The 43,356-nt window shown below is 62.9% G+C and carries 38 protein-coding genes and 3 pseudogenes; 28 read left to right on the top strand and 13 right to left on the bottom strand.

Annotation, left to right across the window (positions count from 1 at the left end; genetic code table 11):
• Positions 1 to 215 (bottom strand): annotated as a pseudogene (locus tag FSO04_RS32370) (PRC-barrel domain containing protein); the annotation flags it as partial.
• Positions 216 to 733: 518 nt separating this feature from the next.
• Here FSO04_RS32370 and FSO04_RS32375 point away from each other — a divergent pair.
• The 4 genes from FSO04_RS32375 to FSO04_RS32390 all read left to right on the top strand — a co-directional run bounded on the left by FSO04_RS32375 (position 734) and on the right by FSO04_RS32390 (position 3,909).
• Entirely contained in the window at positions 734 to 2,116 is a 1,383-nt protein-coding gene (locus tag FSO04_RS32375) for an NCS2 family permease (RefSeq protein ID WP_154565665.1), read from the top strand.
• 244 nt (positions 2,117 to 2,360) lie between these two features.
• Positions 2,361 to 2,786 carry an ArsR/SmtB family transcription factor gene (locus FSO04_RS32380; RefSeq protein WP_154565666.1) on the top strand — a complete coding sequence of 142 codons (426 nt, stop codon included), beginning with the start codon at positions 2,361 to 2,363 and terminating at the stop codon, positions 2,784 to 2,786.
• Positions 2,783 to 3,121 carry an SRPBCC family protein gene (locus FSO04_RS32385; protein WP_233465048.1) on the top strand — a complete coding sequence of 113 codons (339 nt, stop codon included), beginning with the start codon at positions 2,783 to 2,785 and terminating at the stop codon, positions 3,119 to 3,121. The genes FSO04_RS32380 and FSO04_RS32385 overlap by 4 nt, the downstream gene beginning before the upstream one ends.
• A 53-nt stretch (positions 3,122 to 3,174) precedes the next feature.
• Positions 3,175 to 3,909, top strand: a complete 735-nt coding sequence (locus FSO04_RS32390) for a DUF899 domain-containing protein (protein ID WP_154565668.1) — start codon at positions 3,175 to 3,177, stop codon at positions 3,907 to 3,909.
• Between the two features lie 28 nt (positions 3,910 to 3,937).
• Here the strand turns inward: FSO04_RS32390 and FSO04_RS32395 are convergent, their stop codons facing one another.
• Positions 3,938 to 4,783 (bottom strand): helix-turn-helix transcriptional regulator, encoded by an 846-nt coding sequence (locus FSO04_RS32395; RefSeq protein WP_154565669.1) that lies wholly within the window; start codon positions 4,781 to 4,783, stop codon positions 3,938 to 3,940.
• Positions 4,784 to 4,960: 177 nt separating this feature from the next.
• Between FSO04_RS32395 and FSO04_RS32400 the strand changes: the two genes are divergently transcribed.
• On the top strand, positions 4,961 to 5,797 hold the full coding sequence (locus FSO04_RS32400) for a carbon-nitrogen hydrolase family protein (RefSeq protein WP_154565670.1): 837 nt from the start codon (positions 4,961 to 4,963) through the stop codon (positions 5,795 to 5,797).
• 198 nt (positions 5,798 to 5,995) lie between these two features.
• Entirely contained in the window at positions 5,996 to 7,363 is a 1,368-nt protein-coding gene (locus tag FSO04_RS32405) for an APC family permease (protein ID WP_154565671.1), read from the top strand.
• A gap of 93 nt (positions 7,364 to 7,456) precedes the next feature.
• On the opposite strand, the gene FSO04_RS32410 is transcribed toward FSO04_RS32405, so the two are convergent.
• Both FSO04_RS32410 and FSO04_RS32415 read right to left on the bottom strand, forming a co-directional pair.
• Positions 7,457 to 7,639, bottom strand: a complete 183-nt coding sequence (locus FSO04_RS32410; protein WP_154565672.1) for a hypothetical protein — start codon at positions 7,637 to 7,639, stop codon at positions 7,457 to 7,459.
• A gap of 180 nt (positions 7,640 to 7,819) precedes the next feature.
• On the bottom strand, positions 7,820 to 8,725 hold the full coding sequence (locus tag FSO04_RS32415; RefSeq protein WP_154565673.1) for an NAD-dependent epimerase/dehydratase family protein: 906 nt from the start codon (positions 8,723 to 8,725) through the stop codon (positions 7,820 to 7,822).
• Positions 8,726 to 8,840: 115 nt separating this feature from the next.
• Here FSO04_RS32415 and FSO04_RS32420 point away from each other — a divergent pair.
• The 8 genes and pseudogenes from FSO04_RS32420 to hutG form a co-directional block, all read left to right on the top strand.
• A pseudogene (locus tag FSO04_RS32420) lies at positions 8,841 to 8,960 on the top strand (LysR family transcriptional regulator); the annotation flags it as partial.
• A 414-nt stretch (positions 8,961 to 9,374) separates the two neighbouring features.
• Positions 9,375 to 10,898 carry a histidine ammonia-lyase gene (gene hutH, locus FSO04_RS32425; RefSeq protein ID WP_171929237.1) on the top strand — a complete coding sequence of 508 codons (1,524 nt, stop codon included), beginning with the start codon at positions 9,375 to 9,377 and terminating at the stop codon, positions 10,896 to 10,898.
• 37 nt (positions 10,899 to 10,935) lie between these two features.
• Positions 10,936 to 11,631 carry a histidine utilization repressor gene (gene hutC, locus FSO04_RS32430; RefSeq protein ID WP_054040559.1) on the top strand — a complete coding sequence of 232 codons (696 nt, stop codon included), beginning with the start codon at positions 10,936 to 10,938 and terminating at the stop codon, positions 11,629 to 11,631.
• A gap of 79 nt (positions 11,632 to 11,710) precedes the next feature.
• Complete coding sequence (hutU, locus tag FSO04_RS32435; protein ID WP_154565674.1) at positions 11,711 to 13,399, top strand: urocanate hydratase; 1,689 nt, start codon at positions 11,711 to 11,713, stop codon at positions 13,397 to 13,399.
• A gap of 20 nt (positions 13,400 to 13,419) precedes the next feature.
• Positions 13,420 to 14,022: a HutD/Ves family protein gene (locus tag FSO04_RS32440; RefSeq protein WP_233465049.1), complete on the top strand. Its 603-nt coding sequence runs from the start codon at positions 13,420 to 13,422 to the stop codon at positions 14,020 to 14,022.
• A gap of 120 nt (positions 14,023 to 14,142) precedes the next feature.
• Positions 14,143 to 15,366 carry an imidazolonepropionase gene (hutI, locus tag FSO04_RS32445; RefSeq protein ID WP_154565676.1) on the top strand — a complete coding sequence of 408 codons (1,224 nt, stop codon included), beginning with the start codon at positions 14,143 to 14,145 and terminating at the stop codon, positions 15,364 to 15,366.
• Positions 15,367 to 15,376: 10 nt separating this feature from the next.
• Positions 15,377 to 16,762 carry a formimidoylglutamate deiminase gene (locus FSO04_RS32450; RefSeq protein ID WP_154565677.1) on the top strand — a complete coding sequence of 462 codons (1,386 nt, stop codon included), beginning with the start codon at positions 15,377 to 15,379 and terminating at the stop codon, positions 16,760 to 16,762.
• Positions 16,763 to 16,870: 108 nt separating this feature from the next.
• The gene (hutG, locus tag FSO04_RS32455) at positions 16,871 to 17,689 is read left to right on the top strand and encodes an N-formylglutamate deformylase (RefSeq protein ID WP_154565678.1); all 819 of its coding nucleotides are present in this window, start codon (positions 16,871 to 16,873) and stop codon (positions 17,687 to 17,689) included.
• 330 nt (positions 17,690 to 18,019) lie between these two features.
• On the opposite strand, the gene FSO04_RS48375 is transcribed toward hutG, so the two are convergent.
• Positions 18,020 to 18,154 (bottom strand): hypothetical protein, encoded by a 135-nt coding sequence (locus FSO04_RS48375; protein ID WP_266242397.1) that lies wholly within the window; start codon positions 18,152 to 18,154, stop codon positions 18,020 to 18,022.
• Between the two features lie 318 nt (positions 18,155 to 18,472).
• Between FSO04_RS48375 and FSO04_RS32460 the strand changes: the two genes are divergently transcribed.
• Positions 18,473 to 19,138 carry a hypothetical protein gene (locus FSO04_RS32460; RefSeq protein WP_154565679.1) on the top strand — a complete coding sequence of 222 codons (666 nt, stop codon included), beginning with the start codon at positions 18,473 to 18,475 and terminating at the stop codon, positions 19,136 to 19,138.
• Between the two features lie 62 nt (positions 19,139 to 19,200).
• On the opposite strand, the gene FSO04_RS32465 is transcribed toward FSO04_RS32460, so the two are convergent.
• Entirely contained in the window at positions 19,201 to 19,740 is a 540-nt protein-coding gene (locus FSO04_RS32465) for a hypothetical protein (RefSeq protein ID WP_233465050.1), read from the bottom strand.
• Positions 19,741 to 19,855: 115 nt separating this feature from the next.
• Here FSO04_RS32465 and FSO04_RS32470 point away from each other — a divergent pair, with 115 nt between their 5' ends.
• Together FSO04_RS32470 and FSO04_RS32475 are read left to right on the top strand one after the other, a co-directional pair.
• Complete coding sequence (locus FSO04_RS32470; RefSeq protein WP_154565681.1) at positions 19,856 to 20,755, top strand: helix-turn-helix transcriptional regulator; 900 nt, start codon at positions 19,856 to 19,858, stop codon at positions 20,753 to 20,755.
• Positions 20,752 to 22,656, top strand: coding sequence for a DUF3857 domain-containing transglutaminase family protein (locus FSO04_RS32475; protein ID WP_154565682.1), 1,905 nt, complete (start codon positions 20,752 to 20,754; stop codon positions 22,654 to 22,656). The genes FSO04_RS32470 and FSO04_RS32475 overlap by 4 nt, the downstream gene beginning before the upstream one ends.
• 95 nt (positions 22,657 to 22,751) lie before the next feature.
• On the opposite strand, the gene FSO04_RS32480 is transcribed toward FSO04_RS32475, so the two are convergent.
• The 5 genes from FSO04_RS32480 to glgC all read right to left on the bottom strand — a co-directional run bounded on the left by FSO04_RS32480 (position 22,752) and on the right by glgC (position 29,037).
• Positions 22,752 to 23,903 carry a branched-chain amino acid ABC transporter substrate-binding protein gene (locus FSO04_RS32480; RefSeq protein ID WP_154565683.1) on the bottom strand — a complete coding sequence of 384 codons (1,152 nt, stop codon included), beginning with the start codon at positions 23,901 to 23,903 and terminating at the stop codon, positions 22,752 to 22,754.
• 547 nt (positions 23,904 to 24,450) lie between these two features.
• Complete coding sequence (locus FSO04_RS32485; protein ID WP_154565684.1) at positions 24,451 to 24,912, bottom strand: hypothetical protein; 462 nt, start codon at positions 24,910 to 24,912, stop codon at positions 24,451 to 24,453.
• A gap of 204 nt (positions 24,913 to 25,116) precedes the next feature.
• Entirely contained in the window at positions 25,117 to 25,986 is an 870-nt protein-coding gene (gene pdxY, locus FSO04_RS32490) for a pyridoxal kinase PdxY (protein WP_154565685.1), read from the bottom strand.
• Between the two features lie 218 nt (positions 25,987 to 26,204).
• The gene (glgA, locus tag FSO04_RS32495; protein WP_154565686.1) at positions 26,205 to 27,665 is read right to left on the bottom strand and encodes a glycogen synthase GlgA; all 1,461 of its coding nucleotides are present in this window, start codon (positions 27,663 to 27,665) and stop codon (positions 26,205 to 26,207) included.
• Positions 27,666 to 27,771: 106 nt separating this feature from the next.
• Positions 27,772 to 29,037 (bottom strand): glucose-1-phosphate adenylyltransferase, encoded by a 1,266-nt coding sequence (glgC, locus tag FSO04_RS32500; RefSeq protein WP_154565687.1) that lies wholly within the window; start codon positions 29,035 to 29,037, stop codon positions 27,772 to 27,774.
• Between the two features lie 462 nt (positions 29,038 to 29,499).
• Here glgC and FSO04_RS32505 point away from each other — a divergent pair.
• Positions 29,500 to 30,654, top strand: a pseudogene (locus FSO04_RS32505) (alpha/beta fold hydrolase).
• 115 nt (positions 30,655 to 30,769) lie between these two features.
• Here the strand turns inward: FSO04_RS32505 and FSO04_RS32510 are convergent.
• On the bottom strand, positions 30,770 to 31,765 hold the full coding sequence (locus FSO04_RS32510; protein ID WP_154565688.1) for an LLM class flavin-dependent oxidoreductase: 996 nt from the start codon (positions 31,763 to 31,765) through the stop codon (positions 30,770 to 30,772).
• 1,172 nt (positions 31,766 to 32,937) lie between these two features.
• Here FSO04_RS32510 and FSO04_RS32515 point away from each other — a divergent pair.
• The 5 genes from FSO04_RS32515 to FSO04_RS32535 are packed head-to-tail and all read left to right on the top strand — an operon-like array spanning position 32,938 to position 38,350.
• Positions 32,938 to 34,017 (top strand): LLM class flavin-dependent oxidoreductase, encoded by a 1,080-nt coding sequence (locus tag FSO04_RS32515; protein ID WP_168435926.1) that lies wholly within the window; start codon positions 32,938 to 32,940, stop codon positions 34,015 to 34,017.
• An 11-nt stretch (positions 34,018 to 34,028) separates the two neighbouring features.
• A complete protein-coding gene (locus FSO04_RS32520) occupies positions 34,029 to 35,036 on the top strand; it encodes a class II aldolase/adducin family protein (RefSeq protein ID WP_414693491.1) in 1,008 nt (335 codons plus the stop codon).
• A gap of 12 nt (positions 35,037 to 35,048) precedes the next feature.
• A complete protein-coding gene (locus tag FSO04_RS32525; protein ID WP_154565689.1) occupies positions 35,049 to 36,110 on the top strand; it encodes an ABC transporter substrate-binding protein in 1,062 nt (353 codons plus the stop codon).
• Between the two features lie 33 nt (positions 36,111 to 36,143).
• Entirely contained in the window at positions 36,144 to 36,752 is a 609-nt protein-coding gene (locus tag FSO04_RS32530; RefSeq protein WP_154565690.1) for a cysteine dioxygenase family protein, read from the top strand.
• Positions 36,749 to 38,350: a rhodanese-related sulfurtransferase gene (locus FSO04_RS32535; protein ID WP_154565691.1), complete on the top strand. Its 1,602-nt coding sequence runs from the start codon at positions 36,749 to 36,751 to the stop codon at positions 38,348 to 38,350. Before FSO04_RS32530 ends, FSO04_RS32535 begins: the two co-directional genes overlap by 4 nt.
• A 19-nt stretch (positions 38,351 to 38,369) precedes the next feature.
• Here the strand turns inward: FSO04_RS32535 and FSO04_RS32540 are convergent, their stop codons facing one another.
• Positions 38,370 to 39,281 carry a LysR family transcriptional regulator gene (locus FSO04_RS32540; protein WP_154565698.1) on the bottom strand — a complete coding sequence of 304 codons (912 nt, stop codon included), beginning with the start codon at positions 39,279 to 39,281 and terminating at the stop codon, positions 38,370 to 38,372.
• Between the two features lie 197 nt (positions 39,282 to 39,478).
• Here FSO04_RS32540 and FSO04_RS32545 point away from each other — a divergent pair, with 197 nt between their 5' ends.
• The 5 genes from FSO04_RS32545 to FSO04_RS32565 all read left to right on the top strand — a co-directional run.
• On the top strand, positions 39,479 to 40,465 hold the full coding sequence (locus FSO04_RS32545; RefSeq protein WP_154565692.1) for an ABC transporter substrate-binding protein: 987 nt from the start codon (positions 39,479 to 39,481) through the stop codon (positions 40,463 to 40,465).
• A 22-nt stretch (positions 40,466 to 40,487) separates the two neighbouring features.
• On the top strand, positions 40,488 to 41,678 hold the full coding sequence (locus tag FSO04_RS32550; protein WP_154565693.1) for an acyl-CoA dehydrogenase family protein: 1,191 nt from the start codon (positions 40,488 to 40,490) through the stop codon (positions 41,676 to 41,678).
• A 253-nt stretch (positions 41,679 to 41,931) separates the two neighbouring features.
• Positions 41,932 to 42,192, top strand: a complete 261-nt coding sequence (locus FSO04_RS32555) for a hypothetical protein (protein ID WP_154565694.1) — start codon at positions 41,932 to 41,934, stop codon at positions 42,190 to 42,192.
• Positions 42,193 to 42,317: 125 nt separating this feature from the next.
• Positions 42,318 to 42,869 (top strand): outer membrane protein assembly factor BamE domain-containing protein, encoded by a 552-nt coding sequence (locus tag FSO04_RS32560; RefSeq protein ID WP_168435927.1) that lies wholly within the window; start codon positions 42,318 to 42,320, stop codon positions 42,867 to 42,869.
• Positions 42,870 to 42,890: 21 nt separating this feature from the next.
• On the top strand, positions 42,891 to 43,356 hold a 466-nt coding region (locus tag FSO04_RS32565), incomplete at its 3' end, for a patatin-like phospholipase family protein (protein ID WP_174825326.1).

Raw genomic sequence — 43,356 nt, forward strand, 5'->3', positions numbered from 1 at the left:
TTCTTCGGCTGTTCGGGCTCGGCCGCTTCAGTCTCGGCCGGCTCCGGCGCGGAGGCGGCTACGGGCGCGCTCGCGGGTTCGACGGGCATCACCGTGGCATCGACAATCGGCGCCTGTTGCGGGCCCCACAGCAGGCTGCAACCGGACAGCGCGAACAGCGCGAACACAGCAACAAGCAGAAGACGCCAGGCAGGACGCGAAAAACCGCCGCTCATCAAGAAGGACTCCATGGACCAGTGCGGACGGGCGCTGTGGGCCGCCGCCGTTAAGACACTCAGTTGCGTCAGGTAAGGGCCAGAGTGTAACCCGCGGCGCCGGGGCGGCCCGGTTTTGCAGGCTTTCTGACAGGTGTCCCCGGCGCACGATTCATACCGCGTTGCGCGCTCCTTGCCCCGACGTAGGCCCGTTTTTGCGCGTCGAACCCCTCAAAACCCTTTCACAACTCGATGACAAATCGTAGGTGTAAACGCGCGGAGCGTCCCCATGGTTTGCCGTCCCTTAAACGATATAAGCATCGCGACATGTCGAGCATGCCATTCATGCGATGGGAGACATATTTGTGTTGGCCTACATTTCGGGACAGCAAAAGAAGAACGGAGCATGCGGGTTGTCTGACGCATCGCAAGCCGACGTTCAAACCTTGCCACACCACATTAGATCAACGCAACGAGACGAACCTGATGGCGGCCGGAATACGAGCCGTTTCAGCCCGCTGATAAAGGAGGCACTCATCATGATGGAACCCCACGCCCAACCGATTTCTGAAGTCGGCGCCGAATCATTCGACGGAAAGGGCTTTCTTGACCGCTACTTCGAAATCTCTTCACGCGGCAGTTCGCAGCGTACGGAAATTGTCGCGGGCATCACGACCTTCCTCGCGATGGTCTATTCCGTGTTCGTCGTGCCGGGCATGTTCGGCAAAGCGGGCTTCGATACCAGCGCGGTGTTCGTCGCCGTGTGCCTGACCACCGCGTTCGGCTCGCTGCTGATGGGCGTGTGGGCGCGCCTGCCGATCGCGATCGGCTGCGCGATTTCGCTGACTGCGTTCACGGCGTTTGGCCTCGTGCTCGGTAAAGGTCTGCAGCCGAACGTTGCGCTCGGCGCCGTGTTCCTGATGGGTGTCGTCTTCACCGGGATCTCGGTGACGGGCGTGCGTTCGTGGATCCTTCGCAACCTGCCGACCGGCATCGCGCACGGCACGGGGATCGGCATCGGCCTGTTCCTGCTGCTGATCGCCGCGAATGACGTGGGTCTGGTCGTCAAGAATCCGGGCGCCGGTCTGCCGGTGTCGCTGGGCAATATCACGGCGTTGCCCGCGATCATGTCGGTGGCGGGTTTGGCTGCGATCTTCGGTCTGGTGCGCCGTCGCGTGCCGGGTTCGATCCTGATCGTGATCGTCGCGATCTCGGCGATTGCGCTCCTGATCGATCCGGCGGTGGCGTTCCACGGCGTGTTCGCACTGCCGTCGCTGAGCGCGCCGGGCCATTCGTCGCTGATCGGTGCGATGGACATCAAGGGCGCGCTGTCGATGGCGGTCCTGCCTAGCGTGCTGGCACTCGTGATGACCGCTGTGTTCGACGCAACCGGCACGATTCGCGCCGTTGCCGGACAGGCCGGTCAACTTGACGAAAACGGCCGCATCATCAACGGCGGCCGTGCGTTGACGGCGGATTCGCTGAGCTCGATTTTCTCGGGCCTGCTCGGTGGTGCACCGGCGGCTGCCTACATCGAATCGACGGTCGGTGTTGCAGCCGGCGCGAAGACGGGCATGGCAGCAGCGGTGGTCGGTCTGCTGTTCCTGGTGGTGATGTTCTTCTCGCCGTTGGCCAGTCTGGTGCCCTCGTATGCAACGGCCCCGGCGCTGATGTATGTCGGTCTGCTGATGCTCTCGAACGTGAGCAAGCTGCACATGGACGATATGGTCGACGCGATGTCGGGCCTGATGTGCGCCGTGTTCATCGTGCTGACCGCCAACATCGTGACGGGCATCATGCTCGGCTTCGCGACGCTGGTGATCGGCCGCGTGGTGAGCGGCGAGTATCGCAAGCTGAACGTGGGCACGGTTGTTATCGCTGTCGTGCTGGTCGGCTTCTATCTCGGCGGTTGGGCGATCTGATTCTGCCGCATTGAGTTTTGTGCGGTTTGCTGTAACGCGAGAGTGGGGCGGGCTTTCCTTGCCGCTTCGCTCAAACGTGTAGTCGGTTGTTCTCCACCTTGACGCGGCGTGTTGCAGAGTTTGATCTGCGATGCGCCGCGTATCTTTTTTCAGCATCCCCTTCGCACCTTCCTCTTCCTGCGCGCTTTGAGAAAAGTGCGCACCTGTCCTTGACATTCTTACGCGTGTTTCTATACTTAACCTCATGGTTAAGTTTAATGAAGCGTTACTCGATCGCACCTTTGCCGCGCTGTCCGATCCGACGCGGCGTGCGTTGCTCGCGCGTTTGTCCCAACTGAACGATCTGTCGGTCAGCGAACTCGCCGAGCCGTTTGCGATGTCCTTGCCTGCGGTGATGAAACACCTCGACGTGCTGTCCGAGGCTGGTCTTATCACGCGCCGAAAAACCGGCCGCACGGTGGCGTGCCGCCTGTCCGCCGGACCGATGGAGGAAGCCATGGAATGGCTCACTCGCTATCAGCGCTTCTGGTCCGAATCACTCGATCGTCTTGCTGCTTTCGTCGAAGAGGAACCGCCATGCCCGCCAAACCCAGTCTTACCCTCCAGCGCCGAATCAACGCCGCGCCCGCCAAAGTCTTCCGCGCCTGGACGGAAGCGGCGCAACTCATGAAGTGGATGCATCCGGGTGATGCCGAGGTGATTCGGGCGGAACTGGATGCGCGCGTGGACGGACGCTATTTGATAAGGTATCTCAAGACGGACGGCCGGGAACTCGAGGTCAATGGTCAGTATCTGGAGGTGGTGCCCGACGCCAAACTGGTGTTCACATGGGCATGGCGTTCGAGTCCGGAGCAGGAGTCGCTCGTCACGGTGCTGCTGCGCCCGGACGGCAACGCTACCTTGCTGACGCTCACGCATGAACAGTTCGTCGACGAAGAAACGCGCGACCACCACCAATTCGGCTGGAACGGCGGCCTCGATTCGCTGGAACGTTACTTCGCCTGAATTCGTCTGATTTTGCTCTATCGAATCTGCACGACGCAGAGAAGGAGACGCACATGGACCCGCAACACCGTATCGGCACCAGGGAAGAATGGCTGGCCGCCAGCAAGGCGCTATTGGTCGAAGAGAAAGCGTACACACGTGCCGGCGATGAACTCGCCCGCAAACGGCGGGCGCTGCCCTGGGTGAAGGTCGAGAAGACCTATGTATTCGAAACGCCGCAAGGCCCCAGGACACTTGCCGATCTGTTCGGCGGCCGTAGCCAGTTGATCGTTTATCACTTCATGCTCGGCCCGGATTGGGAAGAGGGCTGTTTTGGCTGCTCGTTCGTGTCGGATCACATGGACGGCATCCTGACGCATCTTGAACATCACGACGTATCCTACGTGGCGGTCTCGCGTGGGCCGCTCGCGAAGATCGAGGCTTTCAAAAAACGCATGGGCTGGAAGTTTCCGTGGGTGTCATCGAATGAGAGCGACTTCAATTTCGACTATCACGTGTCGTTCACGCCGGAGGAGATCGCCAGTAAGAAGGGGTACTACAACTTCACCGAGCAGGATGTCGGCATCGACGAGCTACCCGGTCACAGCGTGTTCTACAAGGACGCAGCGGGCGACGTCTATCACACGTATTCCACCTACGGACGCGGCGGCGAGCAGTTCCTCAGCGCGTACGCGCATCTCGACGTAACGCCGAAAGGCCGCGAGGAGAAGAAGAATATGGGCGAGTGGCTCAAGCATCACGATCGTTATGAGGAGAAGGCGAGCGGTTGCGCCGCGTGCAGCGCCTGACGCGCGCCGGCAAAGAATAAGCGGGACGTCATGCCCCTTTGCGTCCCGCTTCATAAAACAGCGCGAACAACTCCGATTGCGAGTTGACGTTGAGTTTCGTATAGATGTGCTTCTTGTGCGCGCGGACCGTCTCGAACGAGATCGTCAGTTTCTCCGCAATGGCGCGCGTTGAAAATCCGCTCAAGGTCAGCATCGCCACCTCCACTTCTCGCGCGGTAAGTGACGAGCGGCCGCCCGCCGACGACACCTGCTCGAAACGCGCGGCATAGGTGGGCGTGTCCGCTGGAGCGCCCGTGTCGATCGCTGTTTGCGCCACCGCCTCGCTCGAGGCCGGTTCCGGCGCGTCGAATGCCTCATACGGCAAGCGCTGCCGCAGTAGCGCGATCACCCATGGCGCGCAGAGCGCGAGCACTGCCAGATCACGCTCGCCGTAGCGCTGCGTTGCGCCAAGCGAGAACGCCAGCGTATGCCTCGCGTCTATCATGTAGTTGAAGTGCACTTCATCGCCGACGATGTTTTTCCTGAAGTACCGCTGGTAATAGTCGGTCATCGAGAAGTTGTCGGGCGCGACGTCCGCCAGCGTGACGAAGCCTGATGCGGGCTTCTCGGTCGCGGCAATATAAAACGGGTCGAGTTGATAGAGCGCGGCGAGATAGTCCTGGAACATCACATCCACCGTGCCGTCCGGTGTCGGCGATTCTGCGCAGACGAGCGGCGCCATGCCAGGCGTGAAGCGCAGGGCGACCCAGTTGTCGAACACGACATAGCGTTCGAGTGCGCGCGTGAGGCGAGTCCAGAATTGTGCGCTGTCGAGTGCTTCGATAACCGCGCCGATCTCGCGATGAAAGGCTTGGTCGCGCCATTCGAGTTCCATGCGTGCTCCGTTGAGGGTAACCCTGCCGGGTGATTACGGACAAAAATATGTCTGGTAATAATAGGCCCAACCTGAAACGCGGGCGCCTGACAACAGCCGCTATTTAACGCGAAGCAGACTGGTAATGGGACCAGAGTAAGTGCTAAAGCGCCAACTCTGGCCGACACAGGAGACAAAATGCTTCAACTCGAATTGGCACAGATCCCCATCGTGGATGGCGCCGTGGGCGTAGGCGGGGTAAACGTGCAACGCGTGCTGCAAACCATCGGTCAACGCGCGGCCGGAACCGATCTGATCGTGTTTCCGGAGACCACGCTGTCGGGTTTTCCGACGCGAGACACCATCGGCGACGTGGCCGAACCGATCGACGGGCCGTCGCTGACCGCAGTCCGCCATGCGGCGCGCGAAGCACGCGTAGCCGTGGCGGTAGGTCTCGCCGAGCGTGACGGCAGCCGCTTTTTTAACACCACGGTGCTGGTCGACGAACGCGGCGAGATCGCGCTGCGCTATCGCAAGACGCATCTGTGGGCGTCGGATGTCGGTGTGTTCGAACCCGGCGACCGTTACGAAGTATGCAGCTTCAAGGGTCTGACCGTTGGCATCCTGGTCTGCTACGACATCGAATTTCCGGAAACGGCGCGCGCGGTCGCCTCGCTCGGCGCCGATCTGCTGATCGTGACGAACGGCAATATGGACCCGTTCGGGCCGGTGCATCGCCGCGCAATCGTGGCGCGTGCGATGGAGAATCAGATGTTCGCGGCGCTTGTGAATCGCATCGGTTCGGGCGACGACAATCTCACGTTCCCCGGTGAATCGGCGCTGATCGATCCGTTAGGCGACGTGGTGTGCGACGCCGGCCACGAAGAAACGGTCCTGCGCGCCACGCTCGATCCCGCGCGTCTCGAAGGCGCGCGCGAGCACTATCGTTATCTGCATGACGCGCGCATTGCGCTCGACCTCGCGACGCTGGACGGCGAGCAAGGGCAACGTGCGCGTGTGATCCGCGCGCGCTAAGGCGCGTGCGCGGGCCGCGCAGGTGCAGGCGCACATAAGCGCGCATATGCACCTACGCGCACCTACGCGCATCACGTTAGGCAAAGAAGCATCGGCGCGACATCCGCGCACCCAGCAAGACTGATCGACAAAACCCGGCCGGGGCGCGTTCAACGTTGCCCTCGACGACGCTCGCCCATTCGCAAGAGGAGACACCGTATGACCCCAACATCACCCACGGAGCGCGCCGGAGCACCTGCCGCGCCCCAAAGCGCGCATCTGAAACGCACCCTCGGCCTGCCTTCGGTTTTGCTGTTCGGCCTCGCCTATATGGCGCCGCTGATCGTCTACGGCACCTATGGTGTGCTGGCGACCGCCAGTAACGACACCGCCGCGCTCGCGTATCTGATTGCCCTGATCGCGATCGTGTTCACCGCGCTCAGTTACGGCAAGCTCGCACGGCTTTTCCCGGTAGCGGGTTCAGCGTACACATACACGCGCAAAAGCTTCAATCCGCATCTGGGCTTCATGATCGGCTGGGCCACCTTGCTCGATTACTTTTTCCTGCCGATGGTGATCTGGCTGATCGGCGCCGCGTATCTCAGCGCCGCGTTTCCGCACATTCCAAGCTGGATCTGGATCGTCGCGTTCATTGTGTTGACGAGCGGGCTGAATATTCTCGGCCTCGAACTCGCGAACCGTTTCAACATCGTGCTGATGGTCGTGCAACTCGCGATCGTCGCATTGTTCGTCGTGTTGTGCTGTCACTATGTGACCGCGGCGGTCGGTCCCGGCGGTCTGATTTCGGCCGAGCCGTTCTTCAAGCCGCATGTGCCGTTCTCGGCGACGATGGCAGGCGCCGCGATTGCCGCCTACTCGTATCTCGGCTTCGACGCAGTGTCGACGTTGACTGAAGAAACCATCGCCCCTGAAAAGACCATGCCGCGCGCGATTGTACTGATTGCGCTGATCGGCGGCGCGATCTTCGTGATCGCCGCGTACACGGTGCAGCTCGCGCATCCGGGTGCGGTATTCAAGGATCCGGATTCGGCAGCCTTCGAAGTCGCGCGCAAAGTAGGCGGCGATATCTTCGTGACGGTGTTTCTGGCCGGGCTGATTCTCGCGCAGTTCGCGTCGGGCATCTCGGCACAGGCAAGCGTGGGGCGTCTGCTGTATGCAATGGGACGCGACGAAGTCTTGCCCAATCGCATCTTCGGTTTCGTGCATCCGAAGTTCAAGACGCCGGCGCTGAACATCGCGATCGCGGGTGCAATCGGTCTTGTCGCACTGAAGCTCGACGTGGCGACCTCGACCTCGTTCATCAATTTCGGCGCATTTCTCGCGTTCACCGCGGTCAATCTGTGTGTGATCCGGCAGTTCTTCAACGCGAAGGGCAGCGCGAATGCGATGGGTGTGATCGGCGGCTTGCTGTTGCCGCTGGCCGGCGCGATTGCGGATATCTGGCTGCTGGTGAGTCTCGAGAAAACCGCACTGGTACTCGGCGCGGTGTGGTTCGTGCTGGGGTTGTGCTATCTCGGCTGGATCACGCGCTGTTTCCGCCGGGCGCCGCCGGAAGTCGCGGTCTGACGTAGCCGCTCGCGCCTCTACTCGTGGTTGTCCGTAGGCGGCGAGGTGAGACGCAAGTTAAAGCTGATGGCGCTGCATCGCGCAGCGCCGAACTCACAACGCCATGTCGAAGGCGGGTTTGAGAAACAGTTCGATCGCCATCACGACAAGACTCATCACGGCCGCGGACAGCGTCAACGTGCCGTACTCGTCGTAGCGTGCATCGTACAGGCATGCTACGACGAAAATAATCGCTAGCAGGTTGGTCAGCCAGTCGAAATTCAACGCCAAGGTCATCGATCAAATCCGGGCTTACGCGCGACTCGTATCGTCGAATCGCGCTATTACGTGAGCCGGATTCTAGCGAGGTGAGCTTACGGATTTGCTACGCCTGGGCTTACATGGATTACGCCCCGAAGGACGCCCCCTCGGCTTGCGCCCCGAAGGAAGCCCCCTTGGGTTAAGCCGCGAAGGAACTCACTTGGCGGCCATCATGTTGCGCTCGATCCAGTCGATCACCGAGGTGCGTTCAGGCTGCCAGCCGAGCAGTTTGCGTGCGCGCTCACCGCGCACGCGGCTGTTCGAACCGAGCCCGTACGAAGCCATTTCGTAACCCCACTCCTTCTGCGCTTCTGCGAGCGGCCAGTCTTGCGGCTCGCCCAGTTTCATCACGCGGGCGATTGCGGCGCTCATGTCACGAAACGACGCCTCGCCGCTTTCGACGAAGTAGAAGGTGCCCGCCGGCGTCTTCTCCAACGCAAGGCGATAGAGTTCGGCGACGTCGTCGATATGCACGTTCGACCAGATGTTGCCGCCGCTGCCCACATGCCGCACCACGCCGCTCTTTTGCGCCTGACGCACAAGCCGTGGCAACTGCACGCTTGCGCTGCCCGGCACCGCGCCGTGGCCATAGATCAGCGTGTTGCACAACACCGCCGAGCGGATGTTCTGCTGCGCCGCATCGAGTACGAGCTGATCGATGGCGACGCGTGCCGCTTTGTCCGCGGTCGGCTCGGGCAGGGCGTCTTCGTGATAGATGCGTGCTTCGCCCGCTTCACCTCCCGAGGCATCGCCGACGATGCTCGAGCCGCTCGTATGCAGAAACGGCTTGCCGGAGCCGGCGAGGCCGTCGATCAACGCTTTCACTGCGCCTTCATGGTCGCTGCTCGCGGCGTTGATGACCGCGTCGGCGGCTTTGGCTTCGGCGATCAGCAGTTCACGGTCGTCGAGCGTGCCGATGGCGGGTTCGATACCGAGGCGTTGCAACTCGGCGCTGTGTTCGGGCTTGCGAATCAAACCGCGTACATGGTGGCCGGCGCGCACGAGGTGCGCCGCAATCGAACCGCCGATAAAGCCGCTTGCGCCAGTAATGAAAATCTTCAAGACGTTCTCCTAAGGTGGAAACACCGGAAATACGATGACATGGACGCAGTATCCGCCGTCTTGATTCTCGCAAAAAGCGTGTTAGTCTCAAATCAATCTTGATTTTAAATCAACAATGAAGACGTTCGCCGGCGAATTACTGGTGTTCGCGACGGTGATCGACTGCGGTTCGATCACCGCGGCGGCAGAGAAATTGCAGCAGACCGTCTCCGGCGTGAGCCGTGCCCTCACGCGGTACGTCTAAAAAAGCCCGCGGCTCCTATGAGTGCGGGCTTTTTTGCGTCTTCGGTGCGCTCTCCTATAACTCTGGAAGACGCGCATCGAGGCCGAGGGGCAACGACGCAGAGCGGAATCGGTGGATTGGCCGTTCCGACTGACCCGGCCGCGCCAGCCCGGCGTCATGAGTTTTTTTGTCCGCTTGCCGCCCTGTATTTTGAACGTGTATATACAAGTTGGTTGTCGCGACGAACAAATGCGATGCGGCGCGCGCCGACACCCGAAACCCCCGGCTCAAGCGATATGCATACCACGTAAGCTTCCATCTCTAATGGAAACCCCCAGGCCCGAAGCTGCAAAAACAAGTTGTATATACAAGCCGACGTCGCTAGACTTCCTCTTGAATTGTATAGACAAGACAGGACACAACACCATGATGATTCTGAAGCCCGGCTACCTGACCCTCCCGCAACTGCGCCAGATCGCCCGCGAGCACGTCGCGCTGCAGCTCGATCCCGCCAGTCACGCCGCCATCGACGCCTGCGCCAAAGCCGTCGCCGATATCGCCGCAAAGGGCGAGCCGGCGTATGGCATCAACACGGGTTTCGGGCGCCTCGCCAGCACGCACATTCCGCATGACCAGCTCGAGCTGCTGCAGCGTAATCTGGTGCTGTCGCACGCGGTCGGCGTGGGTGAGCCGATGTCGCGTCCGGTGGTGCGCCTGCTGATCGCGCTGAAGCTGTCGAGTCTCGGCCGCGGCCACTCGGGCATTCGCCGCGAGGTGATGGAAGCGCTGATCACGCTGTACAACGCCGACGTGCTGCCGGTGATTCCGGTCAAGGGTTCGGTCGGCGCATCGGGCGACCTCGCGCCGCTCGCGCATATGTCGGCGACCTTGATTGGCGTCGGCGAAGTGTTCGCCAAGGGCGAGCGCATGCCGGCTACCGAAGGCCTCGCGCTGGCGGGCCTGAAGCCGCTCACGCTGCAAGCGAAGGAAGGTCTGGCGCTGCTGAACGGCACGCAAGCCTCGACCGCGCTCGCGCTCTACAACATGTTCGCCATCGAAGACCTGTTCCGCACCGCACTGGTGGCGGGCGCGTTGTCGGTGGATGCAGCAGCAGGTTCGGTCAAGCCGTTCGACGCGCGCATTCACGAACTGCGTGGTCATCAAGGCCAGACGGACGCGGCAACGGCTTACCGTTCGCTGTTGGAAGGCTCGGGCATTAATGTCTCGCACGCCGATTGCGACAAGGTTCAGGACCCGTACAGCCTGCGCTGCCAGCCGCAAGTGATGGGCGCGTGTCTGGACCAGATGCGTCATTCGGCCGACGTGCTGCTGATCGAAGCGAACGCCGTCTCCGACAATCCGCTGATTTTCCCGGACACGGGCGAAGTGCTGTCGGGCGGCAACTTCCACGCCGAGCCGGTCGCATTTGCCGCTGACAACCTCGCGCTCGCCGTCGCGGAAATCGGCGCGTTGGCCGAACGCCGCATCGCGCTGCTGATCGACGCGACGCTGTCGGGTCTGCCGCCGTTCCTCGTGCGCGACGGTGGGGTGAACTCGGGCTTCATGATCGCTCACGTGACGGCTGCGGCACTCGCGTCGGAGAACAAGACGCTTGCGCATCCGGCATCGGTGGATTCGCTGCCGACGTCCGCGAACCAGGAAGATCACGTTTCGATGGCGACGTTCGCTGCGCGCAAGCTTGGCGACATTGCTGAAAACGTCGCGAACATTCTGTCGATCGAGTTGCTCGCTGCTGCGCAAGGCGTCGATCTGCGCGCGCCGCACAAGACCAGCCCGAGCCTGCAGAAAGTGATGGACGCAGTGCGCAAGGACGTCGCGCATTACGAACTCGACCACTATTTCGCACCGGATATCGCGGCCGTCACGCGTCTCGTGCAGAACGGCACGATCGCGAAGCTGAGCCCGTTCTCGTTCGCGTCCGAGCAGTAAGCTCGAACATCACGTTTCAAGCACGCCAATCAAGCCAATGAACGCACCGGCCTATCAGGGCATCAAGGACTTCATCCTCGGCCGCATCCATGCGGGCGAATGGGCTGAAGGCGACCAGGTGCCCTCCGAAAACGAGCTCGCGCGTGAATTCAACGTGGCGCGCATGACGGTCAACCGCGCGTTGCGCGAGCTGACTTCGGAGCAGGTGCTGACGCGCGTGCAGGGCTCGGGCACGTTTGTCGCCCGGCCCAAGTACGAATCGACACTGGTGGCGATCCGCAGTATTTCCGACGAAATCGTCGCGCGCGGTCATCGTCATCAGGCGAACGTGCTGCACATCGGCGCGAGCATCGCCGACGAAGCGCTTGCCGAAGAAATGCAGGTGAGCGCGGGCAGTCCGGTGTTTCATTCACGCGTGCTGCATTTCGAAAACGACGAGCCGGTGCAACTCGAAGAGCGCTGGGTCAACCCGGCGGTCGCGCCCGAGTACGCATTGCAGGACTTCACGAACACCACGCCGAATCAGTATCTGGTGCGGGTGGCGCCGTTGCAGCGTGTCGAGTACCGCATCGAAGCCCTGGCTGCGGATGCGGATACCCGCGAGCTGCTGACGATGGATGAACTCGAACCGTGCCTCGTGCTGCATCGGCGCACGTGGTCGCAAAGCCAGGTCGCCTCGATCGCCAATCTCTGGCATCCCGGCAGCCGCTATCGCTTCACCGGACATTTCTGATTTCACCGCTTTTAAAGACCGTTTCCGACTCATTTCCCTGAACTTCTCCCGCACATTTTCAAGCATCCCGAGGGCCACCATGAACAACCCGAAACACATCGACCCGCGTCTGGACCCGACCCGCACGATCCGCGCACCGCGCGGCGCGGAAAAGACCTGCAAGACCTGGATCGCGGAAGCCGCGTACCGGATGATCCAGAACAATCTGGACCCGGAAGTCGCTGAGCATCCGCACGCACTGGTCGTGTACGGCGGCATTGGCCGTGCCGCGCGTAACTGGGATTGCTTCGATCAGATCCTCACGTCGCTGAAAGACCTCGAAGAGAACGAGACGCTGCTGATTCAATCGGGTAAGCCGGTCGGCGTGTTCAAGACCCATGCGGACGCACCGCGCGTGCTGCTGGCGAATTCGAACCTGGTGCCGCATTGGGCGACGTGGGAACACTTCCACGAACTCGATCGCAAGGGCCTGATGATGTACGGGCAGATGACCGCGGGCAGCTGGATCTACATCGGCAGCCAAGGCATCGTGCAGGGCACCTATGAGACGTTCTTCTCGGTGGCGAACCAGCATTTCAACGGCGATCCTTCGGGCCGCTGGATTCTGACGGGTGGTCTCGGCGGCATGGGCGGCGCGCAGCCGCTCGCAGCAACCATGGCCGGCTTCTCGATGATTGCAGTGGAGTGCGATGAGACACGTATCGACTTCCGTCTGAAGACGCGTTACGTCGACAAGAAAGCGGCGACGCTCGACGAAGCGCTCGCCATGCTTGAAGAAGCGAAGAAGGCGGGCAAGCCGGTGTCGATCGGCCTGCTCGGCAACGCAGCGGATGTGTTCGCTGAATGCGTGACGCGTGGCATCACGCCGGATTGCGTGACCGATCAGACCAGCGCGCACGATCCGATTCACGGCTACCTGCCGCAAGGCTGGAATGTCGAAGACTGGCGCGAGCGTCAGAAGACGGTGCCGGACAGCATCGTGCTGCCCGCCAAGCAGTCGATGGCCAAGCAGGTTCAGGCGATGCTGACGCTGCAGGAACGTGGCGCCGCTACGCTCGACTACGGCAACAACATTCGTCAGATGGCGTTGGAAATGGGCGTTGAAAACGCGTTCGATTTCCCGGGCTTCGTGCCGGCGTATATCCGCCCGCTGTTCTGCGAAGGCAAGGGCCCGTTCCGCTGGGTCGCGCTGTCGGGTGATCCGGAAGACATCTACAAGACCGATGCGAAGGTCAAGGAACTGATTCCTGACGATCCGCATCTGCACAACTGGCTCGACATGGCGCGCGAACGCATTGCGTTCCAGGGTTTGCCCGCGCGGATCTGCTGGGTCGGCGTGAAGGATCGTTATCGTCTGGGCCAGGCGTTCAATGAAATGGTCCGGAATGGCGAGTTGAAGGCGCCGATCGTGATCGGCCGCGATCACCTCGACACCGGTTCGGTGGCAAGCCCGAATCGCGAAACCGAATCGATGAAGGACGGCTCGGACGCGGTCAGCGACTGGCCGCTGCTCAACGCACTGCTGAACACGGCAGGCGGCGCTTCGTGGGTCTCGCTGCATCATGGCGGCGGCGTTGGCATGGGCTTCAGCCAGCACTCGGGCGTCGTGATCGTCGCTGATGGTACGGACGCTGCGAAGGAGCGCCTCGGCCGCGTGCTGTTCAACGATCCGGCGACGGGCGTGATGCGTCACGCGGATGCAGGCTATGAACTCGCGCAGGAAACGGCGCGCGAGGCAGGTCTGAATCTGCCGATGCTGGGCCGTTGATCGTGGCGGTTGTCCCTAACGTGGCAACCACGACGCTCATTCGCGGCGCCGACCTCGTGGCGGCGCCGTGGAAGAACGGCGGCGGCGTCACGCGCGAAGTGGGGGCGTTTCCCGCAGGCGCAGGGCTCGATGCATTCACGTGGCGCGTAAGCATCGCCGACGTGGCGCAAGCAGGGCCGTTCTCGCGTTTCGCGGGTATCGACCGCACGTTGGTGTTGTTGTCGGGCGCGGGCATGTTGCTCGACGAAACAGACGACACCGGTGCTCACGCCGTGAAGACACACACGTTGACTCAACCACTCGATATCGCGCGGTTTGCGGGCGAAGCGCGAATCGATGCACGCCTCGTCAACGGCGCCACGCGCGACTTCAACCTGATGGTCCGCCGTGGTACGGCGGTAGGCGAAACTGAGGTATGGCGCGGCGCTACGCAACGCACTTTGTCCGCCGACGTTGTGTTGTTGTTTTGCGCCAGCGGTTCGGTTTCGGTCACGCTAGGTGTCGAAGCCCAACCGCAAGTGCTTGAAGCCGACGACACATTGCGCATCGACACGCCGAGTGCGCTGTCATGCGTGGTCGAGGGCGCGGGCGCATTGCTCGCGATCAGCATCCGCTACACGTGATCACCGCAACTATGACGACGATTCGCGTGCGCGCTTGAATCCTGGCAAACGCCTGGCAAAAGCCCGGCAAAGCGCGCCGCGAACCACCACAGACACGCAACGAGCTGCAACGAGCACGCGATGAAGCAAACCGTCTGGCATCACCTGAAACTCTGCCCTGAGGGCGATCCCCAACACACGCTGCCCGATGCCGCGATTGCCGTTGAAAACGGCAAGATCGCATGGCTCGGCGCGGCTTCTGATTTACCCGCCCACTACGCCGCATGGCCGCGCGAAGATCTGCACGGCGCGTGGGTGACGCCAGGCCTCGTCGATTGCCATACCCACCTGGTGTACGGCGGCCAGCGCGCGGATGAATTCGCGCAGCGTCTCGCGGGCGTCAGTTATGAAGAAATTGCGCGGCAGGGCGGGGGCATCGTCTCGACGGTGCGCGCCACGCGTGCCGCTGACGAAGACTCGCTGTTCCGCCAATCGGCCGTGCGCCTCGAACCGCTGCTCGCCGAAGGCGTGACCGCCGTCGAAATCAAATCCGGCTACGGCCTCGATCTCGCCAGCGAACGCAAGATGCTGCGCGTCGCGCGCCGGTTGGGCGAGCGCTATCCGGTGACGGTCTATACGACGTTTCTCGGGGCGCACGCCTTGCCGCCTGAATTCGCGGGAAGAGCCGACGCGTATATCGACGAAGTCTGCAACACGATGCTGCCCGTGCTCGCCGACGAAGGACTGGTCGACGCCGTCGACGTGTTCTGCGAGCGCATCGGGTTTTCTCTGGAACAAAGCGAGCGCGTGTTCCAGGCCGCCGAGCGCCATAAATTGCCGGTGAAAATGCACGCCGAGCAGTTATCGAACGGCGGCGGCACGGCGTTGGCTGCGCGTCACCATGCGCTGTCCGCGGATCACCTTGAATTCCTCGATGAAGCGGGCGTCGCCGCGATGAAAGCGTCCGGCACCGTTGCCGTGCTGCTGCCTGGCGCGTACTACTTCATCCGCGAGACGCAATTGCCGCCTTTGGATTTGCTGCGGCGCTACCAGGTGCCGATCGCGATTTCCACCGACAGCAATCCCGGCACGTCGCCCACCACCTCGCTGTTGTTGATGATGAACATGGCGACCACGTTGTTCCGCATGACGGTGCCCGAAGTGCTGCAAGGCGTGACCACGCATGCGGCGCGTGCACTCGGCAAGGCGGACCAGCATGGCTCGCTGCAAGCCGGGCGTGCGGCGGACTTCGCGGTGTGGTCGGTGGAAACGCTTGCCGAGCTGGCTTACTGGATTGGGCGTCCGTTGTGCGCGCGAGTCGTGCGCGCAGGCGAGACTGTTTATACACGGCGTGATTTGAGCTAGGGCCTGAGAGATGATGCAATCAAAACGATCACTATTTGCCGACCACGCCTATCTACCCGACGGCTGGCGCCGCAATGTGCTGCTGGAATGGGACGCTAACGGCACGCTGACATCCGTGACGCCGGATACGGCGGCGGTTCCTGACGGTGTGCAAAAAACCGCGGGCCCCGTGTTGCCTGGCATGCCGAATCTTCACTCGCATGCGTTTCAACGCGCGATGGCCGGTCTGACCGAGTATCGTGCGAACGCCACGGACAACTTCTGGAGCTGGCGCGATCTGATGTACCGCTTCGCCGCACGGATCACGCCGGAAGGGCTCGCTGCCGTCGCGCAGTGGCTGTACATCGAGATGTTGAAGGCGGGCTACACGTCGGTCTGCGAATTCCATTACGTGCACCACACGCCGGATGGCAGCCGCTATTCGAATCAGGCGGAACTGGCGCAGCGTGTGGTGGATGCCGCGTCGGCGAGCGGCATCGGTATGACGATGCTGCCCGTGCTGTATCAGTACAGCGGCTTCGGCTCGCGCGCCCCGCGCGAAGATCAGCAACGCTTCATCAACACGCCGGAGAGTCTGCTCGATCTGCTCGGCACGGTGCGCGCGGCGCGTCCCGAGAGCGCGGCGTTACGTTATGGTGTCGCGCCGCATTCGTTGCGTGCGGTATCGGCTGATTCGTTGCATGCATTGCTGAATGGTATCGATCGAAGCGCGCCGGTTCACATCCATATCGCCGAGCAAACCGCCGAAGTCGACGCCTGCCTCGAAACCGAAGGTGCGCGGCCGGTGCAGTGGCTGCTCGATCGCTTCGACGTCGACAGCCGCTGGTGCCTCGTGCACGCCACGCATGTCGATGCCAACGAAACCCTGGCGCTCGCGAAAAGCGGTGCGGTCGCGGGTTTGTGTCTGACGACCGAAGCGAATCTCGGCGACGGCATTTTTCCGGCGCAAGAGTATCTCGACGCGCAAGGGCGCATCGGGGTCGGATCGGATAGCCATATCGGCGTCGACTGGCGGGCGGAATTGCGTTTGCTCGAATACGGCCAGCGTCTGACTCGCCGTCAGCGCAATGTGCTGGCATCGGCGCAGGCCACGCACGTGGCCGATCGTCTGTTCGACGCGGCGCTCGAAGGCGGCGCGCATGCCACCGGTCGTGCAGTGGGTGCATTGCAGGCCGGCCACCGCGCCGACTGGCTGGTGCTCGACCCGGATCATTCGAGCATCGCCGAGCACGCGCCGAACGCGTGGCTCTCGGGCGTTGTATTCTGCGAACATGGCGAGACACCGATTCGCGACGTCTATGCGGGCGGCGACAAGGTTGTCGACAACCGCCGCCATCGCGATGAAGAGGGTGCGTACGCGCGTTATCGCGGGGCGCTCGCCGATTTGCTCAAGTAAACTGCTGACGCCGCTGGCTGAAACCACTTGCTGAAGCGAAATGCTCGCATGAATGGCTGAACACGCTGAGCCTTCGATTTTTATCGATCCCATCGATTCCGGACTGACATGACTGCTTCGTCTACTACTACTCCGCCGGTTCTATCGCTGCATCAGGGAAGCTTGCCGTTGCTGATTTCGATCCCGCATCTGGGCACGCAAATCCCCGCCGATATCGCCGCAACGATGACGCTGGTCGCGCAGCGCACCGACGACTGCGACTGGCATCTCGACCGTCTCTACGCGTTTGCGAAACGCATGGGCGCGTCGATCCTGTCGCCGACCTACGCGCGTTATGTGATCGACCTGAACCGTCCGCCCGACGGCGCGAATCTGTATCCGGGGCAGGACACCACCGGCTTGCTGCCGGTCGATACCTTCGACAAGGAACCCTTGTACCTCGACGGCCATCTGCCGAGCGAGGCCGAAGTCGCGCGTCGGCGCGATGCTTACTGGAAGCCCTATCACGACGCGCTGACGGGCGAGCTGGCCGCGCTGAAGGCGAAGCACGGCAAGGTGCTGCTGTGGGAAGCGCATTCGATTCGCTCGCACGTGCCGCGTTTTTTCGAAGGACGTCTGCCCGATTTCAACTTCGGCACGTCGAACGGCGCCAGCGCGGTGGCTGGATTGGGCGAGGAATTGGCTGCTGTGGTCGGGCGGCATGGCGGGTACTCTGCTGTCGCCAACGGGCGGTTTAAGGGCGGCTATATCACGCGGCAGTACGGGCAGCCGTCGCAGGGTGTGCACGCGGTACAACTCGAGTTGTCGCAGATTACGTATATGGAGGAGCAGATGCCGTATGCGTATGACGAAGCGCTGGCTGCGAAGGTCGAGCCTTTGCTGGAAGAACTTGTGACGACGGCGTTGGAGCGCGTTAGGGCAGCTTGACGGCAGCAGTTTGACAGCGGCGGCTTGACGTTGCTGCTGTCAGTGGTATCCATTTCATCTCCTCCACGCGGTTCGCCGCGCTTCGCATTCCGCGAGGCCGCGACCGCGTCGGCTCACACCGCAAAGGTGTAACAGCATGTGTCCGTGATTGCATGCTGCGGCGTTCGCGCCGAACGTATAGAGCGTCGCAGGATTGGTTTAAGGGTGAACCGCGGGGTTGTGGACTCGCGGGGTTTTGACCCGAGCCTCGTTGAAACGGAGCGGCCGCAAAAAAAGCCTCGCTTTTGGCGAGGCTTTCCGATGCGCGCAGTATGGGGCGCCGCATAACGATCAGTGGCAGTGACGTTCCCAGTGATGGTGGACGCGCACCTTGTGGCATTCGCGGTGGTGTTCATAAGCCTGGGCGGGAGCGATCGCGCTCAGGGTGACGACGGTTGCTGCGATAGCGAGAACGAGTTTCTTCATTACAAAATCCTTAAATCATGGTGGTGGTGCTAACGCTGCAGCACGCGGCGTGCCGCAACGGGTCAAAAGAATGCCACACATTGCGCACGCAGCGGAGGAACGCCGACCGAATGCATGGGTCAACTCAAAACGCCGAGCTGTGAGGCGTTTTATCCTTGGACAGCGGCGCGCGGCAGCGTGTCGTTTCGGCACATCGAGCGTCGCGGAATGCGCGCGCGGGCATTGCGCGCCATGCGCTGAAGCGACTACCCTTTCAGAACGATGACGTGTGCACATCGCGTCATCCATACATCGGGCAAAAAGATGGAAGACCCAGCGATGGAAGATTCCGACGAATTGCTGCTCCCGGTCTGGCGAGCGAACCTGGTGCTGCTGACCCGCGAGGTCGGCGCCGCGACGCGTCTGGCGCGCATGATGACCTTTTCCGCCAGCTACCTGAAATTGATCCTGTCCGGCCAGCGCGAATTCAGCGAGGAGTTCGTACGCGGTATCGAGGCGGTGACGGGCTTGCCGAATGGCTGGATGAACGTGTCGCATACCGGGGAGGACATACCGGCCAAGGCGCGCGAAGCAATCGACAACGAACAGCCGCTTGCGCGTTTTCGCGGCACGGCGCATCCGGTGCGCAAGAAGACGGTGCTGCGCCCGCCCGAGCCGATTTTCGGCCAGACGGGTCCGGCCAAACGCGTGGAAGAAGAGACGCTCGACGCCGAAGCGCATCGGCGTCAGGCCCACTTCCGCAAGGTCCGCGATCTGGCGATGCAGGACGTGCGGCGCTTCGAGCGGCATTTGAGCCAGATGCCGGTGGATCTTGCATCGATGCGATCGAAAGTGGAGGACGTGATCGCCGCCGCCGATCTCGACCACCCGATTCAGGCGGACCTGGCTGGCCGGCTGGAGCAGATCGAAAAGCATCGGCATTTGCTGCTCAGGCATGTGGAGCGCTTGCAGGCCTTGCTCGCGCACATTGGGGGAGGGGATTGACGCCTGCAACTCGGCGTCTTTGTTGCATGCAGGCTTGAATCTCCTGGTCGTCCGGCCGCAACCTAACGCCTGCGCCGTGCGTGAAATTCCGCCTCGAGCGTCCACGTCACGCCATCCTGCGCCAGCGCGACGCCGGTCCAGCGGAACGAATCCCTTGTGATATCGGTGAAATTCCATCGAATCGGTGTGCCGTCGGCGTGCGTGCCGATCTGCACGAGATCATTGCCGACGCGCCGGCCGATCAGCTCATCGCGCTGGCCGGTCAGCGGATTCATGTAAGTCACGCGCCACGCGCGCAGCGCCGGGTCCCACACCCGCAGCGTGGTGCCGTACATGGTGTCGGCGGCAGCGAGCCCCGCATGATGTTCGCTGCGTGGCGGCATGATCCACACGTCCTGTACGGCACGCCCCTCCAGGACCCAGCCGAAATGAATCTCGCCGCGGCGGCGCGCGTTGCCCAGGTCGACGCGGTAATGCAGCACGTCCATGTCCCAACTGCCAATCAGCCAGCCGTAGAGGTCGTCGGTGGCATCGATGTCGGCGGCCCGCGCCGGGGCGGTCAATGCGGCGTGAAAGCCGCGCTCGACGGTGTCGTCCAGCATGTTCATCGTATGTGCTCCTTCGAGCGTTCAGTGAAAGCGCCATCGCCGGAACGGGCAAAACCGCGCCGGCCGCCGATGTGCTAAAACGACGATACGGACTCAGCCGAGGTGCATCTTGGGGAAAATTGCCGTCACTTTGCAGCAGGCGCTCGCGCAGCGCGCGCGGGAAGGCACGCGCGGCAGCACAAGCGCGCGTCCGCTGGCCCAAGGCGCGAGCTGGGATGTCGCGGACATCCTTTGCACCTTCGGCCCGCGCGACCAGCCGTTCGAGGAACGGCACGCGGGCGTGTGCATCGCGATGGTGGTCGCCGGTTCGTTCGGCTACCGGACCGCGACGGGACGCGCGTTGCTCACCCCCGGCGCGCTGTTGCTTGGCAATACGGGTGACTGCTTCGAATGCGGCCATCGGCATGCGCCCGGCGATCGCTGCATTGCCTTCCGCTATGCGCCGGCGTACTTCGAGCGGCTTGCTGCGGACGCGGGCATCGCGAGCGGCGATCTGAACTTCAGGCGCGCGCGCATTCCGTCGCTACCTTCGTTGTCGCCGCTGATCGCGCGGGCCTGTGCCGGCGCCCTGGATACGGGCGGCGCGGTGTGGGACGAACTCGCGGTCGAAGTGGCCGTCGCGACGCTCAAGGCGGCGGGTGCATTGAAGCGCGCGGAACCACCCGCAAGCGCCGCGGCCTGGTCGCGCGTGGCGCAGACGGTGCGCCTGATCGACGACACGCCAGGCGCCACGCATACGCTGACGAGCCTCGCTGCCGCGGCGGGCCTGAGCGAGTTCTACTTCCTGCGCACGTTCCAGCGCGTAACTGGCGTGACGCCGCATCAATATGTGCTGCGGGCGCGCTTGCGAGCAGCGGCGCTGCGCCTTGACGACGACAGCGCAAAGGTTGTCGATATCGCGCTCGATTGCGGCTTCAACGATCTGTCGAATTTCAATCACGCATTTCGCGCGGAGTTTGCGTCGAGTCCGCGTGCGTGGCGCGCGCGAGGCAGGGCGCGCCGCGCATGACGCGGTGGTTCGCGTTCGTGGCGCTGACCGCCGCGTTGGCGTTGGTTGCGTGTGCAACCAACGCGCTTGCTGAGGGCAGTGTTTTGAACACCTCCAGCACCTCGAACGACGACCTCTCCCCCTCGACGACAGAGCGCGACGTCCACCTCTTCGTGATCCAGAAAGACGGCTCCGTCGAAGAACATGACGACACGGTCCTGCGGGCCAACACGACGAGCGGCGTCGACGATATCGCGCAACGCTACGTGTGGTTCAACAAGGACATCGAGCAGGTGCAACTGTTGACCGCGGAAACGATCGACCCGAACGGCGTCGCGCATCCGGTCGGGCCTGAAGCGATCCGCGACGTGCAGGAACCCCGCTCGGCGGGCGCACCGAGTTTCGAAGACGGCGTGTTGCGCACGGTGATCTTTCCGGGCGTCGAACCCGGCTCGCGCGTGCATCTGGCGTTTCGCAAGACGCGCACGAAGCCTCTGCAGGCCGGCACGTTCGCGTACCTGGTCGAACCGACGCGCGAGCCTGTCGAGATGCAGCGCCTGATCTTCGACCTGCCCACCGACGTGCCGCTTTATGCCGATGCGCGCGGCTACGTCGCGCTGCCGCCGGTCACGGCAAACGGTCGCACCCGCTACGAGTTCGATTACCAGCACGGCCCGTATGCGCCGCTCGAAGCGGGCGCGGTGGGCTATGCGAACTGGGGCGACCGGCTGATGGTGTCGACCGTGCCGGACTTCGCGAGTTTCGCCGCGCGTTATCGCGGCCCTGCGGCCGACGCGACGATGAGCGACCCGGCCATCGTTCAACTCGCACGGAGCCTGACCGCAGAGGTGAGCGATCCGCGTGCGAAGGCACAGGTCCTGTTCGACTGGATGCGCCTGAATATTCGCTACGTTGCGCTGTTTCTCGGCGAGACGGCGGCGATCCCGCATAAGGCGATCGACATCCTGCACAACCGCTATGGCGACTGCAAGGACCACGTCGCGTTGTACGGCGCGTTTCTCGCCGCGGTCGGCATCCGCAGCGAGGCCGTCCTGCTCAATCTCGGGCCGTACTACAGTTTGCCAGCGGTGCCCGGCTACGGCGAAAGCGCGATCAATCATGCAATCGTCTGGATTCCTGATCTATCGCTATTTGCCGACACCACGGCAGGCGGCATGAGTTTTGGCTATTTGCCGCCGAGCGCGATGGATCGGCCCGTTTTGCTGGTCGACGAGGGCGTGTTGGCGCGCACGCCGGCCACCCAGTTGCGCGAGCGCACGGCGCGCCTGCAGATCGACGTCGACGAGAGCGGGGCGGCGAACTACGCTTATCGCGTGGAAGATGCCGGCTATACTGCGGAGCTCGAACGCAATATGTTTCGACGGGCAACGCGGCAGCGCACGCAACAGATTGCGGCGAATCGTCTATTGCTGACGGGCCTGCATGGCACAGCGCAGTTGCGCACGGGCGATCTGGTCTCGACCGATGGACCTTTTTCCACGTCGATGCAGGGACGGGTGGCACATTTTGTCTGGACCGATGGGACGACCGCTGTGCCGGCCCTGACGAGCTTGTCCGGCGGAATGGCCGGGCAGGTGCAGGCATGGCTGGCGGAGCCTGCGAGGACGCAGCCCTGGGCGTGCATCGGCGGGGAATTCGATGAAACGCTGGCGATGACACTGCCGAGGTTCGCCCGCGTGACGGATGTGCCGCCGGATGCCGCGGTGAAGGATCGTTTCTTCGAGTTTTCTTCTCGCTACGTGTTCGATCCTGCCGCGCGGGTCTTGCAGGTCAGGCGACACCTGCGAGCCGCGTTTGGCCATCAGATGTGCTCTGCCGATGAATTTGCCGGCGTGAAGGATGATCTGATCCGGATCGAACGGGATCTCGACGCCGAGGTGGTGTTGAAGGCGGTCAAGTAGCACGTACGGCATCGGCAGTGCCCACGGCAGCGGCGGTAAAGACGTACCGCCGCTGCCGCATGAACAACCACGCCGTCATGGGCAAAAAGAGACGCTTAACTTCCGCTCTTGGTCACGATAGGCACCCAGGTTCCGCTCTTGACCTGATACAGCGTGGAAGCGCCGCTTTTCAACGCCCCGGTGCTATCGAAAGAAATCTTCCCGGTCACGCCGTCGTAATCGAGTGTCTTGAGCACCGGCCGGTAGACCGCCGGCGAGGTGGATTTTGCCTGCTGCATCGCCTTGATCGCGGCCCATGCCCCGTCATACCCAAACGGCGCGTACGACAGGATATCCACTCCGAAGCGCTTCTTGAACTTCGCGGAGAAGTCCTTGCCGCCCGGCAATTGGGCCAACGGTCTGCCGTATTCCCAGGCCATCGCGCCTTCGGACGGATCGCCGGCGAGCTTGATGAAGTCCTGGTCCATCACGCCGCCACCCCCCACCAACTGCGCGTTCATCCCCAGTTGCTTCATCCGCTTCGCGAAGCCGGCCGCCTGCGTATCCAGGCCGCCGAAGAAAATCAGATCCGCATTGGTCGCCTTGATCTTGGTGATCTGCGTGCTGAAGTCCACCGCGTGATTGTCGGTGTATTCGCGCGTCACGATGGTCCCGCCATGCGCTTTCACCGCCTTCTCGAACTCGTCGGCCTCGCCTTGGCCGAACGCGGTGCGGTCGTCAATGATCGCAATGCGTTTGGCCTTCGTCACCTCGACGGCGTAGACGCCCGCGTTGCCGGCGTTTTGCGCATCGGTGGAAATCACCATGAAGGTGTTCGCGAAGCCTCGCCCGGTAATGATCGGATTGGTGGCGGCCGGGTCGATCACCGGAACACCGGCCTGTTCGTACACCTGCGAGGCAGGAATCGTCGTGCCCGAATTGAAGTGGCCCACGACCACGGATACCCCCGCGTCGACCAGCTTCTGCGCGGCCTGCACGCCGACGCGCGGGTCGGCCTGGTCGTCCTCGGAGACGAGCTGGAATTGCGCGACCTTGTCGCCGATCTTGATCTTCTGCGCGTTGGCTTCCTCGATGGCAAGCCGGACACCGTTCTCCAGATCCTTCCCGTAGCCGGCGTTGGCACCCGTCAGCGGCGCGGCGAAGCCGATCTTCACCGGCAGGTCGTCGGCGAAACTGGCCAGCGGCGCGATCGCGAAGGTAGCGCCAACGAACAGAGCAAGCGGTTTCAGCGTGTTGCGAAGACTCATGGTCTTTCTCTCCATCGACAGTTTCAGGTGTGAAAGCGGTAAGGCTGTAACACTGGATCGACGCGCAAGCATTGGTTTGACTTCGCATGGCGCGTCATCAAAGGTACGGATGATCGGTCACCATTAACAATGCTGGAATACGCCCATAGGAAATCCCCTTGGGGGCGTCCATGGAAGTCCTCCTGGGGACGCGCAGTGGCGTTCATATGCCCGTCAATCTGGCGCGAATATAGAAAGCCAATTTGCGACCGTCTTGGCAGTTCGCGGCGCTTTGAATGAGCATTTCGGCATAGCCCGCACAGCGCTTGGGCTGGCGGCCTGTCAGCGGCGGCGCGCGGGTGCGGATTGCGGCATATGCTTAAGAAACAGGGCGCGATATGCGGCCGAACAAACGGCGGGGATGCGGCCTGGAGATGGCGCTCGAGAAACCGGCGCGAGCGCGCCGGCCTTACTACCGTTGCACAGTCGCGGAAACAAACCTGCGCGGGCTCGCCGGAAAAACGACAGAAGCAAAAGAAGCAACTGACGGCGGGCTAAAACGACGCCCTCACTGCTCGCCTTGCTGGCGCAGCAACTCTTCACGCAGACGCAGGATGGGCGCCTTGGTTTCTTCGTCGGCCCAGGTGTCGAGATCGTCTATTGCGCGCTGGCAGCCGTCGAGCACCAGGTCGAGATCCACCGGCACGCCGTTGTTCAGCGCGAATTCGATAGTCTCGGCGAACTGCTGGCACTCGTCCTCGCCGTACGAAATGTCGAGGTTGTCGGCGATGATTTCGGCGATGTTGCTGCGCGCCTTGTCGTCGGGTGTCACCATTTCGACGATGCCGCGCGCCACCGCCGGCGAATAGAAAAGCGCGATGTCGAGCCACTGTGCGGGATCGAAGTCGGCCTGGTCGAACTGGTTCTCGAAGTACTCGATCGCTTCCTGCTCGTGCGCTTCGTCCGCGTCGACACTGATGCACAACTGCTCAAAAAATTCTTCCCGCTCGCTGCGGATATAACCGTCCATCAATGCCTCGTCTGCTGAATGCCGGATGCCGGATGCCCGGACGCCCCAAAAAATGCGCTGTGGGCGGGCGATTGCCTCGCCCACGCGGCACGCATTATAGGGCGACCGGCTGACAAGCGCGGGTCGCGTGCCGGGTGTGGGCTCGGCTAACAACTGATGCGGGGCGCACGGTTACGTGTTGAGCCGCGCCAAGGTGCCCCGCGCCTACGCCGTCTCCTCCGCCACCCAGGCATCGAACCATTCACGGGGCTGCGCGATTTCGTTCTGTGCGGCCACCAGTTCCAGTTCATAGCGCCCGGCCTGCCACGTCGCTTTGACCACCGCGTTCACCGCGGCCAGCGTGTGCTCGAAGGCGGCGCGGATCGAATCGCCCAGCAGCGTGCGCGCGACAAACACCGCGCTCGTCAGATCGCCGACGCCCACCGGCTGCCGCGCGAACGGGTAGAGCGGACGTTGCCCCATCCACGCTTCGCGCTCGGTGACGACCAGCATGTTGAAACGGTCGGCAGGGCTGTTGCGATCGAGTAGATGTTTGACCAGCATGAGCTTCGGCCCACGGGCGATGACCTCGCGGCACGCGGCCACCGCTTCTTCGAGCGTCTCGATCTCACGGCCCACGAGGCGTTGCAACTCGGTATGGTTCGGCGCCATGGCGTCAGCAACCGTCGGCATGGTGCGGACCAGAAATTCCTGGATGCCCGGCTCGACCTTGCAGCCGCTCGCGGCACCCATCACCGGATCGCAGAAGTACCACGCGCGCGGATTGGCGGCCTTCACGGCCTTGACGATCTCCAGCACCGCCTGCGCCTGCTCGGGTGTGCCCAGATAGCCGGACAGCACGGCGTCGCAGCGCGGCAGCATGCCGATCGCGCCGATCCCTTCGACGAGTTCTTCCATCTGCGATGCTTCGATCGCGCCGCCGGTCCAATGACCGTATTGCGTGTGGTTCGAAAACTGCACAGTATTGAGCGGCCAGACATTGACGCCGAGCCGCCGCATCGGGAATTCGGCCGCGCTATTGCCGGCGTGCCCGAAGACGACATGTGACTGGATGCTCAGAACGTTTTTCGTCATGGTGTGGCCCGCGCAAGATGTTTTGCGCGATCAATGAGAACGGACGGATAGCCGCGGTAACGAACCGGCTTTGACCGGGCGCCTGAAGCGGCGTGACTGTTTCAGATAGTGCAAGAAAAATGCGCGGTCTGCATAGTCAACTAACAATACATGAGTTTGTCACGCGCGAGTCGATCCGTCCCCGTGTTGTTGCGTCGAACCATCAAACGGGTGAGGGATCAGGCGAGTTCCCGATACAGCGCCAGATAGCGCTCGGCCGAGGCGCCCCAGCCGAAATCCTGATGCATCGCGCGACGTTGCGTGGCTTTCCACTCGGTGCGGCGGTCATAGAGCGCAAACGCGCGGCGGATCGCCGCCGCAAGGCCCTTCGGCTCGAATCGTTCGAATACAAAGCCCGTAGCGAGGTCGTCGGCGAGATTTTCGAGCGACGCGTCCACGACCGTGTCCGCGAGGCCGCCGACGCAATGCACGAGCGGCAGCGACCCGTAAGCCAGCGCATACAGTTGCGTGAGTCCGCAGGGCTCGAAGCGCGACGGCACCGCGATCACGTCGCTGCCCGCGACGATCGTATGCGCGAGTGTCTCGTCAAAACCCAGTTCGACTGCCACCGATTCCGGATGCGTATGCGCGACGCGTTTCAAACCATTTTCGAGCGCCGGGTCGCCGGTGCCGAACACCACTAGTTGGCCGCCGCGTTTGACAATTTCCGGCGCCGCCTCGAGCAGCAGGTCAAGGCCTTTCTGTTCGGTCAGCCGGCTCACCACGCCGAATAGCAAAGCGTCGCTTTTCTGCGCGAGGCCGAAGCGCTTTTGCAGCGCCTCCTTGCAGGCCAGTTTGCCGGCCAGACGGGTGGCTGTGTAGTGATCTTCGAGCAGTGCGTCGGTGGCGGGATTCCACACGGAATAGTCGACGCCGTTCAGGATGCCGCTCAGATCGTGCGAGCGATGACGCAGCAACCCGTCGAGCCCGCCGCCTTGGGCCAGTGTCTGGATTTCGCGGGCGTAGGTCGGGCTGACTGTGGTGATGCGGTCGCTGTAGTAGAGACCTGCCTTGAGAAACGACAACTGCCCATAGAATTCGACGCCGCGCATGTTGAAGAAGTCGTCCGGCAGCGCCAACTGGCCGAACTGATGCGCCGGAAAAACGCCCTGATACGCGAGGTTGTGCACCGTGAAGACGCTGCGCGCGAACGAGCGGCCGTGCTGCCGTTCAGCCGCCTTGAGGTAGGCGGGCGCGAGTCCGGCATGCCAGTCGTGCGCGTGGACGATCTGCGGCGCCCACGCCGGGTCGAGGTGCTGAGCCAGTTGGGCCGCGACCCAACCCAGCAGGGCGAAGCGTTGCGCATTGTCGCCGTACGGTACGTGTTCGTCGTTCAGATAGGGGTTGCCGGGCCGGTCGTACAGCGAGCCGGCGCGGATGACGTAGACGATCAGGCCGTTCGACGGCAGCGTGCCCTGTTCGAGCGTGACTCCCGGCGAGTCGAAACGGCGGCCTAGCTGCGCCACCGGACGCAGGTCGGCCAAGCCGGCGACCACCGCCGGAAAGCCGGGCAGCAGCACCCGCACGTCAGCGCCGCGCTCGATCAGCGCGGGCGGCAACGCGCCCGCGACGTCGGCGAGACCGCCCGTTTTGAGGAGGGGATACAGCTCGCTTGCGACGTGCAGGGCGCGAATCGTCATAGGCTCGGTCTCGTTCCTGTTAGTGCGGGTTTGCGGCAGGTCCAATTGAGCGGCAGGACGGGCGGCAGGCTCCGCCAGCCCGTTCGCTTTGCCGCTCCGGCGCGGATCACGTCCCCTTCTGCTGCAGCGCCTCGGGTGTGACCAGCACGACACCGTCGTCAGTGCGATAGAAGCGTTCGGCGTCGGCCACGGGATCTTCGCCGATCACCGTGCCGTCCGGAATGGTGCAGCCGCGGTCAATCACGACTTTCTGCAGCCGGCAGCTCGCGCCGACGGTGACCTGCGGCAACAAGACTGCCTCATTGATATTACAGAACGAACTCACTTTGACGTTCGACGACAACACCGAGCGCGAAATCTGCGAGCCGGAAATCACACAGCCGCCGCACACGATCAGATTGTTGCCGGTGCCTTGCAGGCCTTTCAGGTCGCGTACGAACTTGGCGGGCGGCAACTGTTCCTGATACGTCCAGATCGGCCAGTTGCGGTCGTACAGGTCGAGCGTCGGGATGGTGGAGGCAAGATCGAGGTTGGCTGCCCAGTAGGCGTCGATCGTGCCGACGTCGCGCCAGTACGGCTCCACGCTCGGGTCTGACGACACGCACGACATGCTGAACGGATGCGCGATCGCCGTGCCTTGCGTGACGACGCGCGGCAGGATGTCCTTGCCGAAGTCGTGATCGGTGTCGACGCTCGAGATGTTCTCTTCGAGCAGCGAATACAGGTAATCGGCGCTGAACACGTAGATGCCCATGCTGGCGAGCGCCGAATCCGGACGGCCCGGCATGGCGGGCGGATCGGCGGGTTTTTCGACGAAGCCGGTCACGCGGCGGTTTTCGTCGACGGCCATCACGCCGAAGGCCACGGCGTCCATGCGCGGCACCTCGATGCAGCCGACCGTGCAATCCGCGCCGCTTTCCGCGTGATCCGCGATCATGCGCGTGTAATCCATCTTGTAGATGTGGTCGCCCGCCAGCACCACCACGTATTTCGGCCGGATCGAGCGGATGATGTCGAGATTCTGGAACACGGCGTCCGCGGTGCCGCGGTACCAGTGGGCGCCTTCCACCCGCTGCTGGGCTGGCCAGAGGTCGATGAATTCGCCGAATTCACCACGCAGGAAGCCCCAGCCGCGCTGCAGGTGGCGCAGTAGCGAGTGCGCCTTGTATTGCGTGACCACCGCGATGCGGCGGATGCCGGAGTTCAGGCAATTGGAGAGCGCGAAGTCGATGATCCGGTATTTGCCGCCGAAGTGCACCGCTGGTTTGACGCGCTTGTTCGTGAGCGGCCCGAGCCGCGTGCCCCGTCCGCCCGCGAGGACGATGGCGAGGGTGGTGCGTTGCAGATCGTTCAGCCGTGCCGGAGTTTCCATGTCTGTCTCCTTTGTCGACAGGAGTTAGCGCTTTCACGCTTACTCCGGTCCCATGCAAGATAGTTGCTGATTAGTATGCCCCGGGTGGTCTTGTTCTCTCGCTCTGCGTTATTGATTCGTGCTGCCAGGCGGCTTTCGTCTTCGCGGGCCCGTCTGCTAGTTCTAGCACTGATTTGCCGCGGGCGAATAGTCTGAATTGTGCGGATGCAAGTCGCGCGGCCGCCTTGCGAACGATCAACCCTTGCGCAGGACGCATCCGTGCGCGAGGACACATAGGGCGCAAGGCGAGCCGCGGCAATATGCGTGCCACACCGGCCGGCGCCGCCCTGAGCCTGCGCGCGCGGCAGCAGAGTCCCGCGGCGCGTCGTAGAATCGTCCGCTCCGAACGGGGTGCGGGCGTTGCTTTCCAGCGCCCGCAGCCTACATGCTTCACGCCGATTTCCCTTTGCAAGAAAACGATCGATGAATTTTCGCCGCGAGTCTTTGTTCGCCATCTTGAGCGCCTGCGCGCTAGTCGCTGCGCCTGGAGCTTTCGCTGCCACGCCGGCCAGTGGGGCCGTTGCGGGGAGTGCGGCCAGTTCGGGGCGTTCGGGTGGTTCGGGTGGCTCTCTCACCCAGCCCGGTTCCGCGGCTACCAGCGCCACTCCGGCTGCGGCTGTCGATAACAGCGGTCCGGCGTACGGCCCCGAGTTGCAGGGCTTCAACTATCCGGCACCGGTCGAGCAATACGACTTCACCTCGCAAGGCGTGGCGCTGCACATGGCGTACATGGATATCACGCCGGACCATGCGAACGGCCGCACGGCCGTATTGCTGCACGGCAAGAACTTTTGTGCGGCGACGTGGGACGCGACCATTCATCGTCTGAGCGACGCCGGCTACCGGGTGATCGCGCCGGATCAGATCGGTTTTTGTAAATCGAGCAAGCCCGAGCACTACCAGTACAGTTTTCAGCAACTGGCGCGCAATACGCATGCGCTGCTCGAATCGCTTGGCGTGACTGACGCGACCGTGATCGGCCATTCGACCGGCGGCATGCTCGCGATCCGCTATGCGCTGATGTATCCACATGAAACGCAGCAACTGGTGTTGGTCAATCCGATCGGGCTAGAGGACTGGAAGGCGAAGGGCGTGCCTTCGCTATCGGTCGACCAATGATACGAGCGCGAACTGAAGACGACTGCGGACGGCATTCGCCGTTACGAGCAGACGACCTATTACGCCGGCCAGTGGCGCGCCGACTATGAGCCGTGGGTACAGATGCTGGCGGGGATGTACCGGGGCCCCGGCAAACAGATCGTGGCGTGGAATTCCGCGTTGCTGTACGACATGATTTACACGCAACCGGTGGTGTACGAACTGGGCCATCTGAGCATGCCGACGCTGCTGCTGATTGGTCAGAAGGACACGACCGCGATTGGCAAGGATGCGGCGCCGCCTGAGGTGCGCGCGAAGATCGGCCACTACCCCGAACTGGGCAAGGCCGCTGCGAAGGCGATTCCGCACGCTACGCTCGTCGAATTCGCCGACTTGGGGCACGCGCCGCAGATGCAGGACCCGCAGGCGTTTCATAAGGCGCTGCTCGATGGCCTGGCGGCGGTGCCGGCAAATCGGTGAGCATTGCGGCTGGGCAACCTGATGTTCGTGTACTCAGGGCAGCCAGCCAATCGACGAAAAAAGAAGGGCGGCCTGTGCTGATACACGCCGCCCTTTTTTATTACTGCCTGCGTTGTTACTTGCCGGCGCCTAACTCTTCACGCACTTGCGCGCCGATCTCAAACGAGCGCAGCCGTGCTTTGTGATCGTAGATTTGCGCGGTCAGCATCAATTCATCCGCACCGGTCTGATCGATGACCGACCGCAGTCCTTCGCGGACCGTATCGCGATCGCCGATCACGGAGCAGGCGAGCGAATGCGCGACGCCGTTCAACTCCATCTCGGACGCTTCGATCCGTTCGACCGGCGGCTGCAACTGACCGGGCGTGCCGCGCCGCAGGTTGACGAACTGCTGCTGCAGCGAGGAGAACAGACGTCGCGCTTCCTCGTTGCTATCGGCGGCGAACAGATTGACGCCGACCATGGCGTACGGTTTATCGAGCGTCGCCGACGGACGGAATTGCTCGCGATAGACCTTCAGCGCGGTGAACATGTGATCGGGTGCGAAGTGCGACGCGAACGCGAACGGCAGACCGAGTGCCGCAGCCAGTTGCGCGCTGTACAGCGACGAGCCGAGCAGCCAGAGCGGCACATGAAGGCCTGCGCCGGGGACTGCGCGAATACGCTGACCCGGCACGGGGTCGGCGAAATAGCGTTGCAACTCGACGACGTCGTCGGGAAACGACTCTGCGCTATTTTGCAGATCGCGGCGCAGCGCGCGGGCGGTGCTTTGATCGGTACCGGGTGCGCGGCCGAGGCCCAGGTCGATGCGATCCGGATAGAGCGACGCGAGGGTACCGAACTGTTCCGCGATGACGAGCGGAGCGTGGTTGGGCAGCATGACGCCGCCGGAGCCGACGCGGATTTTCTTCGTCCCACCGGCGACGTGGCCGATCACGACAGCGGTGGCTGCGCTGGCGATACCGGTCATGTTGTGGTGTTCTGCGAGCCAGAAGCGGCGGTAGTTCCAGTTTTCCGCGTGCTGGGCGAGATCCAATGTGTTTTTGAACGCGTCCGCGGGGGTGGCACCTGCGATGACCGGCGATAGGTCGAGGACCGAGAAGGGGATCATTTTCTGTTCATGTGATGTTTCGGGCGCTTTCGCGCGATGGGGCATTGTGGCAAAGGTTTTGGTTTTCTGCTGATCGTCCTGGGATGTCCACGTTCGTGGAAGGGGGTTATCGGTTTGTTGCCTCCGGCGGCGCTTTTTGTCTGTGTTCTTAGGGCGTTGGCCTTTCCTTGTTTTGTTAGTGGTCTATTAGCGTTGCCCCTGTGCGGGGCGGCACCTACTTCTCTTTGCCGGCTGCAAAGAGAAGTAGGCAAGAGAAAGCAGCTCAAACCGCTACTGCTAAGTGGGGCCCGTGGTCTGCCACGGGTAGTGGTGCATCTGGAATCTGGATTCGTGCCCCTGCATACGCCAGTGACAAGGGCGTCATACTTCCGGCGGCGCTGCGCGCGCCGAAGAGCAGTTCAAAAACCGATCCCTGCGTTTTGACGCCCACGTCTCGCCACCGGACCGTGGCTCGTCATTGCATCGCCACCGCCACCGCCACCGCCACCGCAGCCGCAGCCGTGACCGTGACCGTGACCGTGACGGTGACCGTGACCGTGACGGTGACGGTGATTGCGGGGCACCGACAAATCATTTGAGGTAGGGGTTCCCGGGTGAATGCAGAGGCGCGTCGCCGAGGCGAAGCCGACGGCCCTCACAGAGCTCAGCCGAAGCCCCTGGTTTCCCATGCACACCCGTCTGCGACGCACGTAGTGCGGAGTGGGAGCTGATGAATCCCTTGTCACTAACGCGGAATGTGCGAGAACACGGATTCCAGATGCACCACTACCCGTAGCAGACCACGGTACCCACTTAGTAGTAGCGGTTTGAGCTGCTTTCTCTTGCCTACTTCTCTTTGCAGCCGGCAAAGAGAAGTAGGTGCCGCCCCGCACAGGGGCAACGCTAATAGACCACTAACAAAACAAGGAAAGGCCAAAGCCCTAAGAACACTGACAAAAGCGCCGAGCAGGCAAACAAGATCAAGAAAATCCCAAAGCACTAAGCACACACAAAAAAAATCCCGGCGTAGCCAAACCCCCCATCTTTACATGCAATCCCGATATAGATATGTCCGATCAATATTTAACATCCGCATGTAGCGCTGCTACCTTAATCCCCTCGAACAGAGCACCGCATCCAATCAAGAAAGCCACCGCCCCGCCGGGCAAAAAACCACCTTGGGAGACACCACCGTGTCCATCGAATTCATCGGCATGATCCAGACCCGCAAGGTGTCCGAGACCCACGCCCCGCAAGGGCCAATCATCGACATCGACTACGTGGAGCAATTCGCCCGCGCTCACGAAGCCGCGGGCTTCGACCGCATCCTCGTGCCGCATCATTCGACGAGTCCCGACGCGCTCCTCACCGTCGCCCACGCGGCCAGCGTCACGAGCAAAGTGCATTTCATGCTCGCCCATCGCCCGGGCTTCGTCTCGCCCACGCTCGCCGCGCGCCAACTGGCAACCCTCGATCACTATTCCGGCGGCCGTCTCGCCGTCCACATCATCTCCGGTGGCGACGACGCCGAACAACGCCGCGATGGGGACTACCTGTCGCATGACGAACGCTATGCCCGCACCGACGAATACCTGCACATCCTGCGCCGCATCTGGACCGAAGCGAAACCCTTCGATCACAGCGGTCAGTACTACCGCTTCGAACAAGGCTTCTCCGAAGTGAAGCCGGTGCAGCAACCCCATATCCCCGTGTACTTCGGCGGCGCATCCGCGCCCGCGCTCGAAATCGCCGGACGTCATGCAGATGTCTACGCGCTTTGGGGCGAATCGAAGGCGCAAGTGCGCGAACAGGTCACCCGCGTGCGTGCCGAAGCCGCTAAACACGGCCGTAACGTGCGCTTTTCCGTATCGTTCCGGCCCATCCTCGCGGCTACCGAAGCAGCCGCGTGGGAACGCGCGGAGCACATCCTCGAGGAAACCCGGCGGCTGCGCGCGGCGCAAGGACTCGGCGTCGGCGGCCCGGCGCAAAGTGAAGGCGCGCGGCGGCTGCTCGCGGCATCGGGTCAGTCGGATCGCGTCGATGAACGTCTGTGGACCGGCGTCGCCAAGGAAATCGGCGGACGCTCGAATTCGACCGCGCTGGTCGGCACGCCGGAGCAGGTCGCCGAAACGCTGGCGGAGTATTACGCGCTCGGCGTGTCGACCTTCCTCGTGCGCGGCTTCGATCCGCTCGAAGACGCCGTCGACTATGGCCGCGAGCTGATTCCGGCCACTCGCGAACGGATCGCGCGCGTCGAACGCGTAGCCGCCTGAACGGAGCCACGATGACCGATCTGTCCGCCGCGTTGCAAAACACCTCGGAGCCGCACAGTACTAACGCGTTGCAAGGCACCCCAGAGCCGCAAAGCACTAACACGCTGCAAGACACCCCGGTGCCGCTAAGCACCAGCGCGTTGCAAGGCACCCCAGAGCCGCTAAGCAAGCACGCGCTGCAAGACGCTCCAGCTCGACAAAGTGCCCCCACGCTGCAAAACACCGCAGATACGCCTCCGCTCCAGCGTCACGCGCCGCTGCGCAAATTCTGGTTCGACGACGTCCCGCCGCGCGCCAGCATCGCGGCCGAACGTCGCTATCGGCAGGAACGGCTCGCCGTGGCGTTTCGCCTGTTCGCCCGCTATGGTTTCGATCAGGGTCTCGCCGGCCATATCACCGCGCGCGATCCGGAGTGGCCCGATCACTTCTGGGTCAATCCGTTTGGCAAGCACTTCAGCCGCATTCGTGTGTCCGATCTGCTGCTGGTGAATACAGAAGGGGAGATCGTGGTCGGCGAGGGCCCGGTGAATCAGGCGGCCTTCGCGATTCACGCGGCGATTCACGAGGCGCGCCCCGATGTAATCGCCGCCGCGCACACGCATTCGCTCTACGGCAAGGCATGGTCGACGCTCGGCCGCACGCTCGATCCGTTGACGCAGGACTCGTGCGCGTTCTATCAGGATCATGCCTTGTTCGACGATTTCCGCGGCGTGGTGCTCGATACCGATGAAGGTGCGCGCATCGCGGCGGCGCTAGGCGAACGCAAGGCGGTGATCCTGAAGAATCACGGCATCCTGACGGCGGGTCCGAGCGTCGAGGCGGCGGCCTGGTGGTATATCGCGCTCGATAACGCCTGCCATGCGCAATTGCTTGCCGAAGCCGCAGGCACACCACAAGCCATCCCGCACGACGTCGCCACGCTCACGCACGAGCAGGTCGGCCGCCCTGGCGGTGCGCTGTTTGCGTTCCAGAGCCTGCTGGAAGGGCTGGTCGAAGCCGAGCCTGACGTCCTTACCTGAGCACCCCATAAGATGACCCAACGTTTCGATTCGCCGGTTTCGCTCCGGCGCCGCTGGCTCGTGTCCGCGCTGCCGGCCGCGCTTTCAGCCTCATTTCTCGGCGCGGCAGGCACAGGTTTGATTTCGACAGCCGCCGCAGCAGCCACGCCGGCAGCAAGCGAGAAAACCGATCCGCCTGTCGATCTCAGCAAAGTCCGTTTGCGCGTCGCAACCTACAAAGGCGGCGACGCTACGTTGCTGAAAACCGCAGGCCTCGCGGACACGCCCTACACCATCGACTGGTCCGAATTCCAGTCCGGCAACGCGATGGTCGAGGCGATGAACGGCGGCTCGCTCGATATCGCCTCCGGCAGCGAAATCCCACCGATCTTCGCGCGGCTGCAGAACGCTCAGGTGCGCGTGATCGCCGTCTACAAGGACGACGTCAACAATCAGGTGGTGCTGGTCCCGAAGGGCTCGACGATCCGCTCGATCGCCGATCTGAAGGGCAAACGCGTCGGCTATCTGCGCGCCACCACGACGCACTACTACCTGCTGCGCATGCTCGAAGAGGCGGGGCTATCGTTCAGCGATATTCAGGCCACCTCGCTCGCGCCGCGCGACGGTTTCGCCGCTTTCAACGCCGGTTCGCTCGATGCCTGGGCGATCTACGGCTACAACGTGCCGCTTGCGATCTCTCAAGCTGGCGCGCGCGTGCTGAAAAACGCCAACGGCTATTTGTCCGGCAATTACCTGTACTACGGTCATCCGTCGGTACTCGCCGATCCGCAACGGCGGGCCGCGTCCGCGGATCTGCTGGTGCGGCTGCAACGCGCCTGCACGTGGTTCGGACAGCATCAGGACGCCTACGCGAAGGTATTGTCAGCGGAGTTGCGGGTGCCCGAGGAGGCGATCCGTTCGTTGTATCGCAACCAGAGCCAGGCGCGCCGCGTCACCGGCGTCACGGCGGCGGATATCGCCAGCGAGCAGCAGGTTGCCGATACGTTCGCGCGCGCCGCGGTCATCGACCGGCATGTCGACGTCGCACCGTTATGGACCGATACCTTCAACGCCGCGCTCGCCCGCGGTGCGTGACCGATTCAAGTCAACCCACATTCTGAACATTCGATGACTCAAGCTTTGAGACCGGACCGGCTGCGCGCGTTCGTCGGCCGGATTGCGTCACTCGTCGACGAGCGCGCGCCCGAAGCGCATCTGCTCGAAGCCGGCGGCGCCGCGCTGCACGAGCTGATCGCCCACGACGACTGGTTGCCCGACGCCTTCGCGCAGCCCGATCCCGAGCGCTATCAACAATTCCTGTTGCACGCGGATTCGCAGCAGCGTTTTTCAATCGTAAGTTTTGTATGGGGACCGGGCCAGTCGACGCCGGTTCATGACCACACGGTATGGGGTTTGATCGGTGTGTTGCGTGGTGCGGAAATTGCTCAGGGGTATCGCATCACGCCAAATGGCGCGCTGGAAGAAGAGGGGGCGGCAAAGCGCCTCGATGCCGGCGCGGTGGATGCTGTCTCGCCGCGCATCGGCGATATCCATCGTGTGAGTAATGCTTTTCACGATCGTACGTCGATCAGCATTCACGTGTACGGTGGAAATATTGGCGCGGTGACGCGTTCCGTCTATCCGGCCGGCGGAGGCCGAAAAACCTTTATCTCCGGCTACTCGAACGATGTGTTGCCGAATATCTGGAATGTTTCGAAGGAGTCCCTGATCTCATGAGTTTCGCTACAGAATTCCGTACCCGATCATTCAAAGACGTGCGCCGCGCACTGCTCGAGCGCGAGGAAATCGCGCTCGTCGACGTGCGTGAGGAGGATCCGCACGCGCGCAGTCATCCGCTGTTCGCTGCCAATCTGCCGCTCTCGCGGCTCGAACTGGAAGCGCCGGTCCGCTTGCCGCGCCGCGACGTGCCGGTCGTCCTGTTCGACGACGGCGAAGGGCTTGCCGAACGCGCCGCACGCCGGTTGAGCGAGCTGGGCTATACCAATGTCGCGCTGCTCGATGGCGGTCTGCAAGGCTGGCGCGAGGCGGGCGGTGAGCTGTTCCAGGACGTCAACGTGCCGAGCAAGGCATTCGGCGAACTGGTTGAAAGCGAGCGCCATACGCCGTCCCTCGGCGCGCCGCAAGTGCTGGCACTGCTCGATCATGAAGCCGATGTGGTGGTGCTCGACGCACGCCGCTTCGACGAATACCAGACCATGAATATTCCAGGCAGCATCAGCGTGCCAGGCGCGGAACTGGTGTTGCGCGCTCGGCAGCTCGCGCCGAATCCCGCCACGCGGATCATCGTCAATTGTGCGGGGCGCACGCGCAGCATTATCGGCGCGCAGTCGCTGATCAATGCGGGCGTGCCGAATCCGGTCGCGGCGCTCCGCAATGGCACCATCGGCTGGACGCTTGCGGGTCAGGCGCTCGCGCACGGCAGCTCACGCCGCTTCGAGCCGATTGCCGACGACACACTTCGCCTCGCCGCCGCCGATTCCGCGCGCGGGGTGGCGGATCGCGCCAAAGTAGGCCGCACGTCGCGTGACGAAGCGCGTCGCTGGGCCGACGAGGCGGTACGCACCGTCTATCGTTTCGACGTGCGTTCGCCGGAAGAATACGAAGCGGGCCACGTACCCGGTTTTCGCAATGCGCCGGGTGGTCAACTTGTGCAGGAGACCGACATGTTTGCGCCGGTGCGCGGCGCGCGCGTGATCCTCGCCGATAACGACGGCGTGCGCGCGAACATGACCGCGTCGTGGCTCGCGCAGATGAACGTCGAGGTGTATGTGGTGGACGGCCTGGGCAACGCGGACTTCAGCGAAAAGGGCGCCGCGCCCGCCGCGCGCTTTGCGCCCACGCCGCCTGCTGCCGATGAGATCACACCGGCCGGACTGGTGACGCTGCTGCAATCACCGGGCACCGTCGTGCTGGATTTCACGACCAGCGCGAACTATGTGAAGCGCCATATTCCGGGCGCATGGTTCGCGATTCGTGGGCAACTCGACGAAGCGTTGCGCAAGCTGCCGGATGCGCAGCGTTATGTGGTGACCTGCGGCAGCAGTCTGCTTGCGCGCTTTGCCGCGCCTGAGTTGGCGGCACTGACGGGCAAGCCGGTGCAGGTGCTGGCCGGCGGCACGAACGCGTGGATCGAAGCGGGCTTTGCCGTGGAGAGCGGTGAGACGCGGCTGGCGTCTCCGCGCATCGATCGGTATCGTCGTCCGTATGAGGGAACCGACAACGCGCGCGAAGCGATGAACGCCTATCTGGAGTGGGAGTACGGCCTCGTTGCTCAGCTTGGGCGCGATGGTACACACGGTTTTCGCGTGATCTGATGGGCAAGCGGCGCGTGGCTCAAGCCGCGCGCTGCGCTCGCGCTTCCTTGAATTGCCGCTCGATCGCCGCGCCGAAGCGCTCGACCGGCTGTTGCAATTTACCCAGCACGCGCGGATGCACGAGCCAGATGTCGATGAGTGGCTTGAAGTCGCTGATCGACACGATATCGAGTGCGTCCGCGTGAGCGCTGGCGTGCAGCAGCGGTAAGGGCACGAGGCCGAGACCGTTGCCGTCGGCGACCAGTTGCAATTGCAGTTCGGTGCCGAGCGTTTCCAGATTGAGCTTGAGCGCGAGTCCGAGACCTGTCAGCGTGCGTTGCAGGCCATCGCGAAAGCCGCATCCATCCGGATTCAACACCCACCCGATCGACTGGCATTCCGCCAGCGCGTGCGTGCGTTTTTTCAACATGCCTTTCTGCGCGACCACGGCCAGTTTGATGCGGCCAAGCGAGCGCGCCAACAAGATCTCGTCGAAGGTCTTGTTGCTCGGCAGCAGGATTGCGGCGGCGTCGAGTTCGCCCTGTTCGACGCGTTGCAGAAGCTGGCTGCCCCAACCGGTCGACGCACGCGCCTGCAGATCCGGATAAGCCGACTTGAGGCCGCGCATCGCATCGGTCAGCGCGATATCGGCAATGGTCTGCGCGACGCCGAGGCGCAGCGTGCCCACGGGCGGCGTGTCGGTGGCGACGATCTCGCGCAGCACGTCGAGTTCACGCTGGATCACGCGGCATTGTTCGTAGACGATGCGGCCCGTTGCCGTCGCCTTGAGCGGACGTGTATTGCGGTCGAGCAATTCGACGCCGAGCGCCTCTTCGAAATTCTGCAGACGGCGCGTGATCGCCGGCTGCGTGAGGCCGAGTGAGAGCGCCGCCTGTTGCAATGACTGACAGCGAATGACGGTGACGTAGGCGTCGATTTCGTCGATCTTCATGATGAGCGGTGACTTGATGAGTGCGCAGCGAGGCGCAAGATTCGTGCGTTCGATGATACCCGTATCGATGTGCGCGCACGCCTCACCGGGCAAGAAAATTCGCATATTTGCTTAGCAGAATAATGCGTTTGTCTTATACAGATGCGTGCCTTATCGTCGATAGCACATTATCTGAATGCCTCGACGTAATCGCCGCCATGACGACTTCTAGTTCTTCGTTCTCCGCTTCATCCGTCTTGCAACGCGCGTTGCTCAAACCACTCGGCGCGGCGGTGCTCGCACTGTGCGCGACGCTTTGCGCAACGCAGTCTTATGCAGCGGATCTACCCGTGCTCAAAGTCGGCGACCAGTCCTTGCAAACACGCGGCATTCTCGAAGCATCCGGACAACTCAAAGACCTGCCGTACAAGATCGAGTGGTTCAACTTTCCTGCCGCGCAACCGCTTGGCGAAGCGCTGAACGCCGGCGCGGTGGATGTCGGCGGACTGGGCGATGCGCCGCTCGTGTTCGCGCTCGCAGCCGGCGCGCGGGTACGTGCGGTCGCAGCGACTCGGTCGAATCCGCTGGATCTGGCGATCGTCGTCGGCGCGCAATCGCCGTTGAACGATGCAGCGAGCCTGAAGGGTAAACGTATCGCCACGACGCGTGGCTCGATCGGCCACTATCTCGCACTCGCCGCATTGAAGAAGGCCAATGTGCCGGTCAGCGACGTCACGTTCGTGTTCCTCGCACCCGCCGATGCGAAGGCGGCGCTGGCGTCGGGCAGTGTCGACGCATGGTCGGTGTGGGACCCGTACACGGCACTCGGCGAAGCGCGCGATCACGATCGCATCATCGCCAACGGCGTGGGCCTGTCCGAAGGGCTTAGCTATCAGGTTGCGACCGAACGTGCGATCGCGGACAAGCGCGCGCAACTCGCCGACTTCCTGCGACGCGTGGCGATCGGCCAGCGTTGGGCGCTTTCGCATCCCGATGAAGTGGCGGCGATGCAATCAAAAGTCACCGGTCTGCCGACCGATGTGCTGAAAACCGTCTATCAGCGCGGCCAGGTGCATCCGGTTGCGATCGACGACAGCGTCGTCAGCGCGCAGCAGCGCACTGCCGATACCTACGAAGCCGCCAACGTGATCCGTGCGCATCTCGACGTGCGGACGAGCTTCGATCGCAGCTTCCCGCTGCCTTGATGCGGCCTGCCGGAGTCCTCGCATGAATGCCCCGATTGCCGATAGCGCGGTGACACGCCGTCATCCACCGCTCGATAGCGCTGCGTTCGACGCACTGCTCGGGCGGCTCACGAGCGAGTTCGCTGCCGGTGCGGCTCACTACGACCGCACGGCCGAATTTCCTCACGCCAACCTGGCGCGCCTGCACGAATTCGATCTGCTCTCGCTGACGGTGCCCGCATTGCTTGGCGGCGCGGGTGCGAGCTTGCCGCAGGCCTTGAAGGTGGTGCGCGCAGTGGCGCGCGGCGAGCCGTCCACGGCACTGGTGCTGGTGATGCAATACCTGTTTCATCATCGCTTGCAGGGCAACCCGCATTGGCCTGTCGAACTGCGTGAACGTGTGGCGCGTGAAGCGGTACGCGATGGCGCATTGATCAACTCGCTGCGCGTCGAACCCGAGCTGGGCACGCCGGCACGCGGCGGCTTGCCGTCGACGCTTGCGAGGCGCAGTGCCGATGGCTGGATCATCGACGGCAGCAAGCTGTACTCGACCGGCAGCCCCGGCCTCACCTGGCTTGCGGTATGGGCGCGCAGCGACGAGACGCCGCCGCGCGTCGGCGTGTGGCTGGTACATCGGGACACCCCGGGCGTGCGAGTCGGCAGCGAGTGGAATCATCTTGGCATGCGCGCCACGGGCAGTCACGAGCTCGTGTTCGACAACGTGTTCGTACCGGCCGCTCATGCGGTTGACGTCCATCCGCCCGGCGAGCCGGGTGCGGGACTCGATGCACTCGGCTTCGCCTGGATGAGCGTGCTGTTGTCGGCGGTGTACGACGGCGTCGCACGGGCGGCGCGCGACTGGTTCGCGCAATGGGCCGCTGAACGCACACCTGGCAATCTCGGCGCGCCGCTCGCGAGCCTGCCCGCGTTTCAGCAGACGCTCGGCCGCATCGACGCGCTGCTGTTCAGCAATCGCGTGCTGCTCGACGCAAGCGTGCATGCTGAACGCGTGACACTCAACGAAGCGCCGCTCGTCAAATACATGGTGGCGAATCAGGCCATCGAGGCGGTGCAACTGGCCGTCGAGGCGAGCGGCAATCCCGGTCTGAGTCGTGACAATGCGCTCGAGCGCCACTATCGCGATGTGCTGTGCGCGCGGATTCATACGCCGCAGAACGACTCGGTGCTGCAGGGGGCAGGGCGTGCGGGTTTTGCCGCGTTTGTCCGCGCGTAGGGAGAACTGCGCGACCGCCACGCAAACCGGGTGCAGCGCCTGCGCAGCACACTGCAAATCCTCTGCCGATTCGGTGTAAACGCGCTCTCGTTTAAATCGGCCAATCCGTTTAGATTAGCTGCACTTGGAAGGCTTATCGAGGGACCAGGGCGGCCAAACAAGCAGCGGTCCGCCATTCCGGCGACGGCGCAAGGTCAGAGGTCAAGGTCTCTCACCGCTTCGCCCGGGACCGGACCGCTGCGCGTCGTCCGTGATGCTGCGTTTCAAGCGGCTGTTCAGCCGCTGTCTGTTTTCCGGTTTGACCATCGACCGACTTGGCGACGCTTTGCACAGCGTCGCCTTTTTGCTTGTGGCGACGGCTTTCTCGGGTTCACTGCGGATTTTCCGCCCTCTTGCCGCGCCTGTTGCGGCGCGATGTGCGACGTCTTCGCTGGTGGTTTTTCCTGTGGCTTTCCCCGGTTTTTTTCGCAACCTCGTCGCGCAATCGCATTCCACCGCAAACCACGCTGCATGACGACGGCCCACAGCCGCCTTGTTGCCTTCGCTCGCGGTTTTTTCCGCACGCGGTTATCCTGTAGTACGCCCTACACAAAAGGATGCGGGCGAATTGCCGCTTCGTGTCCGTACAGGAAACTCGCTGTGAGCCTCAAACTGCTTACTATCGCCATGCTGGCCGCGTGCGTTGCACTGACCGGTTGCGACGACCAACAGAGCGACCGCGCCGTGCAAAAACTCAAGGAATTCTTCAACGCCGTCAAGCCGGACGCGTTGCTACTCAAGAATATGACGCCGGGCATTACGACCGAAGCGCAGATCCGCGATCAGATGGGCAAGCCGGAAACCGAGCGCACGTTTACCGACGGTTCCAAGCGTTTCGAATATCCGCGTGGCCCGCAGGGGCTCAACACATACATGGTCGACATCGACCGTGACGGCAAATTGCAATCCATCACGCAGGTGCTGACCGCCGACAACTTCGGGAAGGTTCGCATCGGCATGACTGAAGACGAAGTGCGCCGCCTGCTCGGCAAGCCAGGCCAGACCGCCGTGTTTCCGCTCAAACCGGAAACCGTGTGGAGCTGGAAGTGGCGCGAGGGCGGCGTGACCGAAGAAGGCATTTTCAACGTGCACTTCGACCAATATCAGAAGGTGTACACGACATCGCGCTCGGACGTGATACGCGGGCGCTAGCCGATAAAAGGCGGGGAACACATGATAAATCGACGTCGATACAGCCGGATCGGGCTGGTGTTGGGGGGCGGTGCAGCACGTGGCTGGGCGCATATCGGTGCGATCCGCGCGTTGCACGACGCGGGCATCAAGCCGGATGTGGTGTGCGGCACGTCGATCGGTGCGCTGGTGGGTGCCGTGTATGCCAACGGCGATCTCGACTGGCTCGAAGAATGGGTTTCGAAGCTCACCTGGCAAACTGTGGTGAGGCTGCTCGATCTGCGTTTTTCGGGCGGCCTGCTGGGCGGGCGCAAGGTGATCCAGATATTCGCGGACAAATTCGCCGGCCGCTCGATCGCGCAATTGAACATGCCGTTTGCGGCGGTGGCCACCGAACTCGATTCGGGCCGCGAGAGCTGGTTGCAGGACGGCAGCGTGGTGGACGCGGTGCGCGCCTCGATTGCGATTCCGGGGATTTTCACGCCGGTGTTTCACAACGGCGTGTGGC

The organism is Paraburkholderia madseniana, assembly GCF_009690905.1.
Taxonomy (GTDB): Bacteria; Pseudomonadota; Gammaproteobacteria; order Burkholderiales; family Burkholderiaceae; genus Paraburkholderia; species Paraburkholderia madseniana.

What these genes read in the sequence shown, in the direction of transcription:
- FSO04_RS32375 (WP_154565665.1), top strand. Translation starts at nt 734, where the DNA reads ATGATGGAACCCCACGCCCAACCGATTTCTGAAGTCGGCGCCGAATCA.
- FSO04_RS32380 (WP_154565666.1), top strand. Translation starts at nt 2,361, where the DNA reads ATGGTTAAGTTTAATGAAGCGTTACTCGATCGCACCTTTGCCGCGCTG.
- FSO04_RS32385 (WP_233465048.1), top strand. Translation starts at nt 2,783, where the DNA reads ATGAAGTGGATGCATCCGGGTGATGCCGAGGTGATTCGGGCGGAACTG.
- FSO04_RS32390 (WP_154565668.1), top strand. Translation starts at nt 3,175, where the DNA reads ATGGACCCGCAACACCGTATCGGCACCAGGGAAGAATGGCTGGCCGCC.
- FSO04_RS32395 (WP_154565669.1), bottom strand. Translation starts at nt 4,783, where the DNA reads ATGGAACTCGAATGGCGCGACCAAGCCTTTCATCGCGAGATCGGCGCG.
- FSO04_RS32400 (WP_154565670.1), top strand. Translation starts at nt 4,961, where the DNA reads ATGCTTCAACTCGAATTGGCACAGATCCCCATCGTGGATGGCGCCGTG.
- FSO04_RS32405 (WP_154565671.1), top strand. Translation starts at nt 5,996, where the DNA reads ATGACCCCAACATCACCCACGGAGCGCGCCGGAGCACCTGCCGCGCCC.
- FSO04_RS32410 (WP_154565672.1), bottom strand. Translation starts at nt 7,639, where the DNA reads ATGACCTTGGCGTTGAATTTCGACTGGCTGACCAACCTGCTAGCGATT.
- hutH (WP_171929237.1), top strand. Translation starts at nt 9,375, where the DNA reads ATGATGATTCTGAAGCCCGGCTACCTGACCCTCCCGCAACTGCGCCAG.
- hutC (WP_054040559.1), top strand. Translation starts at nt 10,936, where the DNA reads ATGAACGCACCGGCCTATCAGGGCATCAAGGACTTCATCCTCGGCCGC.
- hutU (WP_154565674.1), top strand. Translation starts at nt 11,711, where the DNA reads ATGAACAACCCGAAACACATCGACCCGCGTCTGGACCCGACCCGCACG.
- hutI (WP_154565676.1), top strand. Translation starts at nt 14,143, where the DNA reads ATGAAGCAAACCGTCTGGCATCACCTGAAACTCTGCCCTGAGGGCGAT.
- FSO04_RS32450 (WP_154565677.1), top strand. Translation starts at nt 15,377, where the DNA reads ATGATGCAATCAAAACGATCACTATTTGCCGACCACGCCTATCTACCC.
- hutG (WP_154565678.1), top strand. Translation starts at nt 16,871, where the DNA reads ATGACTGCTTCGTCTACTACTACTCCGCCGGTTCTATCGCTGCATCAG.
- FSO04_RS48375 (WP_266242397.1), bottom strand. Translation starts at nt 18,154, where the DNA reads ATGAAGAAACTCGTTCTCGCTATCGCAGCAACCGTCGTCACCCTGAGC.
- FSO04_RS32460 (WP_154565679.1), top strand. Translation starts at nt 18,473, where the DNA reads ATGGAAGATTCCGACGAATTGCTGCTCCCGGTCTGGCGAGCGAACCTG.
- FSO04_RS32465 (WP_233465050.1), bottom strand. Translation starts at nt 19,740, where the DNA reads ATGCTGGACGACACCGTCGAGCGCGGCTTTCACGCCGCATTGACCGCC.
- FSO04_RS32475 (WP_154565682.1), top strand. Translation starts at nt 20,752, where the DNA reads ATGACGCGGTGGTTCGCGTTCGTGGCGCTGACCGCCGCGTTGGCGTTG.
- FSO04_RS32480 (WP_154565683.1), bottom strand. Translation starts at nt 23,903, where the DNA reads ATGAGTCTTCGCAACACGCTGAAACCGCTTGCTCTGTTCGTTGGCGCT.
- FSO04_RS32485 (WP_154565684.1), bottom strand. Translation starts at nt 24,912, where the DNA reads ATGGACGGTTATATCCGCAGCGAGCGGGAAGAATTTTTTGAGCAGTTG.
- pdxY (WP_154565685.1), bottom strand. Translation starts at nt 25,986, where the DNA reads ATGACGAAAAACGTTCTGAGCATCCAGTCACATGTCGTCTTCGGGCAC.
- glgA (WP_154565686.1), bottom strand. Translation starts at nt 27,665, where the DNA reads ATGACGATTCGCGCCCTGCACGTCGCAAGCGAGCTGTATCCCCTCCTC.
- glgC (WP_154565687.1), bottom strand. Translation starts at nt 29,037, where the DNA reads ATGGAAACTCCGGCACGGCTGAACGATCTGCAACGCACCACCCTCGCC.
- FSO04_RS32510 (WP_154565688.1), bottom strand. Translation starts at nt 31,765, where the DNA reads ATGATCCCCTTCTCGGTCCTCGACCTATCGCCGGTCATCGCAGGTGCC.
- FSO04_RS32520 (WP_414693491.1), top strand. Translation starts at nt 34,029, where the DNA reads ATGACCGATCTGTCCGCCGCGTTGCAAAACACCTCGGAGCCGCACAGT.
- FSO04_RS32525 (WP_154565689.1), top strand. Translation starts at nt 35,049, where the DNA reads ATGACCCAACGTTTCGATTCGCCGGTTTCGCTCCGGCGCCGCTGGCTC.
- FSO04_RS32530 (WP_154565690.1), top strand. Translation starts at nt 36,144, where the DNA reads ATGACTCAAGCTTTGAGACCGGACCGGCTGCGCGCGTTCGTCGGCCGG.
- FSO04_RS32535 (WP_154565691.1), top strand. Translation starts at nt 36,749, where the DNA reads ATGAGTTTCGCTACAGAATTCCGTACCCGATCATTCAAAGACGTGCGC.
- FSO04_RS32540 (WP_154565698.1), bottom strand. Translation starts at nt 39,281, where the DNA reads ATGAAGATCGACGAAATCGACGCCTACGTCACCGTCATTCGCTGTCAG.
- FSO04_RS32545 (WP_154565692.1), top strand. Translation starts at nt 39,479, where the DNA reads ATGACGACTTCTAGTTCTTCGTTCTCCGCTTCATCCGTCTTGCAACGC.
- FSO04_RS32550 (WP_154565693.1), top strand. Translation starts at nt 40,488, where the DNA reads ATGAATGCCCCGATTGCCGATAGCGCGGTGACACGCCGTCATCCACCG.
- FSO04_RS32555 (WP_154565694.1), top strand. Translation starts at nt 41,932, where the DNA reads ATGCTGCGTTTCAAGCGGCTGTTCAGCCGCTGTCTGTTTTCCGGTTTG.